Source organism: Paenibacillus terrigena DSM 21567, from assembly GCF_000374845.1.
Lineage (GTDB): Bacteria > Bacillota > Bacilli > Paenibacillales > Paenibacillaceae > Paenibacillus_K > Paenibacillus_K terrigena.
Window position 1 is genome coordinate 230,175 of the sequence record NZ_KB895415.1, and the last position, 57,671, is coordinate 287,845.

General features: G+C 46.1%; 54 protein-coding genes and 1 other annotated feature (2 of these 55 cut by a window edge). Of the genes, 3 read left to right on the forward strand and 51 right to left on the reverse strand.

Annotated elements, in window-relative coordinates; all coding sequences use genetic code 11:
• From C558_RS0112685 to lspA, 7 genes are all read right to left on the reverse strand, one after another.
• Positions 1-986, reverse strand: partial view of a carbamoyl phosphate synthase small subunit gene (locus tag C558_RS0112685; protein WP_018756653.1) — the 5' portion only. 145 nt of this gene lie to the left of the window's left edge; 986 of the gene's 1,131 nt are visible here — the first part of the coding sequence; it begins with the start codon at positions 984-986; its stop codon lies off the left edge, out of view.
• A 104-nt stretch (positions 987-1,090) separates the two neighbouring features.
• Positions 1,091-2,371, reverse strand: a complete 1,281-nt coding sequence (locus C558_RS0112690; protein WP_018756654.1) for a dihydroorotase — start codon at positions 2,369-2,371, stop codon at positions 1,091-1,093.
• A 22-nt stretch (positions 2,372-2,393) separates the two neighbouring features.
• Positions 2,394-3,305, reverse strand: coding sequence for an aspartate carbamoyltransferase catalytic subunit (locus C558_RS0112695; RefSeq protein WP_018756655.1), 912 nt, complete (start codon positions 3,303-3,305; stop codon positions 2,394-2,396).
• Positions 3,302-3,880: a bifunctional pyr operon transcriptional regulator/uracil phosphoribosyltransferase PyrR gene (pyrR, locus tag C558_RS0112700; RefSeq protein WP_018756656.1), complete on the reverse strand. Its 579-nt coding sequence runs from the start codon at positions 3,878-3,880 to the stop codon at positions 3,302-3,304. The genes C558_RS0112695 and pyrR overlap by 4 nt, the downstream gene beginning before the upstream one ends.
• 298 nt (positions 3,881-4,178) lie before the next feature.
• A complete protein-coding gene (locus C558_RS0112705) occupies positions 4,179-5,432 on the reverse strand; it encodes an LL-diaminopimelate aminotransferase (protein ID WP_026263893.1) in 1,254 nt (417 codons plus the stop codon).
• 122 nt (positions 5,433-5,554) lie between these two features.
• Complete coding sequence (locus C558_RS0112710; protein WP_018756658.1) at positions 5,555-6,502, reverse strand: RluA family pseudouridine synthase; 948 nt, start codon at positions 6,500-6,502, stop codon at positions 5,555-5,557.
• Entirely contained in the window at positions 6,499-7,137 is a 639-nt protein-coding gene (lspA, locus tag C558_RS0112715) for a signal peptidase II (protein WP_018756659.1), read from the reverse strand. The genes C558_RS0112710 and lspA overlap by 4 nt, the downstream gene beginning before the upstream one ends.
• Positions 7,138-7,206: 69 nt before the next feature.
• On the opposite strand from lspA, the gene C558_RS0112720 reads away from it, so the two are divergent.
• Positions 7,207-7,950, forward strand: coding sequence for a TraR/DksA C4-type zinc finger protein (locus C558_RS0112720; RefSeq protein WP_018756660.1), 744 nt, complete (start codon positions 7,207-7,209; stop codon positions 7,948-7,950).
• Between the two features lie 20 nt (positions 7,951-7,970).
• Here the strand turns inward: C558_RS0112720 and C558_RS0112725 are convergent, their stop codons facing one another.
• From C558_RS0112725 to C558_RS0112915, 39 genes are all read right to left on the reverse strand, one after another.
• Entirely contained in the window at positions 7,971-8,246 is a 276-nt protein-coding gene (locus tag C558_RS0112725) for a DUF5665 domain-containing protein (RefSeq protein WP_245583798.1), read from the reverse strand.
• 182 nt (positions 8,247-8,428) lie between these two features.
• Positions 8,429-11,524, reverse strand: coding sequence for an isoleucine--tRNA ligase (ileS, locus tag C558_RS0112730; RefSeq protein ID WP_018756662.1), 3,096 nt, complete (start codon positions 11,522-11,524; stop codon positions 8,429-8,431).
• Between the two features lie 61 nt (positions 11,525-11,585).
• Positions 11,586-11,865: a binding site (T-box leader), on the reverse strand.
• A 266-nt stretch (positions 11,866-12,131) separates the two neighbouring features.
• Entirely contained in the window at positions 12,132-12,647 is a 516-nt protein-coding gene (locus C558_RS0112735) for a DivIVA domain-containing protein (protein WP_018756663.1), read from the reverse strand.
• An 86-nt stretch (positions 12,648-12,733) separates the two neighbouring features.
• Positions 12,734-13,513, reverse strand: a complete 780-nt coding sequence (locus C558_RS0112740; RefSeq protein WP_018756664.1) for a YlmH family RNA-binding protein — start codon at positions 13,511-13,513, stop codon at positions 12,734-12,736.
• 7 nt (positions 13,514-13,520) lie between these two features.
• Complete coding sequence (locus C558_RS0112745) at positions 13,521-13,766, reverse strand: YggT family protein (RefSeq protein WP_040674986.1); 246 nt, start codon at positions 13,764-13,766, stop codon at positions 13,521-13,523.
• A 42-nt stretch (positions 13,767-13,808) separates the two neighbouring features.
• The gene (locus tag C558_RS0112750; RefSeq protein WP_018756666.1) at positions 13,809-14,249 is read right to left on the reverse strand and encodes a cell division protein SepF; all 441 of its coding nucleotides are present in this window, start codon (positions 14,247-14,249) and stop codon (positions 13,809-13,811) included.
• Positions 14,249-14,941 carry a YggS family pyridoxal phosphate-dependent enzyme gene (locus C558_RS0112755; protein ID WP_018756667.1) on the reverse strand — a complete coding sequence of 231 codons (693 nt, stop codon included), beginning with the start codon at positions 14,939-14,941 and terminating at the stop codon, positions 14,249-14,251. Before C558_RS0112755 ends, C558_RS0112750 begins: the two co-directional genes overlap by 1 nt.
• Positions 14,942-14,948: 7 nt before the next feature.
• On the reverse strand, positions 14,949-15,797 hold the full coding sequence (pgeF, locus tag C558_RS0112760; protein WP_018756668.1) for a peptidoglycan editing factor PgeF: 849 nt from the start codon (positions 15,795-15,797) through the stop codon (positions 14,949-14,951).
• 49 nt (positions 15,798-15,846) lie between these two features.
• Positions 15,847-16,173, reverse strand: coding sequence for a YlmC/YmxH family sporulation protein (locus C558_RS0112765; protein ID WP_018756669.1), 327 nt, complete (start codon positions 16,171-16,173; stop codon positions 15,847-15,849).
• 168 nt (positions 16,174-16,341) lie between these two features.
• Positions 16,342-17,124, reverse strand: a complete 783-nt coding sequence (gene sigG, locus C558_RS0112770) for an RNA polymerase sporulation sigma factor SigG (protein ID WP_018756670.1) — start codon at positions 17,122-17,124, stop codon at positions 16,342-16,344.
• A gap of 129 nt (positions 17,125-17,253) precedes the next feature.
• Positions 17,254-17,976, reverse strand: coding sequence for an RNA polymerase sporulation sigma factor SigE (sigE, locus tag C558_RS0112775; protein ID WP_018756671.1), 723 nt, complete (start codon positions 17,974-17,976; stop codon positions 17,254-17,256).
• 18 nt (positions 17,977-17,994) lie between these two features.
• Entirely contained in the window at positions 17,995-18,924 is a 930-nt protein-coding gene (gene spoIIGA / locus C558_RS0112780) for a sigma-E processing peptidase SpoIIGA (RefSeq protein ID WP_018756672.1), read from the reverse strand.
• 191 nt (positions 18,925-19,115) lie between these two features.
• Positions 19,116-20,231: a cell division protein FtsZ gene (gene ftsZ / locus C558_RS0112785; RefSeq protein WP_018756673.1), complete on the reverse strand. Its 1,116-nt coding sequence runs from the start codon at positions 20,229-20,231 to the stop codon at positions 19,116-19,118.
• Between the two features lie 58 nt (positions 20,232-20,289).
• A complete protein-coding gene (gene ftsA / locus C558_RS0112790) occupies positions 20,290-21,534 on the reverse strand; it encodes a cell division protein FtsA (RefSeq protein ID WP_018756674.1) in 1,245 nt (414 codons plus the stop codon).
• Between the two features lie 177 nt (positions 21,535-21,711).
• A complete protein-coding gene (locus C558_RS0112795) occupies positions 21,712-22,476 on the reverse strand; it encodes a cell division protein FtsQ/DivIB (protein ID WP_018756675.1) in 765 nt (254 codons plus the stop codon).
• A 60-nt stretch (positions 22,477-22,536) separates the two neighbouring features.
• The gene (gene murA, locus C558_RS0112800; protein ID WP_018756676.1) at positions 22,537-23,820 is read right to left on the reverse strand and encodes a UDP-N-acetylglucosamine 1-carboxyvinyltransferase; all 1,284 of its coding nucleotides are present in this window, start codon (positions 23,818-23,820) and stop codon (positions 22,537-22,539) included.
• 16 nt (positions 23,821-23,836) lie between these two features.
• Entirely contained in the window at positions 23,837-24,742 is a 906-nt protein-coding gene (murB, locus tag C558_RS0112805) for a UDP-N-acetylmuramate dehydrogenase (protein ID WP_018756677.1), read from the reverse strand.
• Positions 24,743-24,929: 187 nt separating this feature from the next.
• On the reverse strand, positions 24,930-26,042 hold the full coding sequence (murG, locus tag C558_RS0112810) for an undecaprenyldiphospho-muramoylpentapeptide beta-N-acetylglucosaminyltransferase (protein ID WP_018756678.1): 1,113 nt from the start codon (positions 26,040-26,042) through the stop codon (positions 24,930-24,932).
• 5 nt (positions 26,043-26,047) lie between these two features.
• Positions 26,048-27,145, reverse strand: a complete 1,098-nt coding sequence (gene spoVE, locus C558_RS0112815; protein WP_018756679.1) for a stage V sporulation protein E — start codon at positions 27,143-27,145, stop codon at positions 26,048-26,050.
• Between the two features lie 50 nt (positions 27,146-27,195).
• Positions 27,196-28,629 carry a UDP-N-acetylmuramoyl-L-alanine--D-glutamate ligase gene (gene murD, locus C558_RS0112820; RefSeq protein WP_018756680.1) on the reverse strand — a complete coding sequence of 478 codons (1,434 nt, stop codon included), beginning with the start codon at positions 28,627-28,629 and terminating at the stop codon, positions 27,196-27,198.
• A gap of 4 nt (positions 28,630-28,633) precedes the next feature.
• Complete coding sequence (mraY, locus tag C558_RS0112825; RefSeq protein WP_018756681.1) at positions 28,634-29,596, reverse strand: phospho-N-acetylmuramoyl-pentapeptide-transferase; 963 nt, start codon at positions 29,594-29,596, stop codon at positions 28,634-28,636.
• A 79-nt stretch (positions 29,597-29,675) separates the two neighbouring features.
• Positions 29,676-31,076, reverse strand: coding sequence for a UDP-N-acetylmuramoyl-tripeptide--D-alanyl-D-alanine ligase (locus C558_RS0112830; RefSeq protein WP_018756682.1), 1,401 nt, complete (start codon positions 31,074-31,076; stop codon positions 29,676-29,678).
• A 1-nt stretch (position 31,077) separates the two neighbouring features.
• The gene (locus C558_RS0112835; protein ID WP_018756683.1) at positions 31,078-32,559 is read right to left on the reverse strand and encodes a UDP-N-acetylmuramoyl-L-alanyl-D-glutamate--2,6-diaminopimelate ligase; all 1,482 of its coding nucleotides are present in this window, start codon (positions 32,557-32,559) and stop codon (positions 31,078-31,080) included.
• 71 nt (positions 32,560-32,630) lie between these two features.
• Positions 32,631-34,568, reverse strand: a complete 1,938-nt coding sequence (locus C558_RS0112840) for a stage V sporulation protein D (RefSeq protein ID WP_018756684.1) — start codon at positions 34,566-34,568, stop codon at positions 32,631-32,633.
• Positions 34,569-34,641: 73 nt separating this feature from the next.
• Entirely contained in the window at positions 34,642-36,768 is a 2,127-nt protein-coding gene (locus tag C558_RS30945) for a penicillin-binding protein (RefSeq protein ID WP_018756685.1), read from the reverse strand.
• 125 nt (positions 36,769-36,893) lie between these two features.
• Positions 36,894-37,253: a cell division protein FtsL gene (gene ftsL / locus C558_RS30950; protein ID WP_018756686.1), complete on the reverse strand. Its 360-nt coding sequence runs from the start codon at positions 37,251-37,253 to the stop codon at positions 36,894-36,896.
• A gap of 19 nt (positions 37,254-37,272) precedes the next feature.
• Positions 37,273-38,226: a 16S rRNA (cytosine(1402)-N(4))-methyltransferase RsmH gene (rsmH, locus tag C558_RS0112855; protein ID WP_018756687.1), complete on the reverse strand. Its 954-nt coding sequence runs from the start codon at positions 38,224-38,226 to the stop codon at positions 37,273-37,275.
• A gap of 34 nt (positions 38,227-38,260) precedes the next feature.
• Positions 38,261-38,692 (reverse strand): division/cell wall cluster transcriptional repressor MraZ, encoded by a 432-nt coding sequence (gene mraZ, locus C558_RS0112860; RefSeq protein WP_018756688.1) that lies wholly within the window; start codon positions 38,690-38,692, stop codon positions 38,261-38,263.
• 143 nt (positions 38,693-38,835) lie between these two features.
• Positions 38,836-39,783, reverse strand: a complete 948-nt coding sequence (locus C558_RS30955; protein ID WP_156826097.1) for a DUF4349 domain-containing protein — start codon at positions 39,781-39,783, stop codon at positions 38,836-38,838.
• 115 nt (positions 39,784-39,898) lie between these two features.
• On the reverse strand, positions 39,899-41,167 hold the full coding sequence (locus tag C558_RS0112870) for an adenosylhomocysteinase (protein WP_018756690.1): 1,269 nt from the start codon (positions 41,165-41,167) through the stop codon (positions 39,899-39,901).
• Positions 41,168-41,207: 40 nt separating this feature from the next.
• Entirely contained in the window at positions 41,208-42,836 is a 1,629-nt protein-coding gene (bshC, locus tag C558_RS0112875) for a bacillithiol biosynthesis cysteine-adding enzyme BshC (RefSeq protein WP_018756691.1), read from the reverse strand.
• A gap of 188 nt (positions 42,837-43,024) precedes the next feature.
• Positions 43,025-43,984: an ABC transporter ATP-binding protein gene (locus C558_RS0112880; protein WP_018756692.1), complete on the reverse strand. Its 960-nt coding sequence runs from the start codon at positions 43,982-43,984 to the stop codon at positions 43,025-43,027.
• On the reverse strand, positions 43,981-44,973 hold the full coding sequence (locus C558_RS0112885) for an ABC transporter ATP-binding protein (RefSeq protein WP_018756693.1): 993 nt from the start codon (positions 44,971-44,973) through the stop codon (positions 43,981-43,983). Before C558_RS0112885 ends, C558_RS0112880 begins: the two co-directional genes overlap by 4 nt.
• A 13-nt stretch (positions 44,974-44,986) precedes the next feature.
• Positions 44,987-45,934, reverse strand: coding sequence for an ABC transporter permease (locus tag C558_RS0112890; protein WP_018756694.1), 948 nt, complete (start codon positions 45,932-45,934; stop codon positions 44,987-44,989).
• Between the two features lie 2 nt (positions 45,935-45,936).
• Positions 45,937-46,869: an ABC transporter permease gene (locus C558_RS0112895; protein WP_018756695.1), complete on the reverse strand. Its 933-nt coding sequence runs from the start codon at positions 46,867-46,869 to the stop codon at positions 45,937-45,939.
• A gap of 202 nt (positions 46,870-47,071) precedes the next feature.
• Positions 47,072-48,751, reverse strand: coding sequence for a peptide ABC transporter substrate-binding protein (locus C558_RS0112900; protein ID WP_018756696.1), 1,680 nt, complete (start codon positions 48,749-48,751; stop codon positions 47,072-47,074).
• A gap of 91 nt (positions 48,752-48,842) precedes the next feature.
• A complete protein-coding gene (locus C558_RS0112905) occupies positions 48,843-49,229 on the reverse strand; it encodes a DUF3397 domain-containing protein (protein ID WP_018756697.1) in 387 nt (128 codons plus the stop codon).
• A 32-nt stretch (positions 49,230-49,261) separates the two neighbouring features.
• Positions 49,262-50,209: a ketopantoate reductase family protein gene (locus tag C558_RS0112910; RefSeq protein WP_018756698.1), complete on the reverse strand. Its 948-nt coding sequence runs from the start codon at positions 50,207-50,209 to the stop codon at positions 49,262-49,264.
• A 122-nt stretch (positions 50,210-50,331) separates the two neighbouring features.
• On the reverse strand, positions 50,332-50,988 hold the full coding sequence (locus C558_RS0112915; RefSeq protein ID WP_018756699.1) for an RsfA family transcriptional regulator: 657 nt from the start codon (positions 50,986-50,988) through the stop codon (positions 50,332-50,334).
• Positions 50,989-51,317: 329 nt separating this feature from the next.
• Between C558_RS0112915 and C558_RS0112920 the strand changes: the two genes are divergently transcribed.
• Complete coding sequence (locus C558_RS0112920) at positions 51,318-51,554, forward strand: DUF2626 domain-containing protein (RefSeq protein ID WP_018756700.1); 237 nt, start codon at positions 51,318-51,320, stop codon at positions 51,552-51,554.
• Positions 51,555-51,634: 80 nt separating this feature from the next.
• Here the strand turns inward: C558_RS0112920 and C558_RS0112925 are convergent, their stop codons facing one another.
• Positions 51,635-52,789 carry a class I SAM-dependent methyltransferase gene (locus tag C558_RS0112925; protein ID WP_018756701.1) on the reverse strand — a complete coding sequence of 385 codons (1,155 nt, stop codon included), beginning with the start codon at positions 52,787-52,789 and terminating at the stop codon, positions 51,635-51,637.
• A gap of 101 nt (positions 52,790-52,890) precedes the next feature.
• On the opposite strand from C558_RS0112925, the gene C558_RS0112930 reads away from it, so the two are divergent.
• The gene (locus tag C558_RS0112930) at positions 52,891-53,973 is read left to right on the forward strand and encodes a coiled-coil domain-containing protein (protein WP_018756702.1); all 1,083 of its coding nucleotides are present in this window, start codon (positions 52,891-52,893) and stop codon (positions 53,971-53,973) included.
• 24 nt (positions 53,974-53,997) lie between these two features.
• Here C558_RS0112930 and C558_RS0112935 read toward each other — a convergent pair whose 3' ends face one another.
• The 4 genes from C558_RS0112935 to C558_RS0112950 all read right to left on the reverse strand — a co-directional run.
• Positions 53,998-55,284: an extracellular solute-binding protein gene (locus tag C558_RS0112935; protein WP_018756703.1), complete on the reverse strand. Its 1,287-nt coding sequence runs from the start codon at positions 55,282-55,284 to the stop codon at positions 53,998-54,000.
• 126 nt (positions 55,285-55,410) lie between these two features.
• Complete coding sequence (locus tag C558_RS0112940; RefSeq protein WP_018756704.1) at positions 55,411-56,742, reverse strand: PhoH family protein; 1,332 nt, start codon at positions 56,740-56,742, stop codon at positions 55,411-55,413.
• Positions 56,743-56,913: 171 nt separating this feature from the next.
• Positions 56,914-57,366, reverse strand: coding sequence for a pyridoxamine 5'-phosphate oxidase family protein (locus C558_RS0112945; protein WP_018756705.1), 453 nt, complete (start codon positions 57,364-57,366; stop codon positions 56,914-56,916).
• A 126-nt stretch (positions 57,367-57,492) separates the two neighbouring features.
• Positions 57,493-57,671 carry the end of an LCP family protein gene (locus C558_RS0112950; protein ID WP_245583790.1) on the reverse strand. The gene runs 763 nt beyond the window's last position, so the window shows 179 of its 942 coding nt (coding positions 764-942); its start codon lies off the right edge, out of view; the stop codon is at positions 57,493-57,495.

Here is a 57,671-nt window from a genome sequence, read left to right on the forward strand (position 1 = left end):
TGAACCGTGAATACTGGGTATTTCTTATGTTTTAATCCTTCAATGGACTTATCGTTGTTATTGATGTGTGTCACTTCGAGCTCTGTACCAATAATAGAGTCCTCAAGCACCGTATAGCCGTGGTTCTGGGAAGTAATGAAGCAGCGGTTCGATGCAAGCTCTTTAACCGGATGGTTACCACCACGGTGACCGAACTTAAGTCGTGTCGTATCTGCGCCACAAGCGAGTGCGAACAATTGATGTCCTAAGCAAATGCCGAAGATTGGGAACTCACCGAGCAATTCCTTAAGCGTTGCAACGGCATGCGGTACATCTTTCGGGTCCCCAGGGCCGTTCGACAATTGAATGCCGTCTGGTTTCAGTCTGCGAATTTCTTCTGCTGTTGTATCGTGAGGCACAACCACCACATCACATCCGCGTTTCGTTAGCTCGCGTAAGATCCCACTCTTCGCGCCATAGTCGATCAATACGATACGCTCGCCGTCGCCAGGGCTGCTAAAGGAACCTTTGGTCGAAGTGCGTGCCACTTGGTCGCGCATCATCTCAGACACACCTAGCATTTCTTTCAACTCTTCTACAGGCATATTACCCGTTGTCAGAATTCCTTTCATTGTTCCGTGATTACGTAGGATACGTGTCAACATCCGTGTATCAATCTCGCTGATCCCCACAATGCCGTACTCTTTCAATAAAGAATCTAACGTATATTGTGCACGCCAGTTACTAGGCACCGGCTCATGACGGCGTACGACGAAGCCATGAATGTATGGACGGATGGACTCGAAATCGTCACGTGTAATCCCGTAGTTTCCGATCAATGGATGTGTCATAGTAACGATTTGTCCACAGTAGGATGGGTCAGAAATAACCTCTTGGTACCCTGTAATCCCTGTATTAAATACAACCTCACCTGTCGACTGTCCCTCTGCACCAAATGCTTTCCCAGTAAACAGTGTGCCGTCTTCTAACAACAATCTTGCTTGCATTCGTAACACAACCCTTCGAGTAAAATAAAACCTAACATGATAATTATACTTTATTTTGCATACTTATGCATAGCTACATACGAGCTATATTTGTGAAAAATTTATTATTCCGCTGACCAGACCAGCTTGCCATCGACGATTGTCGCTACAGGCCAACCTTTTAATTGCCAATCTGTGAATGGCGTATTGCGTCCTTTGGATAAGAATGTCTCTGGATTTACGCCTTGCACAGACTCTAAATCTACGATCGTAATATCTGCGATGGCTCCAATTTCAAGTTTCCCTGTCTCAAGTCCGAATACTCGTGCTGGATCCGCAGTCATACGTTTTACGAGGAAGTCTAATGTCCATTTGCCTGTTGCGACGAATTTCGTATATAGCAGTGGGAAGGCCGTCTCAAATCCTACGATTCCGAATGGTGCGAGCTGCATCCCTTTGGCTTTCTCTTCTTGGCTATGCGGTGCATGATCCGTAACGATCATGTCGATTGTTCCATCTTCCAGCGCTTCGATACAAGCTTGTACATCACGCGGAGAACGAAGCGGCGGGTTCATCTTCCAGTTCGCATCCATACTCGGAATATCTTCTTCCGATAACAAGAGGTGATGCGGGCATACCTCAGCGGTTACTTTCACACCGAACTGCTTCGCTTGGCGAATTAAGCGAATCGATTGCTCTGTACTCACGTGGCACACATGATAGTGTACGCCTGTTGCTTCAGCTAGTAAGCAGTCGCGACCAACATGAATCGCCTCGGATTCATTCGGAATGCCTTTCAGACCATGCTTCTTCGCAAAAGTTCCTTCATTCACTGCCGCACCAACCACAAGAGATTCATCTTCACAGTGCGCGATGACCGGCATATTCATGGAAGCCGCTAAGGTCATCGCATCCTTCATCATTTGAGCGTTCTGTACGCCGACACCATCATCTGTAAATCCGATGGCACCCGCTTCTTTGAGCGCTGCGAAGTCTGTTAACTCGCGACCTAATTCATTCTTCGTGATCGCTGCATAAGGCAGTACGCGGACGATACCTTCTGTCGCAGCTTTGTCGAGGACCAATTTGATCGTCTCAGGTGTATCGATGACTGGGCGTGTATTTGGCATACATGCGATTGTCGTGTACCCGCCTTTTGCTGCGGAACGTGTTCCCGTCGCAATCGTTTCTTTATGTTCAAATCCTGGCTCTCTTAAATGCACATGCATGTCGATAAATCCAGGGGCAACCAGTTTGCCCGCTGCATCGATGACTTCACCGCTTACTTCAACCTCTGATCCTGCATCTATGATTCCGGTTACCCGGTTATCTTCAATCGTAATATCCTTTAGTTCCAATTCTCCTGCTGCATTCAATACGTTTGCGTTCTTAATGATCAATCCCATCTGTCAACCGTCCCCTCTGCTTCTATTTAAATGCCCGTTCCATAACCGCCATGCGAATCGGTACGCCGTTCGACATTTGCGGGAAGATCCGTGAAGTCTCACATTCTACAAGTTCATCATCAATTTCAACGTTACGATTTACTGGTGCTGGGTGCATAATGATGGCATGCTGTTTCATGCGGGCTGCGCGCTCGACCGTCAATCCATACTGTTCACGGTAGTCATCCGCGAACTTCATCATGCGGTTTGTGTGACGCTCAAGTTGTACGCGAAGCATCATGACCACATCTGCTTGCAGCGCTTCTTCCATCGATACATACGTTGCATGCTCAGCAAGTTCAGGTGCTTGCATGCTTTCTGGTGCGCAGAAGTTCACTGTAGCTCCGAATTTCTTCAATGCCCACAGATTCGAGCGTGCTACACGGCTGTGTTGAATGTCTCCGATGATCGATACATTCAAACCTTGTAGGCTACCGAATTGCTTGCGCATCGTGTACAAGTCGAGTAATGCTTGCGTAGGATGCTCGTTGTTGCCATCCCCTGCATTAATGAGCGGGATGTTCAATTTCGCTGCCAATTGCGGGAGAATACCGATCGGCTTCAAGCGAATGACGCCTGCATCAATGCCCATCGACTCTAGGGTCCGTACCGTATCGTAGATGGATTCGCCTTTTTCCATGCTCGATGCCGCTGCTGCAAAATTCAGCACTTGTGCACCAAGACGTTTCTCAGCCATTTCGAAGGAAAACCGTGTTCTCGTACTATTCTCAAAAAACATATTTGCAACAAAGTGATCTTTCAACACAGGGTTCAGTTTGTTAGGCTGGGCTTCCCAATATGCCGCCCGGTCTAGGATGGATTCAATTTCGCTCTTGCTTAAGTCATGTAATCCCAACAAACTGCGTTCTTTAATGCTCGATGCTGTTAATGTCATTCGAATGACCCCCTTTGTTGAATGATGGATACTTGGTCTAATCCGTCATATTCTTGCAATGAAACGCTGATTTCTTCCATTTTGGATGTCGGTACGTTCTTACCTACGAAATCCGCTCGAATCGGAAGTTCGCGATGTCCGCGATCTGCGAGGACAGCGAGCTGTATCGATTGCGGTCTTCCTTTGTCCATGATCGAATCCATGGCTGCGCGAATCGTGCGTCCGGTGTAAAGCACATCATCGAACAGGATGATCTTTTTGTTATGAATCGGGAATGCTTGCGGAGGTTCTTGGAACTTCGATTCGCTTGCCTTCATGTTCGCCTCGCCATCTTCATTCAAGAGATCGTCGCGATAAGAAGTAACATCGAGCTCACCAATCGAGATTGTCGTACCTTCGATCTCACTGATTCGTTCCGCAATCCTTCTTGCGAGGAACACACCCCGCGTCCGAATTCCGACGAGTACACAATTCTCAATGCCTTTGTTCTTCTCCAGAATCTCATGGGCGATCCGAGTTAATGCCCGTCTGATCGCTGTCTCATCCATAATGACAATTTCCTCTGCATTCGTCATTTCGCTGCCTCCTTCATCGCTTAGCACCCCAACAAAAAAACTCCTTGCCCGAAAGCAAGGAGTTGTCGTTAGTCGTTCTCATATAGAAACATGCCCTACCGACCCGTCTGTTCATACGCGGAACAGGACGGACGATTCAGTAGAATCATCCTTCTTAGACGTTTACCTTGCCAGCCTCACGGGACTGATTTAAAGGTGCTATTCATTTAACAAGAATTATCCCACTTTACTATTCACTTGTCAACCATGGTTGTGAGAAAACCTTTTTCGAAGCAATCCAAAGATGTTCGACCGCGAATTAAAACTCAAACTCAACATCCGTTAATCTACGCTTGATTTCTTCAATCACGCGCTTCTCGTCTTCGATGCCATTCGCAATGAACGTAACCGAGAAACGTACGAAGTGTCCCGCATCCGTCCAAGGTACAGTGGAGATTAGCTTTTCACGAATAAGGTACTGTGAGAAGTCTTCCGCTGTCTCGAATTGCTGTCCGCCTTTAATGCCTTTAGGCATCTCTACATACAAGAAGAAGGAGCCTTTTGGCTTGCTTGCTGTGAATCCGATCTCATTCAATGCCGCAACGAGCAGATCATGACGACGCGAATACTTTGCAGCAATCTCTTCTGTCAATTGCGGGTTATCTAACCCGTATGCCGCCGCTTTTTGAATCGCAATAAATTGACCGGAATCATTGTTATCTTTTACATCGCTAAATGCTTTCACAATCAATGGATTCCCTGCAACGAACCCAATCCGCCATCCTGTCATGTTATACGATTTCGAGAGGGAATGAAGCTCCACGCCTACATCCTTCGCACCTGGAACAGATAAGAAGCTAAGCGGCTTCAATCCGTCATAGGTCAAAGCTGCATACGGCGCATCATGTACAACAACAACATCATTTTTCTTCGCCCAATCGACCACTTCGGTGAACAATTCAACTGTAGCGCTCGCTCCCGTTGGATTGTTCGGATAGTTCAAATATAGGAGCTTCGCACGACGCGCGATGTCTTCCGGAATTTCATTTAGTTTCGGCAAGAAATTGTTCTCTTTCAACAACGGTACAGTATAGACCTCACCGCCTAAATATTTCGTATGTGTACCTAAAATCGGATATCCCGGCACAGTCATAATCGTGATATCACCTGGATTAATGAAGCATGAAGGCAGCATAGCAAGCGCTGGCTTAGATCCAATCGAGTGTACGATATCCGTCTCAGGATGAATGTCATCCACTTGGAATACATTCTTCAAATAACGAGCAGCTGCCTCTTTGAACTCCGCGATCCCGTTATCCGCATAACCACGGTTTTCTGGCTTGGCCGCTTCTTCCGCGAGTTTCACCACGATACCTGCTGGCGCCATTTCGTCCGGTTCCCCTACGCCCATGTCAATGAGTTCAACATCTGGAAATGCTTTTCTTGCTGCGGCCTTAGCACGCTTGATCTTCTCGAATTTATAAATTGCTGTATCTTTACCATAGTTTTCACCGCCAATACGGCTTGCGAAGCTCTTCTGGATATACGTTCCTTGATATTGTTCAATCGTCATCATCTTACCTCTCCTTTAAAAGAAAAACTCATATCTTATCATATACCTCACTCCTGACTAATAATGAAGAAAATCCATCCCAAAAGGAATGGATTTTTCTTCTTAACATTTGTACTTTCTCGTTAACGCGTGCGAAGCCGATCCAGCAAATGCTCCATATCTGCTGGCAAAGGCGCTTCAAATTCCAAGTATTTCACTGTCATTGGATGCACGAACCCAAGAACTGCTGCATGCAAGGCTTGTCCGTCCATTTGCATTCCTTTACTGCGACCATACATTGGATCCCCGACAAGCGGATGACCGATAAATTTCATATGAACACGGATTTGATGCGTACGACCGGTCTCGAGCTTCAATTCAACCATCGTATAGTCCCCGAAGCGTTCAAGCACGAGAAAATGCGTTAGGGCATGCTTGCTGTTCTTATCCGTCACGGTGTACATCTTGCGATCTCCCGCATCCCGTCCAATCGGTGCATCAATCGTCCCATGATCATGCGCAATATTCCCATGCACAATAGCAATATATTTGCGAGTCACGGAATGATCTTTAAGCTGAGCAGCTAATGAAGCATGCGCTTGATCGTGCTTGGCAGCCATCAGCAGACCTGAAGTATCCTTATCAATCCGATGCACGATACCTGGACGCAGCTCGCCGTTAATCCCGGATAGATCCTTGCAGTGATACATTAATGCATTCACGACCGTCCCTGAGGAATGCCCTGGCGCAGGATGAACAACCATACCGCGGGGTTTGTTGATAACGACCACATCACGGTCTTCATATGCAATATCTAATGGAATGTCCTCCGGCACAATATCCACCGGCGATACCTCAGGGATTGTTAGGGTAATACGATCTCCTTCAGCCAACTTATAATTCGATTTGACAACCCGACCATTGACAAGTGCATGTCCATCCTGAATCCAGAGCTGGATCTGCGAACGAGACACATTGTCTTCTATAGACTCGGTAATATACTTATCAATACGTTCCTTATGATCTTCAGCGGTTACCGTCCATTCCTGAACGTCAGCCTCTGAACCCCTTTGCTCTTGCTGTTCACTCATTGCTGTTCCTCACTTTGTATCGGAAGTTCTTTTTCTTTGTCTTTGCTAAAGAATAAGGAATCGATTAAGACCAGAATGACCCCAATCACGATACCCGAATCTGCAATATTGAAAATTGGGAACGAGTAGCTACCAAAGTTAAATAATAAGAAATCGACGACTTCCCCATGCAGAGCACGATCCCAAAAGTTGCCGATCGCTCCTCCGAGAATCATACCTAGACCCGTTAATAGTGCTACACTGCCCGTTTTACGAACGTGGCGCATATACCAGACAATCGCGCAGACGACGACTGTGGTAATAATCAGGAAGAACCAACGCTGCTCCTGCAAAATCCCGAATGCCGCACCGCGATTCCGATGCGATGTAATGAGAAAGAAGTTCCCTATAACACTAATCTCATCCCCGATTGTTAATTTCGTAGCAATGATCCATTTCGTTACTTGGTCTAGAATAAGCACAATAAGTCCGATTAGAAAATAAATCACTATGTAAGTCACCCCGATCTGATCTATAGACAACGAGTCACCGCGAGTCGGCTTCCCTTGTCCTTCGTTATTGTAGCATAGCGTAAAAGTAATCGTCCAATATCCCCGCACAATAATTACCGCCGTTAAAAAACCCGCTTCCCGCACAACCTAACCTCATCATAGCTAAGCTGAGCAAGCAAGGGATCACTTCTCACTAAGGAGCTGGTATTACCGATGTCACAGAAATCGCACTTATCTTCTTCCCAATTCAGATCACTTCAACAAGCCCTTCACAGGATGAAGAAGGATCTTGAACAACGACTCGATCAGAGCAGCCACCTCGGATTAGCCGAGTCCATGCGAGACAACACAGGCGAACTGTCCACCAACGATAACCATCCTGCAGACCTTGGTACCGAAATGTTCGAACGCGGCAAAGACATTGCCCTACTTGAAAATGAAGAACGACGGTTAGCTCGTGTGAATATGGCGCTTGAACAGATGGAGCAAGGCGATTATGGCATATGCCATGAATGCGGCAAACCAATCCCTTTTGACCGGTTACAGGCCATCCCTTATACCCTCTATTGTGTCCAGCATTCGCCAGAACAAGCCTTATCTGAGAATCGCCCGATCGAAGAGCAGTTCCTCAATCCGCCATTCGGACGAACAAGTCTCGATGACCAAGAAGATCAGAATGGATTTGACGGCGAGGATGCTTGGCAAATTGTCGAGAGCTGGGGAACCTCCAATACACCGGCGATGGCGGAAGGCAACAATGTTGATGATTATGATGAAATGGCGATTGAAGCTTCGGATGAATTGGATGGCTTCGTCGAATCTTACGAAAGCTTCATTGCAACCGATATATTTGGTCAAAATGTATCCGTCGTTCGTAACAAGCAGTATCATAAGTACCTTGAAGAACACGAAGGTGAGCCGTTATTAGAACCGGATATTGTCGTTACCGAGGATTAGTCATTTACGCACCTGCAGTGCTAATACGTTTTTCCTTCGAGTTGTCGCTGTACAACACGAACCAAATCAGCGATATAGTCACCAACAATCGGTAAATTCAAGAGGTTCAACCACTGCAAGATATAGACGATCGTTGCTGCGAAGACGGAAAATCCAATCGCAATCCCGACCCCTTTCGCGATTCCCGAGAGAACATTCAGCCAAATTAACCGCCATGGCTTGAGCAGCAGCTCTGTATATTCCGCAATACGCGCCTGTTCCATGCTCTGTGCAATCGCATCAATTTGCAAATGCATCTTCTCCAGTATTTTTTCCAAGTGATTTAATTCTTGCTCATCGTTCTGGACACGTGACAACCGTCTCACACTCCATAATGAAAATAAAAAACGAGCTCAAGCGCTAGCAGAATGTTCAATCGCTAACTTGAGCTCGCCTTTGTTTCATGCTTGCTATTTCATTATGCCCGGAAAACCGGTAATTATTTCTCGATGTGAATTCCTATGGATTTCTCACCAAGTTCCACGTTCTCCATACCGCTAACTTCTCCGAATTGAACTTCTTCCACCAACACATTCTCACGAAGAACATGTTCGAATGCGGTAATGGCAGCCTGGAGCTCCTCATCAACACGTAACGTTAGATCTACGCGCTTCTCGATTGGTAGATCAAGCTTCTTCCGCGTATCTTGGATCGCACGAACGACCTCGCGTACCCAGCCCTCTTGCTCCAATTCTGGTGTAATATCCGTGTTAAGTGCGACAGTAATTTGATAGCCTGAAGCCGATGCGAAGCCTTCTTTGGCTTGCTTCTCAATCAGCAGCTCTTCACTCGTAATGTCAAGCGTTTCGCCTTCTGCTGAGACGAATGCCAACTTACCTTGCTCGACAATGTCACGCGCAGCTGCTACGTCCAATCCCTTCAGGTACCCCTGGATCGCTCCAACATTCTTACCGTACTTCTTACCCGCTACTTTCAAGTTCAGCTTCAAGTTGAAGTCAACGAAGCCGTTATCACTTGTCTCGATGCGGATTTCTTTGACGTTGATCTCATCCTTGATGATCGCTTCGTAGCCCGCAAGGTCAAATGCACGATCCATCGATACGATCAATTCGGACAGCGGTTGACGCGTCTTAATGCTCGTCTCGTTACGAACGTTACGCGCAAGCTCAACAATTTGACGTGCCGTCTCCATATCTTGCTCCAGCTGTGCATCGATCAACGCAGGATTCGCTTGCGGATAATCATCCAAATGCACGCTTTCCTTCGTACCGCCAAGGTTGCCGTATACTTCTTCCGCAACGAGCGGCGCATACGGTGCGATGAGTAAGGACAGGTTCAAGAGTACGTTACGAAGCGTTTGATACGCTGAAATTTTATCTTCTGTCATTTCGCTGCCCCAGAAGCGGTCACGCGAACGACGGATATACCAGTTACTCATCTCATCCACGAAAGTCTCGATCGCTTTCGCAGGGTTCAAGAAGTCATTCACTTCAAGCCCTTTGCTAACGAGCTGCATTAAGCTGTTCAGACGGGACAAGATCCAGCGATCCAACTTGTTCTGCGACGGACGCTCAGGGTGTGCTGCAGGATCATATTGATCAATATTGGCATAGAGCGCCAAGAATGCATGTGTATTCACGATGGTATCGATTACTTTGGATTTCGCTTCCGCGACGATTTGCTTCGAGAAGCGTTTCGTGTTCCAAGGCGCACTATCGGATAGTAACGCCCAACGGAATGCGTCTGTTCCGAATTCGTCGATGATTTCCCATGGGTCGATAACGTTCCCTTTACTCTTCGACATCTTCTGACCGTTCTCATCTAGGATATGACCCGTCGAGATAACCGCTTTGTAAGGTGCTTTCCCGTTATACAACGTGGATACAGCCAGCAAACTGTAGAACCAACCGCGTGTCTGGTCGACCCCTTCACAGATCATATCTGCAGGGTACTGCTCTTCGAATTCCTTCTCATTCTCGAATGGATGATGATGCTGTGCGAACGGCATCGATCCACTATCGAACCATACGTCGATCACTTCGGAAGTCCGTTCCATCACGCCGCCTTCACAATGCGGGCAATGTAATTTCACTTCATCGACGTAAGGCTTATGCAATTCAAGATCTTCAGCAATCGGGGATACCGATTTCGCGCGCAGGTCTGCATGGCTGTTCGGTGCATATTCGCCATGACATGAATTACATACCCATACGTTAAGCGGCGTACCCCAGTAACGATTCCGGCTGATGTTCCAATCCACGAGATCCTCAAGGAATTTACCAAAACGTCCTTCACGGATATGACCAGGGTACCAGTCTACACCATTGTTGTTCGCGATCAACTGATCCTTCACCGCTGTCGTCTGAATGAACCAGCTCTCCATCGCATAGTAAAGGAGAGGTGATTTACAACGCCAGCAGAATGGATAGCTATGCTCATATTTCTCTTTGGAGTAGAGCAATCCGCGTTCCGACAACATTTTAACGATATCAATATCGCAATCCTTCACGAAACGTCCTGCAAAATCCGTCACTTCATCCGTATAGCGACCCGATGCGTTCACCACATTCAGCATGCTGATATTGTTCTGACGGGATACACGATAGTCATCTTCCCCGTGTGCTGGTGCGATATGAACAATCCCTGTACCGCTCGTATCACTAACGAAATCTCCAGCGATCACGAAATGACCGTTCTCAACACTAACGTAAGGCATTGGCGGCGTATATTTGAGACCAACCAAATCGGAACCAAGGACGGTTGCTACGATTTCGTATTCACCCTTGATCGCTTTCTCTACCAAGTTCTTCGCTACGATGAGTACTTCGCCGTCCTGCTTCACCTTGACATATTCCATCTCCGGATTCACAGCGAGTGCTACGTTCGAAGGCAATGTCCAAGGTGTTGTCGTCCAAGCGAGAATTGCTTCCTCTTGATCCTTCAATCTGAATTTCACCGTTGCCGATAGATCTTTCACATCTTCATAGCCTTGCGCCACTTCATGAGAGCTCAGCGTCGTCTGACAGCATGGGCAATACGGGCTCACGCGATGTCCGCGGTAGAGAAGTCCTTTCTTGTGAATCGTGGACAGAATGTTCCACACACTCTCAATATAATTGTTCTCAAGCGTAATGTACGGGTGATCGAGATCTGTCCAGTATGCAATCCCTTCCGTTAATTCACGCCATTGCTTCTCATACTCGAATACACTCGCTTTACATTTCTTCACGAATTCTTCGATACCGTAGTTCTCGATCTCTTGCTTACCGGAGATGCCAAGCTGCTTCTCTACGCCAAGTTCAACCGGCAACCCATGTGTATCCCAACCTGCTTTACGAACAACACGGTAACCTGACATCGTCTTATAGCGGCCAATAAAGTCTTTGATTACGCGACCCAATACGTGTCCAATATGCGGCTTACCATTCGCCGTAGGTGGTCCTTCGTAGAATACGAAGTTCGGTTTACCCGAACGGTTCTCGATTGATTTTTTAAATGTCTGCTCTTCGTTCCATTTGCCAAGTACACGCAGTTCACGTGCGCGGGCCTTTTCTTTGACGTCAATTTTACGCATGGCTTACAACCCTTTCTTCGTAACAGATAATAAAAATAAACACCAAAAAACCTCATCCCCAAAAAGGGACGAGGTTCGCTCGCGTTACCACCCTTGTTCCGTCTGTGAGTGCTATGAATCAGCATACATCAGAACGGCACCTTCGTCATGCAATGCCCGGATTAATCGGACCACTGCAGGTTCCTGTTAACGGTGGAAAGACCGGCTCAGCTTACTTCGGGATACGGTTCAGCATCGCTTCTCCGGGATGATCTTCCGCCAATCCTGTCCGCTGGCTTGCACCGACCGCCAACTCTCTGGTGAACCTGGATCTGACATACTGTTCCCATCAACGAATTTATCAAGGAAGTTCAAAAATTGTCTTTTGATCACGAAGGATCCCAAGAAGCTTTCTCGGCATCGAATCTTGTGTTCACCCTCGAAGTCCGGTACTCATGTAGGTTTTGCCTACATTCCGTTTCCTCCTTCTTCAGGTTCTCACAACCTTCTCGGTGCTGAAAAGCCAGCTTTTTGAACTTTCATTTCACTCATATATTACAAGATAATATATCCTCTTTGCTCCGAAAAGTCAAACCCATCATCGAAGCCATTCATCAAGACATATATCTTAATAGACTTCATTCGCCTCCCGCTCACGCTCAACAAGGAGATTATCTTGGTTCCGGTTCTCTAACGCTTCCCATCCGTCTTGGCTAAGCAATTCCAATTGGGCTTCCACTAACGTACGGAAACGTGCGCGATAAATGGACGCTTGCTTCTTCAGCTCGTCCACTTCCAGTGCAATACGACGCGACTTCACTAAGGATTCGTTCACAATGCGATCCGCGTTCTTCTCAGCTTCCTTAAGAATCAGCTGCGCTTCCTTCTTCGAATTATGCTTCACTTCATCTGCCGCTTCCTGTGCGACGATGATTGTCTTACTCAGTGTCTCTTCGATATTCGAGAAGTGATCCAATTTCTCTTGCAGGGAGAAAATTTGGTTCTGCAGATCTTTATTCTCACGAATAATGGACTCATAGTCCTTAATTACTTGATCAAGGAATTCATTCACTTGATCTTCATCATATCCGCGCAGTCTACGGCCAAACTCTTTATTATGTATGTCTAACGGGGTTAACGGCATCCTCTCTGCACCTCCTATAAAGTCAACAAACCTTGTTTCTATTGCCTATTCATTTCGACAAGAACTCTAAAATTCCTGCAATCGATCTACACGAATTTACCGATTTTCACACGATTCCTGCCCTTTTTCGTTATGCCATCGATCTCAAGAACTCTAAAACGGCCTAAGCCCTGCATAGAAACAACGTCCCCCACTTTAAGCGGTTTCGACGGATCCTCCTCCACCTTCCAATTGACACGACAACGGCCCGCCTTAATGGGCACCACAATCTTCGTACGACTAATCCGAAAGGCATCACTCGCAATCCCATCTAGGCGCAAAGAAGCCACCGTCAAGTTCATCTCCTCCAATCGTGAAGTGCTTGTCTGCAGACTTTCGATCGGAAGGATATCGGTCTGAACTTGAATCCGGTGAACTTGGCGAAGTTGTATATTGATATAATTACTAATCTCCTCTTCCACTATACAATGACAGCCGGATGGGAGTACATGAATATCCCCGATCTTTTCCCGCTTCATACCGAGTCCTAGAATAGAGCCCATATAATCACCATGATCGAGTTCGATGAATTTCTGGTCACCAGAAGTCACGGAGAGTACGGCCAGTCCCATCTTCTCGCTCTCCAAATGCCGATAATCCGGAGCGATGAAGGCGCGGCGTCTCTCTGCCTCAGGGTATCCCCCATCAAATCTTACTGCAACATCCGGATGCCGATTCACCAAGGTCTGGACGATGAAAGCTTGTCTTGGATCTAGAAAATCGGTGAGCTTGGCCTCATGATATTCCCCTGCATTGGTAACCCACTCCCATGCCCGGTCTACAAAAGGCCTCTCATCCGGATGAAAATGATTGTAAATGTCACTCATAGAAGGTTCACCCTGGGATAATGAAATGAACGACTGCAATGATACCCTGAATGACAAATTGCAGAACGAACAACGCAACAACCGGTGAAATGTCTAGCATGCCTCCGATTGGCGGAATAATTTTACGAAACGGGTTCAAATACGGCTCGACCAGCTTCGCAAGCAAATTCCCGACAAAGCTCTCGCGCGCATTCGGCACCCAAGAGAGTAGTACATACACGATGATCATGTATAAATAAATCTGTCCAATCATGGAAATGTAGTAATCAATTTGCCCCAAAATCAGTCACCTCTTTTAGCTATAGTCTTGTTCCTCGGATAAGATTTCGGAGATTGCGCCTTGAATTTCAACGGTGTCCGGTGTGCACATAAAGATATTGATGCCAAGCTTCGAGATGTTCCCATTCAAAGCATAGACCGTCCCGCTCAAGAAATCGATAATACGCATCGCCTGATCTTTGCGAATCCGCTGCAAGTTCACAACGACAGAACGGCGAGAACGCAGATGGTCTGCAATTTCTTGCGCTTCGTCATACGAACGCGGCTCATAGAGCACCACCTTGGCATTTTTCTGCGAGTGGATGCTGACCACATTACTTGCTTTTACATTTTTACGTGATTCAAAGCTCGGGGTTTCAATTTCTTGTTCTTCTTCGTGCGTTATCTTCTCCCGTTCGACCACTTCTTCTTCCTCTTGCAGTCCCAGAAAATTCATAAATCGATTCATAACGCCCATTACACTTCCTCCTTATCCCCTACTAAAATAGAGCCGAGTCGAATCCAAGTTGCTCCCTCTTCAATTGCCACCTCAAAATCATTGGACATACCCATGGAAAGGTGTTGAATGGGGTCTTCTGTGATTGCAAGCTGGTTAAGCTCATCCCGTAGAGTTCGCAATCCGCGAAAGACCGGTCGTGTCTGTTCTGCTTCATACTCGAATGGCGCCATCGTCATGAGTCCGGCGATATGAATTCGAGGGTATGCTTTCATTTCCTTGATGAATGGAACCAGCTGCTCCGGCTCAAGTCCATATTTCGATGTCTCTCCAGAGACATTCACTTGGACGAAGCAATTCACATCCATCTGTAGCGCTTCCGCTTTGTTATTCAATTCCTTCGCAAGCGACAGCCTGTCCAATGAATGAATATAAGCGAACTTGCCTATGACATCTTTCACTTTGTTCGTCTGCAAATGACCGATAAAATGCCAGGTTCCTTGATCCCCTAACGCATTCCACTTCTCTTCGGCATTCTGCCAACGGTTCTCACCAATATGCTCTAATCCATGCTTCAGCACGGATTCTGTCATCGCGAGTGATACATATTTCGTTACTGCAATGATATGTACATCTTCACGCAGTCTGCCACTACGCCGACATGCTTCATTCACGCGCTGTTCCACGAGCTCGATTCGCTCTTGCAATGCCATGCGAAGATCACTCCTTTTCTATTGCGATCCAGCTGATCATTCGACCTGTTCTCCCTTGATCGCGTCGATGTGAGAAGAAATCCTCCTCTTGACAACTTGTACACCACGTAGAACATTCGATATTTGTCGGTAAAATTCCTGCTTTTATCATAATCTGTCGATTAAATTGTTTCAAGTCAAGCATGAACTTCCCGTTCGGCTTTGCAATATAAATCGGAGGGTCTTGATCTGTCAGCGAGAACGTATGCGCTAAATTCACTACATGCTGCATGACATGCTCATCCACCTCATAGCAGCAGGCGCCGATAGAAGGGCCAATCGCAGTACGTATATTGCTTGGGATTGAGCCGTAAGCTTCCCCCATCTTCTCAATCGTCTTCCCGGCGATCTCTAATACCGTCCCTTTCCAGCCTGCATGGGCTAGCCCCACTGCACGCAATACAGGATCCCAGAAGTATAACGGAACGCAATCGGCGTAAAAAGAGGTCAGCCACACGCCGGGTACATTTGTAATCAATGCATCCGTATCTTGGATAGCCGACGCTCTTGTCATACGTCCTAGTCCTTGATGTTCCGCTTTGACTTCAAACACATGATTACTATGCACTTGTTCACCGCAAGTCCATGCCTCGAATGGAAGCTGCAGCACATCCGCAATCGCTTCCCGATTCCGAATGACATCTTCATCCCGGTCATGAACATGAAAGGCACAATTTAAGGAGTCATACGGGCCGCTGCTGACACCGCCATTTTTCGAAGAAAAACCTGCTGTAATATCTGATCCCTTCGATACCCAAGGTTCCAGCATAAATAGAGCAGGTGCTGATGGTCTAGTCTGTTGTACGAATGGTTCCATTGTTCATTCACCTCAACCCTAGTGTACCATATGCTGGCGCTATTTTTCACTAACTAGGGTAAGATCGTGTCTCTCGCATCATCGGGTCTAGCCTCTCGTATCGGTCTGAAGCCGGCTCATATTCGTCCTGCTTGGTGACCCGTGTCTCCTCCATTTTGACAAGGACGACATCCGCGCCGATCTTCACAATATTTCGCCAAGGGATTACGAGGTCGGTGCCACCGCCAAATAGACCAAGAAATTTATTATAGTTCGGCACGACAATCGAGTTGATGCGCCCTTGACGCAAATCCAGCTCAAGATCTGAGATTTGCCCGAGTTTCTTCCCGTCCACAATATTAATAACATCCTTCGTCTGAAAATCCGATATCTTCACCCGTCATCACCACTAATCTTTTAATTTTAGGGTTCGAATCCATATATCCTAAATATATGTGGAAAAGACGTAAAATGTCCTGATCCTCAAAAGAAAACCATAGCTGCACACAAGCTTCAAAAAAAGCCCTAACGAATTCACGTTAGGACTTTGCATGCAACAAGAGATTCACGATTTGACATGCTTCTGCATCTGATTAATGGCCGATTTCTCAAGTCTCGATACCTGTGCCTGGGATATGCCAATCTCCTCTGCCACTTCCATCTGAGTCTTCCCTTCGAAAAACCGCATAGATAAGATCATTTTCTCACGATCGTTCAGTTTGCGCATCGCTTCACGAAGTGCAATCTCTTCAATCCAAGATACATCCTTATTCTTATCATCACTGATCTGGTCCATCACATAAATCGGGTCTCCGCCATCATGATAGATCGGCTCGAATAGCGATACCGGATCTTGAATGGCATCTAGAGCAAATACAACATCCTCTTTCGGGACGTTCAGCGCCTCTGAGATTTCGAAGATCGTCGGTTCACGCGCGTTCTTATTCGTTAAGCTGTCGCGAACCTGAAGCGCTTTATACGCAATATCGCGAAGCGAGCGCGAGACACGGATCGGGTTATTATCCCGTAGATAACGCCGAATCTCACCAATAATCATCGGCACGGCATACGTAGAGAATTTAACATTCTGACCAAGATCGAAATTATCGATCGCTTTCATCAGACCGATGCAGCCGACCTGGAACAGATCGTCAACAAATTCCCCACGATTGTTAAATCGTTGAATGACACTTAGCACGAGCCTTAGATTGCCATTCACTAATTTCTCTCTTGCTGCTCGTTCATTTTGTTGTTGTAAGGCGACGAATAATTCGCGCATTTCCGCGTTCGTTAGAACTGGCAGTTTAGCAGTATCCACACCACAAATCTCGACTTTATTTCGGGTCATCGTGTACAACCTCCCAAGGAGAAACATTAATGTACATTATCTCCGTGGGCTGTTTTTTTATTCCTTTTTCAGGTTACGATTCGACACGTCTTCGACCCATTTCGACGTCTACTCCGCGCCCGATATAGGTTACACCATCTTATTAAATTCTTTTCGCAGCCGTTTAATAATTCGCTTCTCTAGCCGTGAAATGTAAGACTGCGAGATGCCGAGCATATCCGCAACATCCTTCTGCGTCTTCTCTTCCCCATCAGTCAATCCGAACCGCAGTTCCATGATGACACGTTCGCGATCCGATAGTTTATCCAATGCTTTATGTAAAAGTTTACGGTCCACCTGTTCCTCGATATTCCGGTAAATCGTATCGTTCTCTGTCCCAAGGACATCGGAGAGCAGGAGCTCGTTCCCATCCCAGTCGATATTAAGAGGTTCGTCAAAAGATACCTCGGTACGGATCTTGCTATTACGACGTAAATACATCAGAATCTCATTCTCTATACACCGTGATGCATAAGTCGCTAGCTTAATCTTCTTGTCAGGATCGAACGTATTGACGGCTTTGATGAGACCAATTGCTCCGATCGAGACCAAATCTTCAATGTTGATGCCAGTGTTCTCAAACTTGCGCGCGATATATACAACAAGTCGCAGATTGCGTTCGATCAGCATCGCCCGGATCGCCGTATCACCTGATGACAGTCTCGTAAGCAAATATTCTTCTTCCTCACGCGTAAGTGGTGGAGGAAGGGCCTCGCTGCCGCCAATATAATAAATCTCTTCGCTCTTCAACCCTAGCAAAAAAAGAAACCGGTAATAGTTCAATTGCATTGTCAATTTCAGTTTTAAGAGCATTCCGTCTCCTCCTAGACATTAATGATGAAATAGCGCGCTATGCAAAATCGCCTGATAACTGCCATCCGACGACAGCTTACCGCCATCAAGCCCGATCAATACCTTCGTACATTCTGTGGTGGTTCCCCCATGGGTAAGGACGACTTTATCCGGTTTAACCGCGATCATCCACTGTGTACTACCACGATTCACCCCGCGATAAGGAACCATTCGGAGTCGATCTTGCCATGGAACAGATGCGTCTTGCATTTCCATAATCCATTGATCTGCAGAGAGATCACGAAGCCGATCAATCCATCCTTCGGGAAAAGCATTAAGCCAAAGTCCTGCCTCCATCACAATGACAGGGCTTCGCGTTAATGGGTCTGTAAGTTGATTCCCCGTATCAATGAGTCCGACACAGCTTGACTGATCTTGATCGATCCAGACCTCCACTTGTGCGAGAAATTGCGTCATAGCCTCTTTGTTCGCGCGGCTGCGTATCACCATACGGTATAAGAGGAATGTCATGACAAGTCCAATTGCAATAATCCAAAACCCAATTTTCAAGTTAAATTGAAATCCACCGGAGTGCGAGAACCAGATGCCATTTAACACATCGCCAGAATTCTGCATCAAGTAATGGAGCCCTAGTATGCCTCCTGCTGCCACAAAATTTATGACATAGAATGCAGCCATATTGCGTAAGTAGTTTTGTAGGCTGATAAAACCAAATGCAATCCAGAGCATTCCCAAAGACATCATGAATTTAATCAGAAACGTAAACAAGAAAGATAATGCAGGTGCGAACATCATCACGACATAAGAGGCACCTAGAATTGACGCTGCGATTAAGCGCCAGATTCGTGGTTTTAATTTCCTCATCCAGGCCGTTGTCCATAATAATGCTCCATCAATGAGCAAATTCATGAGAAAAATGAGATCAAGATATACAACCAGTCGCTTCACCGCCTCACCCTATCCATCGAACTTGGCAACGGATGAAACTAGTATATTAAACCTCATATTCAAAGTCTGTCTAAACATGGGGAAGCTGTGCATCTTTTTTTGTCGAAGAAACAATTCGAGGAATGATATGAATAAAAAAAAGCCCATCTCACAGAATTTGGATTCTGTAAAATGGACTCTAATAGAAGAAATTAATCATTATTACGAGGACGATTGCGTAGGAAAGTCGGAATATCCAATTGATCGCCCGCCGGCTGATTGCCAAATGGACGCAATTGACTTGCAGAACGAGTCTCTGGAGCCTCTTCCGGTTGTGCAGCAGTCACAGGTCTGCGACCAGGGATGTTAACCGGTTTAGATTCGAACCCTGTTGCGATGACTGTTACTTTGATATCGTCTTTCATGTCTTCTTCAATCCTCGCACCGAAAATCATATTTACTTCTGGATCGGATGCCGAGATAACAATTTCAGCCGCTTCATTGACTTCATACAAGGATAAATTCATACCGCCAGTGATGTTCATGATGACACCACGAGCACCTTCGATCGAGGTCTCGAGAAGTGGACTCATAATCGCTTTGCGCGCAGCTTCGGCCGCGCGATTCTCTCCATTCGCAACGCCAATCCCCATCAATGCAGAGCCGCGTTCCGTCATGATCGTCTTCACGTCTGCAAAGTCAAGGTTGATTAACGCTGGTTCAGCGATCAAGTCAGAAATACCTTGTACCGCTTGACGCAATACGTTATCGACTTCACGGAATGCTTCAAGCATTGGTGTCTTCTTATCCACCATCTCCAATAGGCGATCGTTCGGAATGACAATAAGTGTGTCTACTTTTTCTTTCAGTGCTTCTATACCGAGCTCTGCTTGCGTGGAACGTTTGCGGCCTTCGAAAGAGAAAGGACGTGTTACTACCCCAACCGTTAATGCACCGCATTCTCTAGCAATTTCAGCGATAACTGGAGCAGCACCAGTCCCTGTTCCGCCACCCATACCCGCAGTAACGAACACCATGTCTGCACCGCGCAGTGTATTCATAATCGCTTCACGGGATTCTTCAGCAGCTTTCTTCCCCACATCAGGGTTCGCACCTGCTCCAAGTCCACGTGTTAATTTATCACCAATTTGCAAACGATGCTCGGATTTTGCCAAATGAAGCGCTTGAGCATCGGTATTTACAGTAATAAATTCTACGCCCTTGACGCCATTATCAATCATTCGGTTGACTGCGTTACTACCGCCGCCACCCACGCCAATGACCTTTATTTGCGCTAACGAGTCCATCTCAAAATCAAATTCCAACATAATCTTCATCTCCCCCTCATTGCGCTAGACTGCCCAGGAAATCTTCATGCCTGACATCTTATATGAAATCCTCAAAAAATTTCTTCATACGATCAAAAATTCCCGGCTTTTCTTCCTCACTCTTCGGCGCTTTGGGACGATTCGCAGCTTTCTTCGCAGGCGAAGCATTACGCATTCTAACCGTACGAATAACACTATGGATAATACCAACACCGCTCGTGTAGCCAGGGTCACGCACACCGATAAAATCAGGAACCGCAATGCGGACAGTCGCTTCCAGTTCCGCTTGGGCAACTGTTAACACGCCTGACATACATACCGTTCCACCTGTTAAGATATATCCGCCTGGCATCTCGCTATATCCTAATCTCTTAACCTCTTGACGCACCATTTGGAAGATTTCCTGAACGCGAGGTTCAATAATCGCCGCTAGATCTAATTGGGAGAATTCTTTCTCGACATTACTGCCAATCCGTATGACTTTGAAGACTTGATCCTCAGCTGCATCCGGGCCATAAGCGCATCCGAACTTCAGCTTCACGCGCTCCGCTTGGTCAGTCAATGTACGAAGCCCGTAGGCAATATCATTGGTGACGAATTCGCCGCCAATTGGCAAGGTTGAAGTTGCGATCATCGCCCCATTCTGGAATACAGCAATGGTCGTCGCGCCTGCACCGATATCGACAAGAATGGATCCCATCGTCTTCTCGTCCTTGGACAATGCTAACTGCCCAGCTGCTAGTGACATTAGCACTAGATCTTTTACTTTCAAGCCTGCTTTTTCAACACATCGAAGTAAGTTATGTATCGCTGTCTTCGCACCCGTAATGATCGTTGCTTCAACTTCCAGGCGTACGCCAATCATGCCGCGTGGGTCTTGAATACCTTCAAGCCCGTCAACAACATATTGTTTGGCAACCACGTCAATAATCTCTCGCTCAGGTGGGAGAGCAATCACTTCCGCAGCTTTTAACACCCGTTCAATATCTTCATCACCGATCTCACGATCTTCATTTGACACAGCAACTACGCCATGACTCGATTGAAGCCCAATATGATTTCCTGAAATTCCGACAAAAACTTCCGATATTTGAATGCCAACCATACGTTCTGCATGATCGACAGCATTGCGAATCGACTGTACCGTCTGGTCAATATCTACAATTGCTCCTTTTCGAATACCTTCCGAGTCGGCAGATCCAACTCCAATAATATTAAAGGTTCCATTGTTCATTTCACCGATAATAGCTCGAACTTTGGATGTACCGATGTCCAAACTAACAATGATGTCACCGTTGCTCAATCTGTGGCACCTCCTATTTCTACCTAAGTATAATAGTAATATTGTATGACACTCTGTACATATTCAACAAATTTTATGTATTCCCTCTTTTTTCTACAATTTTTTTATTGGTAAATGTTTACCAAAATTAAAAAAAGGAGGACAAACCTATAACTACCATTCTAACATTTTTTCACATTATTGAGTAGTCTCTTTTTCCTGTTCAATGTCCGACGTTACGCGGTCAAACGGCTTATACGTATCTGCTGCTAGCATCGTAATCTGACCTGGTTGCTGTGTCTCGATCACTTTATTCAAATACTCAACCTTATCCTTTAATAAGGAAATGGATGTAGTAATTTCGAATTGTGAACGGGTATACATCTTGATGCGATCCGGGTAAGCTTTCGTGGGGTCGGGGATAATCTCAGAAATATCGGTGAGCAGCTCATCAGGGATAAGCGCTAACTGTTTACACAGTTGTGCAAGAAGCGGATCCTCCGACTTCCACTGGGTTAGAATTGGCTTCTCTACGAGGATATGATCCTTCTGCAGCAAGACATTCGTCCCATTAGAAAGTATACCTGCAATCTGCCCGTTTTCTTGTGATATTTGATACGCTACCGTTGGAAATTCTTGAACATCGATATGGATGACACCCGGGAATTGAAGTTCAATCTTTACGTCTTCAACGGCCTTTAGTTCTCGAATCCGATCGCGGATCGTTCCCTTGCTTGTCCCAAAAAATTGATCTCCCACATGAAGTCCGCTTTTCAGGATCAGCTCTTCTTTTGCTACCATATCGTTACCTGTGATCTGAATCTCTGAAATCTTGCTCACGGACGAACGAAAGAATAGAACAGCTAGAATGACGACAAAAAGAAGTAGCAGAATAAGAAGCAGCTTTCTGCTGGTGTTCTTCTTTACTTTTTTCTCTTTTAATACGGGGAGCTGCTTAACCATTTCTATACCACCTATAAAAGCCTCGATCCCCTCCAGCACTCGCGAAGGGGATGAAGGCGGTTAATTTGCAAAGTCAAGCTGCCTTGCTACTTGCGATTCACGATATATCGTTGCCCCAAGACTTGAGAACAATCGTTCAATCTGATCATAGCCGCGGTCGATATGATGCACTTGTTCGATAATTGTCTTCCCTTGCGCAGCCAATCCAGCAATGACAAGCGCTGCCCCTGCGCGTAAATCCGTTGCTTCAACCGTTGCTCCGAACAATCGGTTCACACCCCGGATAAAAGCTGAATTCAAATCTGTTCGGATGTCCGCACCCATTCGTGTCAGCTCGTCGACATGTTTGAATCGACCTTCGAAAATCGTCTCTTTCATAATGCTAAATCCGTCCGACAACGACAGCAGTACCATAATCTGAGATTGTAAATCGGTTGGAAATGCCGGATAAGGCGAAGTCACGATACGTTCAACAGCGATAGGTCTCGCCTTACTGCTTACTTGTATTATATCATCGTCTACTGCCACTTCAACACCGGCACGCCTTAATACATGGATTAGAGATGTTAAATGCGATGCATTTACATGCGTTAGCGTGACATTGCCTCTGGTGGCTGCTGCAGCGATCATAAACGTCCCCGCGACAATGCGATCCGGGATCACCTCGTATGAACAAGGTGTCAGTTCCTCAACCCCCACAATTGTGATCGTATCTGTTCCCGCCCCGATAATTCGAGCGCCTAACCGATTCAAGAAATTCTGCAAATCAGCAATTTCCGGTTCTCTTGCCGCATTCGTTATGACTGTCGTGCCCTTGGCTAAGACAGCCGCCATCATAATATTCTCCGTCGCGCCAACGCTAGGGAAGTCTAAATGGATATTCGCGCCTATCAGTTGTTCCGCCCTGCAAATAATGCGTTGATCCGTCTGCAATATTTGAGCACCGAGCTCCATAAGTCCACAGAGATGCAGATCAATCTTACGCTCGCCGATCGCACAGCCCCCAGGCTGATATATCTGCACTTCCCCAAAACGAGCCAGCAGCGGACCCATCAAAAATATGGAAGACCGCATTTGCTTCATTAAGGATTCCGGAACATGCGAGGAATTCGCTTCGGTTGTATCAATAACGACGGTATCGTTGATATGCTGCGTCTCACAACCAATATCCTCTAAGATTTGCAGCATGACCTGAATATCCAGCAGTTTCGGAACATTATGAAGCTGTATTCTTCCACGCGTCAGAAGGCTTGCTGCAAGAATCGGCAATGCGGCATTTTTCGCTCCATGGATACGAATGGTTCCTGATAGGGGTCTCCCTCCCTCAATCACCAATTTGTCCAATGTATCACCTCCGAGTTTACCGCTCACCCACGACCAACACTTCCGGCACTAACGAAATCCCATACTTCGACTGGATCGTCTGCCTTATCTCCTCGATTAGGGTGAGAACATCTCTAGCTGTCGCTTGCCCGGTATTCACAATGAAATTGGCGTGTAACGTCGAGACTTCAGCGCCCCCAACACGATAACCTTTCAAGCCCGCTTCTTGAATCAGTCTCGCAGAGAAATCATTCGGCGGATTTCGAAATACGCTGCCACAGCATGGCAACTGATAAGGCTGTGTTTTTCTTCGACGTTCTTTGTACGATGCCATCGCGGCCGCGATTTCTTTCCGATCTCCATGCTCGAGCTGGAAGGTTGCTTCAAGAACAATTCCCTTCACCTCTTGTAAGATGGAGTGTCGATAAGCAAATTGCATCTCCGAAGTGGTATACCGTACCAATTCCCCGGTCTCCAGTACAATCTCAGCTTCCTTTAATATACGTGACACATCTGATCCATGAGCTCCAGCATTCATGTATACAGCGCCGCCAACCGTTCCTGGAATGCCCCCTGCGAATTCCAAGCCCGCTAAGCCTTCTTTTCCCGCCTTAATGCTGAGTGTGATAAAAGAATAAGCGCCGCCCACACGAACCTCATCGCCGGTAAATTGGATGTGATCCATTCCTTCACCTAACTTGATCACAACACCTCGGATGCCTTTGTCGGTCACGAGCATATTGGATCCTTTACCAATAGGGGTCCAAGGAATCCCATGCTTATGCAGCAGCTTGACCGTTTTCACCAGTTGTTCTTTTCCGCCCGGTATGATGAGGACATCTGCAGGCCCTCCGATTCTCCAAGTCGTATAATTCGCTAACGGCTCATTATAGAGCACCTTACCGACGTTCGCGGAAGTTAATTCTGTTATAAACGGCTGCATCTAATGAACCCTCCTTCTATGCATCTCAATAAGAGAAGCGTCATCAGGCATGAATACGACTCCAAATCGGTGTGAATAAACCGGAACTCATGAATGTCTGTCACGATTATAGAGTATCTTATGTCAGACTGAGGGGGAGTGTGACAATCGCCTAAGTTCTTCTCTTGTGTGCAAATTCTCGTTGTATTTATTTATTGTTCTGCGCTAAACGCTGCAATTCACGAACAATGATTTCTGCTGAATCCGGTTGGCCAAGGGAACGCGCGCCTTGCGACATTTGCTCGAACCGAATTTTATCTCTCATAATGATTTCTACGCGAGCGAACAATCGCTCACCATCTAAATCCTTCTCTAAGATCACTTCTGCCGCATTCGCCCGCTCCAAGGAACGCGCGTTAGCTTCTTGATGATTATTCGTTACATTCGGTGAAGGAATGAGTATGGATGGGATCCCTAATGCTGTCAGCTCCGCAAGAGACGATGCACCAGATCGGCCGATGACAAGTGATGTCGCAGCCAGTACGTCCGGCATGTTATGAATGTAAGGCAGCACCTGTAAATTCTTAGGCATGGGATTCACCGCTTGCTCGATGCGCTCCTTCGTGCTTGCATAATAACTCTCTCCAGTTACATAGACGAAATGCACATCTGATAGACGTGCAAGCGCAGGTGCCATCTGAACCATCGCATCATTGATCGCTCTCGCCCCACGGCTCCCACCGACAACCATCACAACTCGCCGGCCTTCAGGGATCCCTAGCACGTCATAACCTTTGCGGCGATTGGCCTTAAAGACTGCCGTTGCACGCGGATTACCCGTGTAGAGAACATGTTTGCCTTTACCAAAATGCTCCTTGGATTCTGGAAAGCTTAGTGCCACCGTATCTGTGTAGCGGCTCAAAAATTTATTCGTAAGTCCAGGAATGGCATTCTGTTCATGGATCAACGTTGGAATGCCCAGCTTCGAAGCCGCGTATACGACCGGTCCACATACGTATCCACCCGTTCCAATCACAACGTCTGGTTTAAATTGCTGGAGCAATTTCTTCGAACGATTAACCCCTTGGATGAACCGTAATACTGTCCGGACGTTATCAAGCGATAACTTCCGGCGGAATCCTGTAATTTCAATGGATTCGAATGGTATATTTTCTTTCGGAACTAACGTGCTCTCAAGCCCCTTCGTTGTCCCTATGTATAAAATTTTCGTATCTGGATGTTCTGCTTGACATTGTCTCGCAATCGCAACAGCCGGATAGATATGCCCTCCGGTGCCGCCGCCGCTGAGTACAACTCGCATGACACTCACCTCGCGTAACGGGATATATTGAGTAAAATGCCTAACGCGGTCAGCATTAACGTCAGAGAAGAACCTCCATAGCTGATTAAAGGCAATGTAATGCCCGTAACCGGCATCAGTCCAATAACTACACCAATGTTAATAATGACTTGCACAGCGAACATTCCAACGATGCCAACCGCAAGGAAACTTCCGAACGGATCAGATATCGTCATCGCTACGCGCATCCCGCGCCAGACTAAAATAAGAAATAATAATAAGACTGTCATCCCGCCAATAAACCCAAGTTCCTCCGCCAGGATCGAGAAAATAAAATCCGTCTGCGGCTCTGGTACGTAGCTGTACTTCTGGCGGCTCATGCCGAGTCCGAGTCCAACGAATCCTCCTGGCCCAATCGCATACAGCGATTGAATGATCTGGTACCCAGCTCCAAGCGGATCACTCCATGGGTCTAGGAAGGATGTAATTCGGGCAAGCCGATACGGCGCAGCCAAGACAAGACCAACAAACCCCACAACCCCCACCATCGCTAGAGAAACCAGATGCCGAATTTGCGCACCTGCCGAATAAATAACAATAAGCGAGGCTCCGACCATCACCGTACCCGTACCGAGATCGGGTTGTAACATAATAAGTCCAAAAGCGAGCCCCATTATACCAAGTGGCGGAAGCAAACCTCGTACAAACGACTCAAGTTCCTTCTGACGATCTGCGAGCAGCTTCGATAGGAACAGGATCATTGCTAGCTTCATAAACTCAGAGGGCTGGATTCCAAAGGAGCTTATTCCAAGCCAGCTTCGAGCACCTCCCCGTACAGCCCCAATCCCCGGGATTAACACGATGACGAGCAATGCAAAGCAGATGAGCAATGCCACCTTCGCATATTTCTTCCAAACCCAATAGTCTGTGTTCATCGTAAAATACATCGCGATTAATCCAAGTACGGCAAATAGCAACTGGCGCTTCACAAAATAGAACGAGTCGCCGTGTGCGTGGAATCCCACAACAGCTCCGGCACTGTACACCATCACCATTCCGATGCCGAGCAGAGCGAGGATCGAGAAGATCAGCCAAATATCTGGCGCGGAACGAGTTTTTGACATGGCAGGCACACCCTTACATTTAAATGTGAGGGCTTGAACATGCCCCCCTATTAAAGATTATGCACGGCCTCTTTAAAAATTCGTCCACGCTGTTCATAGGAAGCAAACATGTCCCAGCTAGCGCATGCCGGGGAGAGGAGCACGATGTCTCCAGGTCTAGCAAGCTGAGCTGCTTGCACCACGGCGTTGCGCAGCGTCTCCGCCGCATCTTCCACAGTATCGACGGTTTTAATATCCAATATCCCCGCTCCTTCCGCAACACGCGCTAACTTCTCACGTGTCTCGCCAAGAGTGACAATTCCACGGACATGTGCATGAAGGGCTGGAATCAGATCGTGAAAATCGAGACCACGGTCTAGCCCCCCTGCGATCAAAATTATATCTTCTTGGAACGCTTGCAGCGCCGTTATCGTTGCAATCGTATTCGTTGCTTTGGAATTATTGTAATAGGAAACATCATTTTTCTTCCCGACAAATTCCAAGCGGTGCTCCACACCGTGGAAATCGGCAAGCGGGACTCTCAGTTCCGAAGGACTCACTCCCGCTGCGATGCAAATTGCTGAAGCTGCTAACGCATTATCAACATTGTATCTTGCTGGAATCCCGATGTGGTCCACTTCGATAATGGTATGCACCTGCGCATCTTGATCTCGGTAGACGACATGACGTGCCACGCCTTCGCTCGCATCGGCATCTGAATCATTCGAATATGGCGGTTCAACGTATACGCCGAATTCAAGGCGTTCCTTGCCTGAGAAAGGCAGCACCTTCGCAGAGACTTCAGCAGCAAGTCCACGGCAGATCGGATCATCCATATTTAACACGGCAAAGTCAGAATTTGTCTGATTCGCGAATATCTTCGTTTTGGATGCAATGTAATCGTCCATTGAACCATGATAGTCCAGATGGGTCTCTGCGACATTCAGAAGACATGCGATATGCGGATGGAACGCACTCGTACCTTTCAATTGAAAGCTGCTTAACTCTACAACCATGCGATTCTCGGCCGTTGCCTTCGCGACAGCTTGGACAAGCGGTGTACCGATGTTCCCAGCAACGATCGGGTGTTTCCCTGCGTGTTCTAATATTTTACCCACCCAAGTGGTGGTTGTTGTTTTCCCATTTGAGCCGGTAATCCCAATGATCGGCGCAGCACATATGTAAGAGGCAACTTCAATCTCCGTCACAATCTCGATACCGAGTTGCAACGCTTGCTGTAGTGGCTTAACGCTATAGGGAATCCCGGGATTTTTGACAACGAGGGCCACACCGGGATGAATAAGCTCGTCCGGATGTCCTCCACAAATAACAGAAATGCCCAAAGCTTCTAGTTCGTCAGCTTCGGGACTCTGGTCTCGGTCTTTCTTATCATTGACGATCACATTCGCGCCCCATGAGGCGAGAACTTTCGCGACTTGTAAGCCGCTTTTGGCAAGACCAAGAACTACGACGTCTTGGCCTCGATATGCTTCCGGTAACAACATTGCACTACAACCCCTTGTTGATATAAAGTCCAAGCCCTGCAAGCAGCAGGCCTACGATCCAGAACGTAATGACGACACGCCATTCCGACCAGCCCGACAATTCAAAGTGATGGTGGATCGGACTCATCTTGAAAATCCGCTTACCTCTTAGTTTGAAGGAACCGACTTGAAGAATAACGGACAACATCTCAATGACGAATACGCCTCCGATAATAATAAACAACAGTTCGGTTTTCGTCAAAATCGCAATCGCCGCAATCGCGCCTCCGATGCCCAAGGAGCCGGAATCGCCCATAAATACTTTGGCAGGATGCGCATTGTATACGAGGAAGCCAAGAACAGCTCCAATCATCGCTGCGGCCGCTATCGCAGACGCATGCCCTTCGACTTGCATCGCAATAACCGCAAAAGCGCCGAATGCGATTGCGCTAACACCCGACAACAAGCCGTCTAATCCATCGGTGAAGTTAACCGCATTACTGATCGCTAGCATCATTAACGTAATAAATACATAGTAGAACCATCCGAAATCCCATGCCACCGAGGTGCCTGGAATCGCAATGACCGTACTATGATTGTTCGAAATTAATAGCGCACATACAATGACAGCAAAGAGCAGTTGTCCGAACAACTTCTGCATTGCTGTTAAACCGAGTGATCTTTTGAACACAATTTTAATATAGTCATCAAGGAATCCAACAAGCCCAAATCCTAGTGTTGCCACAAGCAGAACAATAAAGTCCGTATTCATCACGGAAAACTTCAAGAAGCTAAGTGTAAAAGCAAGTAGAATAATAATGCCGCCCATCGTCGGCGTACCTGCTTTTTTCAAATGCCCTTGGGGACCATCCTGCCGAATTTGCTGACCGAATTTCAACCTTCTTAATAGCGGAATACATAATGGTCCTGCAATAACCGCTAACAGAAAAGAAACCCCGATCGTAAGTAATACCAATTTAAAGTCCACTACCGTCACACTCCTAAAATACGATCAAAACCGCACATCCTTGCGATAACAACCATTCATGAATCAGAAATTACAACTATTATAACGCGGTATCTCTTAGCGATCGTACCACTTCTTCCAGTCTCATCCCTCTAGAACCTTTAACTAGGACAAGATCACGCGGTGTTAATACAGATACAAGCTCTTGTACGAGCTCTTCCTTGTCTTGAAATGCTTTTACCCGCTCCGCAGGCATATAAGCTGATGCAGCCGATGCAATTTCCGCAGCAAGTGGTCCATAGGTATACAAGTAATCTATTTTCATTCTTTCGAATTCATGACCAATCAGACGATGCAAATTCACTTCTTCCGGACCTAATTCAAGCATATCCCCCAGCACGACCGCTTTCTGACGGAAACCGCTCATGAGATCGAACAGTTCTAACGCTGCACGAACAGCTGTCGGGCTTGCATTGTACGCATCATTAATGATCGTTAGGCCTGTTACTCCTTCAATCACTTCGGTGCGCATCCCTGTAACTACAAGATTCCGTAGCTGCGCATCCATTTCCTCTTCAGGAACGTCAAAATATCTCGCGACAGCCATTGCAGCCAGTGCATTGGACACATTATGCTGACCAAGCAGCGGAATGAAGTAGCTCGCCTGATCCGATGTAGACGTTGTGAAAATCGTCCCCCGCGCGTTCAGCATAATACCTGTTGCATAGATGTCATTATCTTGTTCAAAGCCAAAACGAACCTGCGACATCTTCTTCGGCTGTATGGTCGAAGCTTCCTTCAGCACTTGTGTGATTAATGGTTCATCACCATTCGAGACGAGCAGACCACCCTCACTCAAAGAGCTAACAATTTCGAGTTTCGCTCTAGCAATCTCATCACGAGAGCCGAGTTGGAGAAGATGTGCATCACCGATGTTCGTAATGACTGCAACCTCAGGACATGCGATTGACGATAACAGCTCAATCTCACCGCGGCTGCTCATTCCCATCTCAAGCACGATAATATCCGTGTCTACATCCATCTGTAGAATCGTAAGTGGCAATCCAATATGATTATTGTAATTTCCATTCGTCTTATGAACCTTATACCTCGCGCTGAGGACAGCCGCGATCATATCCTTCGTCGTTGTCTTGCCATTACTGCCGGTTACACCGACAACACGCACACCCGATTCCCGAAGCACGCTCGCAGCCAGACGCTGCAACGCGAGCAATGGATCATCGACAAGAATCAATGCCCCATTCACTTCAGGCTGCGCGCGATGCACAGGCCAGAATGCTGCCTGTGCACCTTGCTCAAGCGCCGTGCCGACAAAATCATGCCCATCAAAGCGTTCCCCCGCAAAGGGGACAAACAAACAGCCCTCATGGAGTTTACGGGTATCGATCTCGACGGCGTGAACCTGTAAATTTTCATATTGGATATCCGACAGTCTCCCGCCGCATGCATTTGCAATCTCGCGTAGTGTTCTTGTAATCACATTAATGGCCCCTTATCGCTTCTTTAGCAACTTCTCGATCATCAAAGTCGAAGGATTCTTGACCGATGATCTGATAGGTTTCATGCCCTTTCCCCGCAATCAATACTACATCGTGAGAGCTTGCCATTTCAATAGCCTTTTGTATGGCTGATTTACGATCCACAATTAGCTCATAGGACGACTGGCGCGATGTATAATCCATGATTCCTTGTTCGATGTCTTTCAAAATGAGATTGGGATTCTCCGTCCGCGGATTATCGGATGTAACGAGGACATGATCGGAATATTCCGCAGCGATTCGGCCCATAATTGGACGTTTCGTACGATCACGGTCGCCTCCGCATCCGAAGACGCAAAGAATTCGGCCTGTAGCGAATTCCTTCACCGTCTTGAGGACATTCTCAAGTCCATCCGGTGTATGCGCATAATCAACAATAACAGCATACGGTTGACCAGCATCCACTGCTTCAACACGCCCATCGACACCAGCAATTGATTCAAGACTTGCTTTAATCTGCTCTAGAGAAATGCCTTCCACCAATGCTGCACTGATCGCAGCCAGCGCGTTGTAGACATTGAATTTCCCAACCATCTGCAGCTCTATATCCGCGCTGCCACGGAATGTAGTGACATGGAACTGAGTTCCTCGGGAGGTAATCTTAATCTGACTTGCCTGAACATCTGATGGCTGATCCACACCATATGTAATAACCTCAGCTGAAGTCAGCGAACGGAAATAGTCGCTTGCAGCATCGTCAGCATTTAGAATGGCATAGGCGTGCTGATCCGGCGATTCCGGGAAATCATTGCCTAGACGCGAGAATAAGAGCCCTTTCGCTGCTTTATATTCTTCCATCGTCTTATGATAGTCCAAATGATCCTGCGTTAAATTCGTAAAGATTGCGGTACGGAAACGGCATCCTTTGACACGTCCTTGCAGTAGTGCATGGGATGAAACCTCCATCACGCAAGCGGCCGTACCTGCCTCAACCATCGCATGCAGCGATTGCTGCAATTCCAAAGCTTCTGGCGTCGTACGGCTCATCTCCATTTTCTTACCAGCATATCGCATCTGAATGGTTCCGATAATACCTGGATGGAAACTAGCATCCTCTAAGATCCGTTCGATGAGATAGGTCGTCGTTGTTTTGCCATTTGTACCCGTAACACCGATCATTTTCATTTGCTTACTTGGCGATCCGTAGAAATAATCTGCAAAAACAGCCATCGCATACCTGCTGTCCTTCACAATAATTTGCGGGAGCGGTAGATCAAGCTTACGCTCTACCACCAGCGCCACAGCGCCTTGGGCAACAGCTTTGTCAGCGAATGTATGCCCATCGACGGTATGTCCAGGCAAACAAATGAACAAATCCCCCGGTTGCACCTTGCGTGAATCCGTCTGGATCCCCGTCACCTGAATGTCCCCGTCTCCTTCTATTTGTGCAGTTGTTAACCGCGACACGAGCTCCTTCACCAACATGTCTAATCCCTCCATCTTTTTCCTTAATTGTTACGAACTTGCATTCCGATGCATTCATTTTTAAATTTTAGCTACTCATTCGGCAATGCTGCTTCACTTCCCATGTAAATCCGAATGGTGGAACCTTTCTCCACGCGCTCGCCCGGTTTGGGCGCTTGGGCAACGACAACCTTACCCGTGCCTGATTTCGCGAGATTGAAATTGGTGTTCATATCTTGATAGATATCTTCCAAGGTCATCCCCTTCATATTCGGAACCGTTACGAGCGGTATTTCATCGGTTTTATACGGATGTGCGATCTGATCCTTACGTTTCGGAACGCCCATATATTGTAACGCATCTTCCATAATGTTGCGAACAATCGGCGCAGCGATCAATCCCCCAAATTGAATCCCTTGCGGGTTGTCTACTGCCGTATAGACGACCAATTGTGGGTCATCCGCAGGTGCAAAGCCAATAAATGATACAATATGCTCGTTCGGCGAGTAACGTCCATTAACAACTTTTTGAGCTGTTCCTGTCTTACCGCCAACACGATACCCATCGATAAAAGCTTTACCCCCCGTACCTTTGGCAACAACACTTTCGAGCGCCTCACGGACGATCTTGGAGCTCTCCTCAGAGATCACTTGTCGGACAGGCTGGGACTCCATGTTCTGAAGTACCGTCCCTGTCTCCGGCTGAATTAATCGCATCCCAACATGAGGTTGATACAAATACCCGCCATTAATGGCTGCTGCGACCGCTGCGACTTGTTGAATCGGAGTCACCGATACCCCCTGTCCAAAAGCAGTCGTCGCAAGCTCGACGGGGCCAACACGTGATAATTTGAAGAGAATTCCTGTTGCTTCACCATTCAGGTCAATCCCCGTCTTCTGGCCAAAGCCAAAATTCTTTATGTACTCGAACAATTTTTCTTTGCCAAGACGTTGACCTAGCGCCACAAACCCAGGGTTGCAAGAGTTCTCAACGACTTGCAGGAAGGTCTCGCTTCCATGGCCGCCCTTCTTCCAGCAGCGAAGCTTGGCCCCACTCACATCGACATACCCCGGATCATAGAAATGATCATACTTAAGATTGACCTTCTTCTCTTGAACCGCAGCAGCTAGAGTGATGATCTTGAACGTTGAACCTGGCTCGAAGGTGCTCCAAATCGATAGATTGCGATTATAGAGCTCCGGTGCGTATTCCCGATAATTTCCCGGGTCATAACCTGGCTTACTCGACATCGCTAGAATCTCCCCGTTCTTCGGGTTCATCACGATCGTCGTAATCGATTTCGGGTTCAATTGGGCCATCGCCTGATCTTGTTCCCGCTCTACTATTGTCTGTAGATGTTTGTCCAGTGTCAATTGTAAATTCAATCCATCTTGCGGTTCGGTGTACTTCTCGGAGGAATTCGGCATTTGCCGCCCTGCTGCATCAGACAGGAAGGAGACATTTCCCCGTTGCCCCTGCAGCTTGTCATCATAGATCTTCTCCACACCTGTAAGACCACCGTCGAGCCCGACAATTCCTAGCACTTGACCTGCCAATTCGTTAAAAGGATAGTACCTTTTATTGTCCTCCGCGACGACGATCCCTTTCAAGTTCAGATCACGAACTTGCTGTGCTTTCTCTAGCGTAATTTTACGGCCTGCTGGCTGAATGTTGACGATAAAAGAGCCCTTCTTCGAGACATATTTAAGCATTGTCTCTTTTGATGTCCCGAGCACATTCGCTAGCGCTGCTGCTGTGGCCTCCTTGTCCTTAATTTGAACAGGAATGGCCAGAATGCTCGGTGAGCTAATATTGTATGCAAGGCGAACGCCATTGCGATCCAATACCTCTCCACGTTTTGCAGAGAACGGAATTTCACGACGCCACAAATCCTCGGCCTCTTTGGAGAGCTCATTTCCCTTATACAATTGCACAAACCCTAGCCTGCCCATCAAGGCAGCAAATCCTACGGTTATGATTAATAATGACAACATAATTCTGCGTCGTACGGTGACACCCGAACTTTTCACAGCGTACCCCTCCCTGTCCATCATGAATGGTTTCATAACAAGACTATTCAGGACAAACAGGGGTTAGAACAAGCTATTTGGGTGGAGGATCACTCTTCTCACCCGTCATCGGTTCAAGCTTGAAGTTCACATGCATTTTATCGCCGTCTTTCGTCGTCTCTTGGCTCACAACATATCCTTCCCCTGTAATGGTGTAAGAGATGTCGAGCAAGGTACAGAATTCAAGCACATCCCGAAGCGACGAGCCTTTCATATCAGGCATCGTAATATTTTTGGGGTCTTCCGTAATGAGATAGACCCGATTTCCTTGCGCTAACGGCGTCCCCGCATCAGGAACTTGACGAACGATGTTACTTCCTTTGCCTATCGTATCAAACGTTATGCCTTGATTCGTCAATTTCTCTTTCGCTTCTGCGATCTTCAGCTTCAATACATCTGGGACAATGGCGACAGGTTTAGCTGGTTTTCCCTCACTCTTCGTCTCGTCTTCTGTCTCTTGCTTCGGTTTACTACTTGGCTCGATACCCAAATATCTTAAAGACTGACTCATGATGGATTTGAAAACAGGTCCAGCTGCTGAACCACCGCCTACGTATTGGTCATTAGGCTCGTCAATAATAACATAAACTAACAATTTTGGATCTTCGACAGGCGCGTACCCGATAAAGGATACAACATACTTATTCGCTTCATATCCTCCACCCTTTTTCGGTTTCTGCGCTGTTCCTGTCTTACCTGCGATTCGATAACCTTCAATGTAAGCACTCTTACCTGTACCGATCTTCTGGTCCGATACAACCTGTTCCAAATATTCCCCCACTTTGCGTGAAGTCTCTGGTGATATGACCTGTCTGACCATCGTCGGTTCAATCTTGGTCGTTGTGTTGGTTGTTGGATCAATGATTTCTTTGACAAGACGCGGTGCCATAAGCTTCCCACCATTTGCAACAGCAGCAACACCTGCAACCTGCTGGATTGGTGTAACAACAACGCCCCCTTGCCCGAACGACGCTGTCGCTACATCAACATTCGAATCCAGACGCATTGTACCTGCTCGTTCCCCGAATAATGGGATATCTGTTTTCTGCCCAAAACCGAAATCTTCGAAGTATTTCCCCAACTTTTCTTTCTGTAATCGTTCATACCCTAATTTGACGAAGGCGACGTTACTCGAACGCTTCAACCCTTCTAAGAATGTAATTTCACCCCAACCTCCGCGTTTATGGTCACGAAGTGGCTTAGGCCATCCGCTCACTTTTATTTGTCCCGACATGTATGTTTCGTTCGGGTTGAAGTACCCCTCCTGTACCGCAGCAGCAAGTGTAATGATCTTGAATGTTGAACCTGGCTCATAGACCGATTTAATGGAATGATCATAGAAGTTCGCTTGATTCTTTGTTTCCCAATATTTATTCGGGTTGTAGTTCGGCATATTAGCAGTCGCAAGAATATCCATCGTACTCGGGTCAGCTACAATGGCCGTTGCGCTAATGGGTTGATACTTGTTGTATACTTCCTTTAACGCTTCTTCGGTAAAATGCTGAATATTCTGATCAAGTGTCAGCACCAAATTTTTGCCATCTTTCTCCGGCTTATATATTTCGTCCGCTGAAGGCAGTTTGTAGCCTTTGCGGTCCTGATCATAAGATATGGAACCATCGATTCCTGCTAAGTCCTTATCAAAGAAAGCCTCGAGACCTGTAACCGCCTTGCCTTGCTTGTCGGTATATCCGAGCAAATGTGCAGCTAACGAATCGTTCGGATAGAAGCGCTTCGTCTCTTTCAACAGGTAAATGCCCACATCCGCGTTTTTCCCGACCTTGTCACGAAGTTCATCGATATAAGTATTAATCTTATCCGCAAGACCTTGATCAATCTTCCAGCCTTCCTCACGGACTTCACGTTGATCATAATAAGTACCATCTTTTTTCTTGGCCGTCACCAATGCCATGACTTCAGGTACCGGTTTGTTCAATATTTCACTCAGCTTAGCAGCAATGGGTTCTTCCAACTTCAGATCATGAATTCGCTTCGGATTCACAGCAACGGTATAAGCTGGTGCATCTACAGCCAATGTATTCATGTTACGGTCGAATATCGTTCCACGAACAGCATCCAACTTAACGGTCGTCGACCACGTTTCTTTCGCTTTTTCTGTCAAGAATGACGCATCTACCACCTGAACCCAGAAAATTCTCACTAATAGAATAAAAAAGAGGATGGTAATACATCCTCCGATAAACATGGTGCGTATTCGTATTCTTTTTACCATCATCTAACATTCCCTTCATCCGCAGTCGAGTTATACCTACGACCTCGAGTTAATCAATCCCCCGCTTTTTTGGACTTGGGCTGAAAGCCAAGTGCTACAGCTCGATCATAAATAGCCGCTGGACTCGACAATTTTTCTTTCTCCGTCTTGAGCACGGCAATTTCCTTCTTCATCACTTGCACTTCACGACTCATCTTCTGCATTTGCATGTTCAAATCATAGATTTGCGCATAGCGCCAGATAATTACACCAGCAACAAGGGAGCATACGACAATGGTGAACAAGTATAGCAGCTTCTCCTGCGTGGATAATAACCCCTTCCGCGATACAACTTTCGTCGTCTCGCGATACCGATCCGGAGTGCGTTGGATTTTCTTTTCTTTTAGCGCTAAATTCCCACGAACATATGCCATTGACTATACTCCCCCATTACTATAACTTTTCCGCAATGCGTAATTTGGCTGAGCGGGATCGCGGATTATCATCCAGCTCGCGTTGACTTGGGATATACGGCTTCCGATTGACTAACTTCAACGTCCCCTTTTTGCCGCATACACACATTGGAAAATCTGGAGGGCACGTACATTTTTCGATATACTGCGCAAAAGTTTGCTTACAAATTCGATCTTCTAACGAATGGAACGTAATAACGGATGCTCTCCCGCCAGGAGCGAGACAACGTACCGTCTTGTTCAACGCCTCTTCAAAAGCGCCAAGCTCGTCATTAACAGCAATCCGCAGTGCTTGGAAACTGCGTTTCGCAGGATGGCCCCCTGTACGTCTTGCTGCAGCTGGGATTCCTTCTTTTACAAGCTCTGCAAGATGACCTGTTGTCTCGATGGGTGCAGCTTGTCTGGCCGCTACAATGTTCTTCGCAATCCGGCGTGAGAATTTCTCCTCCCCGTATTCAAACAGGATCTTCGCAATCTCTTGTTCGGACCACGTATTTACAATGTCATGGGCCGTCAGCATGGCATCTTGATCCATCCGCATATCAAGCGGAGCATCATGGTTATAACTAAATCCTCGATCCGCCTCATCCAATTGCGGTGAAGACACACCCAAATCGAACAAGATCCCGTCAACCTGCGGTACTCCATCGACTTTCGGAACTTCCGGCAAATCACGTAGCACTTCTTCTATATATCGAAAATTCGTCTTAATTAATCGAACACGATCTTCATAAGGTGCAAGCTTTACTTTGGCATTCGCGAGTGCAATATCATCCTGATCGAGTGCGATCAAAAGACCGGGTGCCGTGAGCTGCGAGGCAATGACCGCGCTGTGACCCGCTCCGCCTAATGTACAATCCACATAGATACCTTCGGGCTTGATGTTGAGACCTAGCACAGCCTCTTCTTTTAATACCGTGATGTGATGAAACAAATATAAGCCCTCCTAGCTAGCAAATCTCATGCATTTAAAAATCAAAGTCAACCAGTTTCTCAGCAATTTCGTTGAAAGATTCCTCCGATTGATCGAAGTAATTCTCCCATAGTTCTTTACTCCAAATCTCCACCCGGTTGGATACCCCGAGCACCACACAATCTTTATCGAGCTTGGAATATTGAAGCAGATTATTCGGTATATTTACCCTGCCCTGTTTGTCCAATTCACATTCTGTCGCCCCTGAGAAAAAGAAACGCGTAAACGCGCGAGCATCCGACTTCATGAGCGGCAACGCCTTAAGCTTCTGCTCCAGCACTTCCCACTCCGAACGTGGATATACAAATAGACATTGGTCTAAACCGCGAGTGACGATAAAGGAGGCTCCAAGAGCATCACGAAATTTAGAAGGAATGATCATCCGACCTTTGTCATCAATCGTATGTTGATATTCCCCCATAAACATCTGTCGCTCCACCTCTTCCCCCGAATCTCCCACTTCGCACCACTTTCCACCACTTCAGTCATACTATTTCGCCATTCATAACAAAAATCCTGCAATGAATGCAGGATTTTTTATAATTGAACGATATTTAATTATTCAAGGTTCTATAGATCTATTTTCTTTCTTTTCTGCTTGCGATAGTAGTACAAGAGAGGGATGGCTAAGATCAATAATATAATAATAAAAGGGAAAATCGCAATCAGGACAAGGATTAGTCCTTGGAAGAAAGTAACGACCGCATCCCAGCTTTTCTCCAAAGTGATCCCCATGCGCTCTGTAAAAGTCTTGTCTTTGGCCAGCAAACCTGGGTCAGTAGACTCAATGGGCTGATATAACCTGAGGCTAATTGTCGAGTACGCAACATTCTGATCAAGGTACCGCATCCGTCCTTGAATTTGTTCTATCTGTTCCTGTACTTCCGCTAATTGGGAGGAGAACTTCAATAAGTCACCTGCATTGACTGCTTTATCCATAAATCCGAGCAACCGTTTCTCGACGACCTGTTTGGCCTTAAGTCTTGACGCCAAATCAACATATTCTTCCGTGACGTCCTGCCCTTGCAATTGACGCTCGTATTTTGTATGTTCCATTTTCCCAAGCTGCTGCATGAAATCCATGAACCCATTCGCAGGCACTTTAAAGGTGAAATTACCACCGAGCTCATAGTCGCTTTTTTGATCAGAGAACTGAAGCAAATAGCCTCCAACAAGCTGAATTTTGTTCTGCAGCTCTGTCTGTGCCTTCCCATAGTTCTTCACTTCCATCGTTACATTGGCTTGGTAGATTAGTTTTCGCTGATCCGTCGAACCCGATAAAGGCCCTTCTCCGCCTGCACCGATTGCCGATTTCGAAGAACCTGCGCCATCCGTATCGGCCTTCGCTTCCTCCGTTGCCACGGCTGTCGATTGATCTGCTGCTGCGGATTCCGACTGGTGACTGGTCGACTTAAGATCTTCACTTTTTGAAGCGCTGCTGCAAGCGGTCGCAACACTGATGAAGACCATACACAGGAGTAATACCATACTCAATCTCTTTATCAATCTTTTACGCACAAAACAACCCCCTTATTGGTTATCGCGCGGTGTAATTTACACCATTTACCAATAGACGCGATGTCCCACAAGGAGGTTGCTCCAAAAACATATTTTATAAAAATAAACTCAATGATTACTCGTGATCTGCCCAGCTATCCAAATAAGTCCGCTGTTCATCAGATAATGAATCGATCTGAATGCCGAGGGATCCAAGCTTCAAACGCGCAACTTCTTGGTCCGTCTCATACGGCACATTCAGCACTTGATTACCGATTTGCTCATATTGCTCGTTCACATAACGAAGCGCTAGCGCTTGGAGTGCAAATGTCATGTCCATAATCTCAGCCGGATGCCCGTCGCCTGCTGCCAAGTTCACAAGGCGTCCTTCTGCGAGTAAATAGATTTTACGTCCGTCCTTCAGCTGGAACTCCTCAATATTACGTCGAACCGTACGCACAGAAGTCGAACGTTCATTTAGTTCTGGTTTGTTCACTTCGACATCAAAATGCCCTGCGTTCGATAGAATCGCACCATTCTTCATCACATCATAATGTTCTCCACGGATCACATCACGGTTCCCTGTAACGGTAACGAATAAGTCTCCAACTTTCGCAGCTTCGATCATTGGCAATACCGTAAACCCATCCATGAAGGCTTCTACGGCCTTAATCGGATCGATCTCCGTCACGATAACGTTCGCACCGAGTCCTTTTGCACGCATGGCAACACCTTTACCGCACCAGCCGTACCCAACAACGACAACGTTCTTCCCTGCTACGACGAGGTTCGTCGTACGGTTGATGCCGTCAAATACGGACTGACCCGTACCATAGCGGTTATCGAACAAATATTTGCAGAATGCATCATTAACAGCAACCATCGGGAATTTCAATTGGCCTTCTTTCTCCAATGCTTTCAAGCGCAAAATTCCTGTTGTTGTCTCCTCAGCACCACCACGAACTGTCGTAAGCAAATCTGGGCGCTCCGCATGCAGAATCGTAACCAGATCGCCGCCATCATCAATGATCAGATCCGGCTTCGTCTCTAGCGCTTTAATCAAGAGCTCTTTGTATTCTTGCGGATCTGGATTGTATTTCGCGAATACGGTAATCCCGTCCTCAACCAAGGCCGCACAGACATCGTCTTGCGTCGATAGTGGATTGCTACCCGTAATCGTAACTTCCGCACCGCCTGCTTGAACGACCTTTGCCAGATAAGCCGTTTTGGCTTCCAAATGGAGGGAGATCGTTACCTTTAATCCCTTGAAAGGCTGGTCCTTCTCAAATTGCTCGCGAATGCTGTTCAGTACAGGCATATGTGCATCTACCCAACTGATCTTTAGATGCCCTTCTGGTGCCAAAGACATATCTTTTACAATACTGTTCTGTGCTGCATTACTCATTCGCTTACCTCCTACAGTGGATATGATGCCTGCGATATGATTAAGAAATCACACGGTGTTGACCCGTTAGATCGAGTGGAATCTCATATAGGGATGATATCCATGTGTTTCCATATCGATTAAGATACGCAAAGATATTATAAACACGTTCCTGTGGTTTGCCAAGGGGAATTAAGGAACTATGAATACGGTCCCAGTGCCTTAGTGCAGTCTCATTCTGTTTCGCGAGATCATGAACAGCCCGATTCTGTAAAAATTCAACCTGTTCCATGACCTTCTGCTTATTCGTCTCGCCGAGTTTGCCAAGTCCTGCTTGAATCTGAGCCAGTTTGCTTAGAATCGGCTGATACATGGATTCCAGCTTGTGCTTCAAATGATCGAAATCCGCATCCAGACCTAGTGTATCCTGCGCATGAAGCCATGCTTCTTTACGTTCAGCAAATCGCTCTATGACATCATCGAATGTTAGGTCATACTTCGTCATTTGTTTCTGTACTGTACCTTCTACGAACGTGAACGACATCCGCGGCACAATGATCGGCATTCGGAATCCAACTGTATGGAAGGCGCGATGCGTCAGTGCCCAATACGCAATTTCACCCGTACCCAGTACAGCCGATAAAACCGGGAATAAATAATCCTGCATTAGCGGACGAGTCAGCACATTATTGCTGAACCGCTCAGGATGCGAAGCAAGCGTTGCTCTTAATTCCTCGCGGCTAAAGGTCACTATCCCTTTGCGGTCCGTAAATCGTCCATTCTCTTTGTGCAACAGCACTCGAGTGCCTTCATGAATATAGAACAAGTTCGCATTCCCTGCAGTGACGTCCGCTTGTGCAGTGAACTCATGCTTCGCTACATCCTCTTCAGAGTGGAAGTACGCTTTCTCTAGCTCATCATTCTGATCGATTATACGCTCGAACATCGGCACCTCAATGGACCGAATCGCTTGATCCGCGGAATCGATCAACACAAGGCCTGCTTCCCCGAACAACATGCCGAAGATCCGAGCATAGTAATCACTGAGTGTGTCGGATACCGCTGCAAATGCGTTCAGTTGTTCCACAAGATCTGCCTTAAACTCCGTATTCGGGAGCAGATCGCTTAATTGGTGGATAGCTGCCTGCCACGATTCCGATGGTACGACAACATCACTCACCATGGATCTAACGCCTGTCGGATGATCGATCCGAATCTTCTGAACTTGAAGTTCTGGCGACAATACGTAGGTATGGTTCACCTCGTCGAAATCATGGTCTTCCCCTGCGATCCAGAATACTGGTACTACCGGTCGATTCAACCGTTCAGTCGCCATCCGCGCTGTCTGAATGATCGTGAGCGCCTTATAGATAACAAGTAAAGGACCCGTGAATAGACCGCTCTGTTGACCTCCTACCACGGCAAGCGCGTCATCCTGCTCTAGTTGATTCAATGCCGCAGACACCGCAGCATGCGGATTTCTCTCTGCATTATAAGCGCGTAATCTACTTACGAGCTCTTTGCGATCTGCACGCAATTTACATGTCTCATCTAACCAAGCTGCTCTTGCATGCCAATCCTGCTCAGATACCGGATTATAATCGAACAGTTCACGAACCTGCTCGTAATCCTTCATATATGTATCTGATAAAGGTTGATTGACTTTCATGGGTACTTGAACTACATTCACGTCCAGCCCCTCCATTTCGATTTATATTGGACTCCAAAAAACAAGCCACTATTTTTTTGAAAGTGATTCTCTTTGATTGTACACAACGAATGGTCATTTCGTCAAAGGAACGAAAGAGCAAACACCAAAAAAAAGGCTGCTTACAAATGCCCTAGAAGACATTCATAAACAACCTTATATTCAAAACATTAAATATAATGACAAGCTGCGAAATGACCTGATTTAGTCTCTACCAATTCCGGCTCAACCGAAGCACATTTCTCTGTTGCCATCGGACATCTCGTACGGAAATGACAACCGCTTGGCGGATTGATCGGACTCGGAAGATCGCCTTTTAACACAACGCGTTCCTTCGTCGCTTCAACCGCTGGATCCGGAACAGGAATCGCGGATAATAGCGCACGTGTGTAAGGATGTTGTGGATTCGCATAGAGTTCTTCACTCGTTGCAAGCTCAACCACTTTACCCAGATACATAACCGCAACCCGGTCACTGATATGCTTAACCATCGAAAGGTCATGCGCAATGAACAGATACGTTAATCCGAGATCGCGCTGCAAATCTTGCAGCAAGTTAACAACCTGCGCTTGAATCGATACGTCCAGTGCAGAGATCGGCTCATCACAGATGATGAACTTCGGATTTACAGCAAGTGCTCTTGCAATCCCGATCCGTTGACGTTGACCGCCTGAGAACTCATGTGGATAACGAGTTGCATGCTCTGCATTCAAGCCTACGAGATCAAGCAGATCCTCAACGCGTTTCTTGCGTTCTGCACGGCTTGCGTTCAAGTTGTGAATCAAGAGCGGCTCCGCAATAATATCGGATACCGTCATACGCGGATTAAGCGAAGCGTATGGATCTTGGAAAATCATCTGCATCTCACGACGCATCGCCTTCAGCTTCGACCCAGACAAATTGTAAATGTTCGTTCCATCAAAACGAACTTGTCCTGATGTAGGCTCATAAAGTCTAAGAATCGTACGGCCTGCCGTCGATTTACCGCAACCCGACTCACCTACAACCCCTAAGGTTTCACCTTGCTGGATCGAGAAGCTAATATTGTTCACGGCCTTCAGTGTCGCACCGCCCCCAATATTGAAATATTTCATCAGTTGATCAACTTCAACTAAAGGTTGTTTACTCATGCCCGCACCTCCTTAGCCATTGGATGCAGAAGCCAGCAACGGGATGCATGCGATTCGCTAAGCTGCGTGATGCCCGGATCCTGCGTCTCACAAATCCGCATCGCATCATCACAACGCGCACAGAATCCGCAACCTGCCGGCGGCTTGATCAAATCAGGCGGTGTTCCGTGGATCGGAATCAACGGCTCATCCTTCTTCTGATCTAGACGAGGCAATGAACGAAGCAGACCTCTTGTGTAAGGATGCTGAGGGTTCTGGAAAATCTCCCATTTCGTTCCAGTCTCAACTACTTTACCTGCATACATTACGACAACGCGGTCACACATATCCGCAACGACACCAAGGTCGTGCGTAATGAGAATAATAGAAACGCCAAGTTTCTTCTGCATATCTTTCATGACATCGAGAATTTGAGCTTGGATTGTAACATCAAGCGCTGTTGTCGGCTCATCCGCAATGAGTAGCGATGGATTACAAGCAAGCGCAATCGCGATCATCGCACGTTGACGCATACCGCCAGAGAATTCATGTGGATATTGATTGAATCGAGATTCTGGATTCGGAATACCAACCAGTTGTAACATTTCAATCGCGCGACCTTTGGCATCCTTATTCGATACGTTCTGGTGTTTGATCAGACCTTCTGTAATCTGTTTCCCGATCGTAATCGTCGGATTCAATGAAGTCATTGGATCCTGGAAGATCATCCCGATATCTTTCCCGCGAATGGCTTCCATTTCTTTATTCGTTTTTTTAAGAATCTCTTCACCTTGGAAAAGGATCGAACCATTCTTCACAAAGCTCGGGGGTGTAGGAAGAAGTCGCATAATGGATTGTGCCGTAACACTCTTACCACTACCCGATTCACCAACGATCGCTACCGCTTCCCCTTTGTTCACATGGAAATTCACACCGCGAACTGCTTGTACTTCTCCGCCGCGGACTTTAAAGGACACGCTTAAATCTTTAACTTCCAAAATGGGTTGCATACCTACACACCTCCTATTTTTTCATTTTTGGATCAAGTGCATCACGAAGACCATCACCAAGAACGTTGAACGACAACATTGTCAAGCTGATGAGGATCGCTGGGAAGAACATTCTCCATGGATAGATCATCCATGAGCTTAGTGCATCACTAATCATGGAACCCCACGATGCAACTGGAACTTGTACACCTAGACCTAAGAAGCTTAAGAATGCCTCTGCGAAGATCGCAGAAGGAACAGTTAATGTCAATGTTACGATGATCGGACCCATCGCATTCGGAATCACGTGGCGAAGCAAAATGCGGCCTGCGCCAGCCCCCATCGAACGGGATGCAAGAACATACTCTTGATTTTTAAGACCCATCGTCTGACCACGAACGATCCAGGCCATATTAATCCAACCTGTAATAGCCATTGCAATAATAATCGTTAATAGACTTGGCTCCATAACAACAAGCAATAGAATACATACAAGCAAATAAGGAATCGAATAAAGAATTTCAGAGAACTTATTCATGAACTCATCCACTTTACCGCCAACATATCCCATGATACCGCCGTAGAGAACACCGAAGATCAAATCGGACAATGCTGCGGAGAAACCAACGATCAATGAAATCCGTGCGCCCATCCAAGTTCTTGCCCACATATCGCGTCCAAGATCGTCCGTACCGAACCAATGACCACCGGAAGGTGGGAGGTTCGTAGCATCAAGATTATTCGTAAAATAATCATACTTCGACATCAAAGGGCCGAAAATCGCCATAATAATAAGAAGAACTAGAATGGTAAGACCTGACATGGCCAGTTTATTCTCACGTAGACGCTCCCACGCATCGCGCCATGCCGATAGACTCTCACGCTGAATGATCTCGCTATTTTTATCATCTTGGCTAATAGGACGAAAATCATCTGGGGTTAAGTTATTTAATACCGCTTCATTACTCTGATTTCCTGCCACGATTAGCCCTCCTTCCGTGAACGCAATTTAATCCGTGGATCAATAAATCCATAAGAAATATCCGTAGCAAACCGCGCCACCATCAAAATAATTCCATAGAACAACGTAATACCCATAATCATTGGATAATCACGGTTCGTAATAACTTGTACAAATACTTTACCTAAACCGCTAATCCCGAAGATCGATTCGATAACGACCGAACCCGTAATAACGTTGGCTGCCAGTGGACCGATATACGTAACAACAGGCAAAATCCCATTACGCAACACGTGTCTGCGAAGAATCGTTCCCGCTGTCAAACCCTTCGCTCTCGCCGTCTTGATATAATCTGCCGACAACACTTCTAGCATACTTGAACGCGTTAATCGAGCAATAAATGCGATGGAAAGCGCTGACAATGCTAGAACCGGCATGATATATGTTAGAGGGCCATCCAATCCAGCAACTGGAAGCCACATTAACTTCACACCAAATGCATATTGCATGAAGGACGCAAGCACGAAGCTTGGTACGGATATCCCTATAACCGCGACCACCATCGCCAAATTATCTAGCAGCTTTCGATGCTTGAGTGCCGCCAGCATCCCGAGGGATACACCGACGATAACCGATACAACAATGGACACAAGACCAAGACGTAACGAATATTTGAAAGAGTCACTGATTACCTTAGTAACCTCTTGATTTTGCAATTTCATTGATACACCAAGATTGCCATGAAGAATATTGTTCAAATAGATACCGTATTGCTCTAGGATTGGCTTGTCCAGTCCATATTGAGCGAATAATTTCGCCTTTACTTCAGGCGGTACTGCTTTCTCCGACATAAAGGGATCGCCGGGAATTACCTTCATAAGACCAAAAGTCAATGACGCTAGCACAAACATTGAAACGAGCATAAAGAAAAACTTGCTAAATACATACCGTGCCAAACGAACACCCCCATATCATAATATTTTGACCATACGAAACGACCTCGCCGTCGTTTAAGGGGACGGTATTCGTTTCTAACTGTGTATCCAATATCTGTGAAATAAGATACAATCTAAATTTTCAAAAAAATTCGGGATATATGCGATTTCTCATATATCCCGAATCTAGCCTCACTTCATGTTGTGCTAAATCTTGAGATGTTTATTTGTCGAAGTAAGCGTTATTGAAGTGGATGCTACCGTTAAAGTCATGGAACATACCTTTGAGGTTCGGCTTCACAAGACCAATGGTTGTGTAGTAGTAAATCGGAAGAATAACTTGATTATCTTGGATCAAGATTTTTTCCGCTTTTGCAAAATCTTCCATACGCACTTTTTGATCACTATTCGTTTTCGCGTCTTTGATCAATTTGTCATACTCAGCGTTCGAGAATTTAGCATCGTTGTTACCGCCTTTAGTAACCCACATATCTAAATATGTCATTGGATCATTGTAATCTGCGCCCCAACCAGAACGTGCAATTTGGTAGTTACCATTCGTACGGTTCTTAAGGAATACGCCCCACTCCTGGGACTCAACTTTAACCGTTACGCCCAAGTTTTGTTTCCACATATCTGTAACTGCTTGCGCAATTTTCTTATGACCGTCACTTTGGTTGTGGATCAATGTAATTTGTGGAAGCGTTGTGTAACCTTTTTCTTTCATACCTTCTTCAAGCAATTTCTTCGCTTCAGCGTAATCCGGCTTCATTAACTCGGAATCTTTATGCTCATCACGGAATTGAGCGGATTCACCTTTAATACCCGGAGGAACAAAGCCAAATGCTGGAATTTGTTCGCCTAGTGTTACTTTATCAACGATTTGTTGACGATCGATCGACATAGCAAATGCCTTACGGATCTTAGCGTTATCGAAAGGTTCAACCGTGTTATTGAATACATAGTAATACGTACTTGCGATACCTTGTACTTTAAACTCGTTCGGCAGGGATTTCTTCAATACAGGAATTTGGTCTGTAGGAAGCTCACCTGTCGGGTTGCCTGTGTAGTCCAATTGGTTCGTTTGATACATGCTAAGCTCAGTCGCGGATGCATCGATCATCGCCATTTGAACTTTATCGAAGTTGACTTTGTCAACAGCAAAGTAGTTCTCGTTCTTTGCAAGCTCGATGGAGCCGTTATGCTGCCAAGCAGCCATTTTGAACGCGCCGTTCGAGATAATTGTGTTTGCATCTGCTGCCCACTTCGGATTCGTCTGTGCCGATTTGTGAACAGGCATAAACGTATAGAAAGATGTCAAACTAATAAAGTAAGGAGTTGGGTTCTCAAGTTCGACTTCTAGTGTGTAATCGTCAACAGCTTTAACACCTACGGAAGCTGCATCTGCTTTACCTGCATTATAGTTCTCACCGTTCTTCAAGTAGAACATTTGGTATGCATATGGTGGTGCCGGTGTTGTCTTCGGATCCAATACATGTTTCCAAGCATACTCGAAATCATGTGCTGTTACAGGATCACCATTGCTCCATTTACCATCTTTACGAAGGTTGAAAGTGATCTTGTTACCATCTTCTTTCCAGCTCTCTGCTGCCGCTGGAATTGCATTACCATCTTTGTCCATTTCAGTTAAACCAGAGAAGATCGCGTTAAGCACAGTGCCCGAAGTATTATCTTGCGCTTGTGCAGGGTCCAAACTAGGCGGCTCGGAATGCAAGTTCATGCGGAATGTTCCGCCTTTACTTACTTTAGCTGCATCGGAGTCATTCTTTTGTTCTGTACCTGTAGAAGCTTCATTTTTTTCTGTTTTGCCTCCACATCCAGCCAGAACTGTCCCGAGGACAACAATCAAAGTAAGAACTAGAAGTAAACTTTTTCTTTTCAAACTAGACTCCCCCTAAAAAAATATTTTAAGTAATTGAAAATTAGTATACATCCACTGGTCAAAAAAATCTAGGTCTAATTTAAAAGAATTATCAGACAATATGCATAGAATATCGAATAACGCCCGTGATCAGGAATATTATGTAAAAAAAGGCCATGACAAAAAATGTCAACCTCCAGATTGTTTTCACCAATTTCAACGCGTCAACCTTGCCCCTTTTACGGTTCTGAGCCCCGCCGAGCAGGCCGCCCGCAATCAAGAGCACCAGTATAATCAAGTAAAACCCGAAGCTTCCACCAAATATCGTATTATACATCGTAGCGACGACAATCACTAAGAACAAGGTTGTTACATCCATTGCAAGACGGAACGCTTTCTTATTATCTCCATTTATAAATCCATAAATCAACCATATACTGATAAAAGGAATGAAGGGCAGTACCGTCAAAAACTGTAATAAAAATCCAAATATCTTCACCTATCTCGATTCTCCTCTCCAGAATAAGATGGTTATGCGTATGGCCCTCCTAAAGAACGCACAAGCGTATAGACCGCTCGATTATATATTGGTTCTATTCCTGTCGATGCCGCCAGACGAAGAATACTTCCATTAATCCACTCGATCTCAGTCTCCGATTCCGCTAGCACATCTTTGAGCATCGAGGACGTATTCGCCGCTGTCGCAGAACAGACATGCTGCACTTGATCCCACATGTCAGCACCTACGTGAATATGGTTCGCCTGAAACACGGCCTCAATCTCAACATACAACCACTTCATCCACTGCAAACGCTCCGGCTTGTCCAATAACTCACCATTCTTAATTCGCATGATCGCAGTCAGCGGATTGATGATGGCATTGATCATCAGCTTACGATAAACATCCTTATCGATGGTTTTCGACACCTGCGCGCTGAATCCTGCTCGATTTAGCCACTCCATAAGACTATTTTCGATATTTTTCCAATTTAGAACCCCCCTCATCTGTCCAATTCGGGTTTCACCGCTCCCGGTATGCGTCACGATTCCAATTGCATCTCGACGTGCAGCTTCCGTCGTAATCGCTGCATATATCTGCGATGCTTCAATATACTTCTCCATCCGTTCAATATGTCCAACACCATTCTGGTAACAACATATCTTTCCATGCTTCCCCGCAAGCAAAGACAGCTTCTGCACGAACGGTTCATCAATGTTTTTTTGTTTAACGGTTACCAGGATCCAATCGCCCTCTTGTACCATTGAAGCAACTGATATTTCGTCCCAAGCCCTAATATTCACGCCATACACCTTTTGCTCCGTTTGAATCTGATGAGAGATGACCGTGATACCTTGTTCTCTCAATTGATCTGCCTGCTTTTTCGTACGTGGATAGAGCGTCACCTTTGCCCCAGCTAGGCCTAGTTTTCCAGCAAATAATAACCCTAGTGATCCTGCGCCAACAATATGTATGTTCATGGTTTTTTCTCCTCTTTGTCCAACTATAAAGATATATATAGCAAAGATGCGTGTAAAACACAAAAAACCTGAGTAAATCGCGTTTCAACCACGCTGATACTCAGGATTTTTTACGTTCCAACCTATTCAATTCGTTCTAAATTACCATTCGCATCCATCTTGAAGCGAGTCTTGTTCTCTTCTTCCTCTTCTGAGAGAAAGGCTAGCCGACGTGCACGATCCATAATCTGAATCAGGGCTTTATAATCATCATTTACGACACGATAGTCTGTCTGGACATCATTCACTTCACGGGAGAGACGTTCGTTCTCTTTGCGCAAATACAAGAGTTCCTCTTCTTTATCGCGTATCTCTCTCTCGAGTGATTTAATCTGACGGCCCACATCTTGATAGGCGCCCTTCCATTGACGCAGAAACCGAATAACCGCATCAATCGATATCGATTCTTCACTCATATTCTCGTGTTTAAAGGATGTCTCTTCCGCTGCTTCCATCGTCATCAGAGATGCAACATGCGCCCCCTCGACCATCATCGGTTGCTTCTTCATGTAATTCCGCTTTTGTCGTTGTGCTTTGGCATTCTGAATCGCTGTTTCATATTTCTTACGTACAAAGCTGTTCCAGCGGAAACCACAAGCCGCCGATGTTCTTCCAATTTTCTCGCCTACTTCTTCAAACGCAGCCAGCTGTGTACTCCCTTCGCGTATATGACGCAAAGTCACCTCAGCCAAAATCAAATCATCCTCAACGCTCCATGCATCCTGTCTAATGGCAGTCATGCAATAAACCTCCTAACAACATTCTAAAATAAACCGATATCAAAGCAGCTAACATCCATCCGCTTTTATAAATCGGGGGTAAAAATGTGCTTACTCCATCTCTATGCCCTTGGTAGAGTTCATAGAATCTTTTTTCTACTATTTTGTATAACCAAATTAACAGGGGCTCATACCTATTTTTTGACAAAGTATAAAAATCAATAATAAATGTCACCATAATGATAAAAGTTTGCTATTTCGTCACGAATCCGGATTTACACTTCAGATCGTGAAGGATATAATAGGACTAGAAAATTATGGTCGATGCGTTAGAGAGGGGGATGTACATAATGGCACGTATGTTTCGCGTATTAGGCTTCTTCACATTGATGATTGGGCTCATGGCATTCGCCGGAGATATGATGGAGATGGCAATACTGTTCTTCATGCAGACTGCATTCTTTGTACTGCTGGGCTACCTGAAGTTCACCGAAAAGACCTATATTCTTATTTTCTGGGGATATATGATCGTAACCTTTACCGGTTTCAGTTATTGGACCGTCTTTGAAATGGGTTTACCTTTTTAATCTACACGCAAATACCAAAAACGATCGAAACCGTCATCGGTTCGATCGTTTTTTTATGATTTAGATTTGTTCGGATTATTTTATCCTTTTCGCCCCACCCACACTTTGAACAATTCACTCATTTGATCACTCAATAGCAGCTGTCTAATCGCTCGGTTACGCTTCGCAATAGGGTCGAACGGGTCTACCGTGTAATGATCCTGTAACTTCTGGAGCAGTCCGGCCTCCATCAGGAACTGCTTCTGTGTACCGTAGAAAGCACGTGTAATGCCAGATTCTTCAGCGACGCATTCCATGGCAGTAAAGTCCACGTGTGCGGTAATATCTTGATCCCCTACATTGATATATGGATTATCGTGTGCCAGATGCCGATGATAACAGATCAATGTTCCTTTCATCCGGTGTGCTGCTGCAATCTCCTTCGTCTGATCTCCATAATCGATCACGATGCAATATCCCTGATGGATCACTGTAGTCATGTCCCGAATCCATGCTAACGCACCTAGATTGACCTCTAACTCTTGCTGGGGTCGAAGCTGAACCCCTTGTTCTAACACATGCTGCTGTACATATTCTTCAACTTCAGGCGCAGCATCGCTCCACAGGCTCACGAATGCCTCAGATTCCACATCCCAGCGAACAAACTGTTGTTCGAGTTCTCCCCATCCTCGTTCCATCCCAGGATACCGTACCCGTTCAACAGGAAATGCATCGAGCAGTTCATTGGCAATGACAATCATAGGATTTTGATCTTTTCGATCATAAAATTCTGCTTCTGTCCACCATTCTGTCTGTTTCCCCGCTGCGGTCAAATGATTCTGAGATAGCTGCCGGTGGAATTCGCTCTGCTCCACAATCGTGTATTGAATATAGGGATACATATCAGGATAGCTAATCTCAAGTGACTCAAGGATTTGAAGACCAAGCCGGCCCGTTCCCGCTCCCCATTCCACTATACGAACCTGCTGATTCTTTCCCTTGTGAAATTTTTCTTCTTCTATTATAAGTGCAATTTTCGCTGCTAGCATTTCCCCCATCAATGATCCTACATTCGAGCTGGTATAGAAATCGCCTTCCTTCCCGATCTTGGGACGATCCGTCATATAGTATCCTGCTTCTGAATGATATAAACATAGTTCCATATATCGACCAAAGGGTATGCGCTGCATGGGATTATCTTTCATTTCATCTCGAATATATTGAATTAATTGATCTGTTCCTTGATAATGAGACAAGAGAGACATCCTTTCTACCGAAAGCTGAAGTTAATGTGAATCCGTCATGATTTCATTTCACTCTCATATATTTATATGGACCAAGCTAAGGGGGACACCCGATGAAATATTGGATTCGCGGACTTGCGTGCTTGCTCTGTATGGTCCTGTTACTTACAACATGGAAGCCCATTCTGATCCTCGCCGAGCCCACAGATGAAGATACCAGACAAATTCTTGAGAAAAGCCTATCGATTGTCGAAATCGATCATGAAATTGAGCGTATTCAAAAAGAACTTAATGCATTAAAAGAGCAATCATCTGCCATTCAGACTCAATTATCTGCAAAAAAAGAGCAAATCGAGATCAAACGCAAGCAAGCCGGACAAGTTTTACGCGCTTATTATATGGGAGACCGTGATTCACTGCTTGCAGCGATCTTATCCCTCGATAGCCTTGAGAAGTTCTTCCTGGTCTATGACTACTACTCCATCATCATGGAGCAGGATCATGATATTCTGACGACTTTCGCCTCCGAATACAAGGAAATCGAAAAGCTCGGGCTCCGTTACCAAGAGAAGCAGACCGAACTATCCGAAGTTCTCGATAATCTGACCAAACAGCGTACCCGCGTATTAGCGCTTCAAAATGAAGTAAATGATCAGCTCGCACACAGTACGGACTCGGAGCAGTTAAAGAAATTAATTGATGAACTCACAAGCTTCTGGCAGAACATTGGTATGTATGAAGTACGGTCCTACTTCAAGGCCCTCTCGGATGCGATGCAGGACTTGCCAAGCCTGATTAAGAATACCGAAGGCAGCCTTGTCATTAATGGACTCAATTACACCATTAATCTACGAGAAGAGGATCTGAATCAATTCTTACGCAATAAAAATGAGATGTTCAAAAATTTCGCATTTCGATTCGAGAAAGACCAGCTCGTCGCATACGGTGAACGCAATGCGATCAAAGTCGAAATTAAGGGACACTATACCGTCGAGAGTACGCCAGAGAATTGCATCCTGTTTCATGTGGATCATCTTCTATTCAATGGACTTGAACTTCCAGATACGACGCGTCAAGCGCTCGAGAAAGAATTCGATCTTGGGTTCTATCCTGCCAAACTCGTCTCCTTCATCCAAGCGACAAGCGTCAAGATCGAAGATGGCACATTGGAAGTCAAACTGAAAATGAGCTTATAAGTTATACATAATCGGGGTCATCTTCTACGGATTAACCATAGTCGATGTCCCCTTTTCACTCTCATCATGTGGATCAACACTTTTAATCGTGTCCATCTCAAGCGACTCCAATTGCAAGGCAAGCGTTTGTAAAGGGACGAGGTTCTGAACGTATTGACCGAAGACATGCCCCAGTTTCTTCATCTCTTGAACGTGTGACGGTGAGTTCTTTATTCCCAGATCTGTCATTTGAGCGAGCCTGTCACGAATTGCTCCCGGTAAAGCAGGAAGCGAGGATGGCGTGTACATATATTTCAAAGATGGAAGCATCTTTGACTCTTGAAATACTTCTTCTTGCACTTTGGAAGTTGTCATCGCTTGAATCCAATCCTTCGCTTCCTTCTCCAATCGTGTTTTCGAAGAAATAACGAAGCTCTGACTCCGAGCCCAATAGCTTTTCCCATTTTGCGCCGGATTGACAGCTTCGATGCTGAGTTCTCCTTGATGATGCTGCTGCCATGCGGAAAAAGTTGATACTATCGCCAGCACCTCTCCGCGCGCCATCATTTCCCATAACGTTGTCGAATCTTTCGTCATATAGAGATGAGGACGGAGTGACTCCAACAATGTTGACACATCCCCCGTACTCCCTAATCTTCGCAATAAGGATAATATCTGATATCCATCATTCTGATCTGCCGCCATAAGATATGGACCATTGGGCAATTTGGCGAAATGGCGCTCAAGGTTGATCCATCCCTCCTTCTCGCTCGGGAGCTGATCCATCGATGATTCCCTCAATAACTTAGGGTTCCATACTAGAATATAAGGATCAACATCTTTGGGGATCCCCCATATGTAACCATTCCACTTCACTTGATTCATAATCCAATCTAATGGCTCAGAAGCTGCTATTCCCGAGAAATAAGAGTCCACCGGCAGCAAATATCCTGAGACAGCAAATTTGTTCACCCATTCACTCTGCAGCAGCATAACATCTGCGGCATCTCCGAGCATCGCTTGTTCCGCATATCGTTGGTACGCATCTTCTGGATATGTATTTGAAAGTTCAACAACCACCTGGTGTTCACGCATATATTGCTGATTCATCGTCTGCAGCACCGCAAATTGATCAGGCTCCAGATTCACCGAAACCGATAATTTCTCTTCGCGTTCTGTCGAATCCCCAGATGGCTCAACCGCAATTTGGTTCGTATCTTGCTCCCGCTTCTCCGTATTTCGATTCGGTGTAACACCATTCATAGGGGTTAATAGAAGAAGAATTAAGAGCAACATAACAAAGAGCATAATTGTATTTCTTTTGTTAGACATGAACTCTCCACCGCCCCCACTTTCATGCTTTTATTCTAGCAAGGTTATACGCATTTGTCGCCTACAAAAAAGCCTGCCTCAAAATCGAGGCAGACTTTTAGAGACTTCAATCATATCACCCTACCCTTACAATAAATCAGCAGCCAATTGCGCGAGCTTCGAACGTTCGCCTTTTTCGAGTGTAATATGACCGCTAATCCCTTCTTGCTTAAATCGTTCTACGATATAAGTCAACCCATTGCTCGCCGCATCCAGATAAGGATGGTCAATTTGCTCTGGATCACCCATCAGAATGATTTTACTACCTTCCCCGACCCGGGAGACAATCGTCTTCACCTCATGCTTCGATAAGTTCTGCGCCTCATCAATAATGATGAATTGACCTGGAATCGAGCGCCCACGGATATAAGTCAACGCTTCGACTTGAATACTTCCAAGCCCGACTAATATTTTATCAATATCCCCTGCCTTCTTCGTGTCGAAAAGGTATTCCAAATTATCATAGATCGGCTGCATCCATGGGCGAAGCTTCTCATCTTTCTCCCCTGGTAAAAACCCGATATCTTTGCCCATAGGAACGACGGGTCTAGCTATTAGCAGCTTCTTGTATTTGTGCTCATCTTCCACTTTCAACAAACCTGCTGCAAGTGCAAGCAACGTCTTGCCTGTACCAGCCTTCCCTGTAATCGTTACAAGGGGAATGTCATCATTGAGCAGCAGCTCGAGTGCCATTCGCTGTTGCGCATTCCTAGCACTGATGCCCCATACAGGGTCATTGCTTAGGAATAAAGGCTCTAGCTTCGTTGCTTCTGCATTGACACGCAGGAGAGCTGACTTGCTCGAACCCATTTCATCGCGTAGGATAACGAACTCATTGGCATACAGAGGGTACTTCAATTGCAGCTGTGAAATATTTAAAAACCGATACGTATAAAACTCATCAATGACGGAAGGGTGCACATGAAGCGTTAAATTGCCAAGGTATAAGTCAGTCAACGACACCGTGCGGTCCGACAAATAATCCTGCGTGTTGAGCCCGAGAACATCCGACTTGATTCGCACCAAGACATCTTTACTGACAAGAACGACGAGTCTCGGCTCAGCAGTCTGTTGTTCTTCAATGTGATAATTCAAGGCAACAGCTAGAATTCGATTGTCGTTCGTAATCTCCCCGAACATTTCTTGAACTCGAACAAAACTCCGATGATTGAGCTCCACGGTGAGTGTTCCGCCTTGATCCAGCTGGATACCGCTATGCAAATGCCCCTTTTCACGAAGACTGTCCAATAACCGGGATACATATCTTGCATTTCTGCCGATTTCATCTGCATTCCGTTTCTTGGAATCAATCTCCTCCAATACCACCGCAGGAATGATGACATCATTATCCTCAAAAGCGAAAATCGCATTGGGATCGTGTAATAATACATTCGTATCCAACACAAATATTTTCTTCATCTGCGCCGCCTCCAAGCGTGGTAATCACTGCCGCATCGCGTAATGCATTTTCTTATGATCGAGCTAATTCAATTGAGGTAAAGACCTGGCCATCACCCTCTCCTCAGAATAATACGAAGCAACAGCCGTTAACATGCCCCTTAAATAGGCAAAAGCCCAGTGAAAAATTCACTAGGCTTTACGCATCGCTGCAAAAACTTGTCCATCTAACTTGTCCGCAGCACGTTTATCATAAGTTTTCTCATACGCAGGCATCACAGAAATTCGTGCGCCATAGAACATCGCATCACGTACCGTGTCGACCTTCACTTCCATACAAGCAAGCTTGATAGGTACCTCTGCGAGCGGGGCAGCGATGATCTCACTTGTCCCATATACCGCGTGAAGAGAACCAACACTAAATATCGATATCGTAACTTTCGGATTCTGCTCCAGATTTGCAATCAGTCTAGAACGCTGATCAATCGCGAACCGCAGAGTCTTGTTATCCACAGCATAAACCCATGAAATAGCGTTCGTCGTCGGACCGCCCGATTCGGCATCAACCGTACTTAACAAGACGAAGGATTCCTCTTCTAATTGCTTCAGCAAAGCTTCGGATAATGAATCAATCACTTCTGCCATTGGACCTTAGCCTCCTATAACCTATCGGTTGCGAATGTTGGAACAACCTTTAATTAATTATATGATAGCACAGGAAGAAATTTGCATCCACTAGCAGAAATGCCTACGCCCGATAAAGTTACATCATTATTGAAGGCTAAGCTGCTGCTTCAATGCTTGCTTGGCAGCTTCGAACTTATCGTCATCCAAATAGACATAAGGACTTTTCCACTTTCCTTCGATCGGAATGAATTGAATATTATCCTTATTCATCGTGATGTACGTCGTAATCATATCTTTAATTTGCTCTTTCTGAATATCCATCT

What these genes read in the sequence shown, in the direction of transcription:
- C558_RS0112690 (WP_018756654.1), bottom strand. Translation starts at nt 2,371, where the DNA reads ATGGGATTGATCATTAAGAACGCAAACGTATTGAATGCAGCAGGAGAA.
- C558_RS0112695 (WP_018756655.1), bottom strand. Translation starts at nt 3,305, where the DNA reads ATGACATTAACAGCATCGAGCATTAAAGAACGCAGTTTGTTGGGATTA.
- pyrR (WP_018756656.1), bottom strand. Translation starts at nt 3,880, where the DNA reads ATGACGAATGCAGAGGAAATTGTCATTATGGATGAGACAGCGATCAGA.
- C558_RS0112705 (WP_026263893.1), bottom strand. Translation starts at nt 5,432, where the DNA reads ATGACGATTGAACAATATCAAGGAACGTATATCCAGAAGAGCTTCGCA.
- C558_RS0112710 (WP_018756658.1), bottom strand. Translation starts at nt 6,502, where the DNA reads ATGAGTGAACAGCAAGAGCAAAGGGGTTCAGAGGCTGACGTTCAGGAA.
- C558_RS0112720 (WP_018756660.1), top strand. Translation starts at nt 7,207, where the DNA reads ATGTCACAGAAATCGCACTTATCTTCTTCCCAATTCAGATCACTTCAA.
- C558_RS0112725 (WP_245583798.1), bottom strand. Translation starts at nt 8,246, where the DNA reads ATGCATTTGCAAATTGATGCGATTGCACAGAGCATGGAACAGGCGCGT.
- ileS (WP_018756662.1), bottom strand. Translation starts at nt 11,524, where the DNA reads ATGCGTAAAATTGACGTCAAAGAAAAGGCCCGCGCACGTGAACTGCGT.
- C558_RS0112735 (WP_018756663.1), bottom strand. Translation starts at nt 12,647, where the DNA reads ATGCCGTTAACCCCGTTAGACATACATAATAAAGAGTTTGGCCGTAGA.
- C558_RS0112740 (WP_018756664.1), bottom strand. Translation starts at nt 13,513, where the DNA reads ATGAGTGACATTTACAATCATTTTCATCCGGATGAGAGGCCTTTTGTA.
- C558_RS0112745 (WP_040674986.1), bottom strand. Translation starts at nt 13,766, where the DNA reads ATGATTGGACAGATTTATTTATACATGATCATCGTGTATGTACTACTC.
- C558_RS0112750 (WP_018756666.1), bottom strand. Translation starts at nt 14,249, where the DNA reads ATGGGCGTTATGAATCGATTTATGAATTTTCTGGGACTGCAAGAGGAA.
- C558_RS0112755 (WP_018756667.1), bottom strand. Translation starts at nt 14,941, where the DNA reads ATGGCATTGCAAGAGCGAATCGAGCTCGTGGAACAGCGCGTGAATGAA.
- pgeF (WP_018756668.1), bottom strand. Translation starts at nt 15,797, where the DNA reads ATGGAACCATTCGTACAACAGACTAGACCATCAGCACCTGCTCTATTT.
- sigG (WP_018756670.1), bottom strand. Translation starts at nt 17,124, where the DNA reads ATGACCCGAAATAAAGTCGAGATTTGTGGTGTGGATACTGCTAAACTG.
- sigE (WP_018756671.1), bottom strand. Translation starts at nt 17,976, where the DNA reads ATGCTCTTAAAACTGAAATTGACAATGCAATTGAACTATTACCGGTTT.
- ftsZ (WP_018756673.1), bottom strand. Translation starts at nt 20,231, where the DNA reads ATGTTGGAATTTGATTTTGAGATGGACTCGTTAGCGCAAATAAAGGTC.
- C558_RS0112795 (WP_018756675.1), bottom strand. Translation starts at nt 22,476, where the DNA reads ATGGTTAAGCAGCTCCCCGTATTAAAAGAGAAAAAAGTAAAGAAGAAC.
- murB (WP_018756677.1), bottom strand. Translation starts at nt 24,742, where the DNA reads ATGCAGCCGTTTATAACAGAATTAACTTCCGCGAACGTCGGTAAGGTG.
- murG (WP_018756678.1), bottom strand. Translation starts at nt 26,042, where the DNA reads ATGCGAGTTGTACTCAGCGGCGGCGGCACCGGAGGGCATATCTATCCG.
- spoVE (WP_018756679.1), bottom strand. Translation starts at nt 27,145, where the DNA reads ATGTCAAAAACTCGTTCCGCGCCAGATATTTGGCTGATCTTCTCGATC.
- murD (WP_018756680.1), bottom strand. Translation starts at nt 28,629, where the DNA reads ATGTTGTTACCGGAAGCATATCGAGGCCAAGACGTCGTAGTTCTTGGT.
- C558_RS0112835 (WP_018756683.1), bottom strand. Translation starts at nt 32,559, where the DNA reads ATGTTGGTGAAGGAGCTCGTGTCGCGGTTAACAACTGCACAAATAGAA.
- ftsL (WP_018756686.1), bottom strand. Translation starts at nt 37,253, where the DNA reads ATGGCATATGTTCGTGGGAATTTAGCGCTAAAAGAAAAGAAAATCCAA.
- mraZ (WP_018756688.1), bottom strand. Translation starts at nt 38,692, where the DNA reads ATGTTTATGGGGGAATATCAACATACGATTGATGACAAAGGTCGGATG.
- C558_RS0112870 (WP_018756690.1), bottom strand. Translation starts at nt 41,167, where the DNA reads ATGAGTAATGCAGCACAGAACAGTATTGTAAAAGATATGTCTTTGGCA.
- C558_RS0112880 (WP_018756692.1), bottom strand. Translation starts at nt 43,984, where the DNA reads ATGAGTAAACAACCTTTAGTTGAAGTTGATCAACTGATGAAATATTTC.
- C558_RS0112885 (WP_018756693.1), bottom strand. Translation starts at nt 44,973, where the DNA reads ATGCAACCCATTTTGGAAGTTAAAGATTTAAGCGTGTCCTTTAAAGTC.
- C558_RS0112910 (WP_018756698.1), bottom strand. Translation starts at nt 50,209, where the DNA reads ATGAACATACATATTGTTGGCGCAGGATCACTAGGGTTATTATTTGCT.
- C558_RS0112915 (WP_018756699.1), bottom strand. Translation starts at nt 50,988, where the DNA reads ATGACTGCCATTAGACAGGATGCATGGAGCGTTGAGGATGATTTGATT.
- C558_RS0112920 (WP_018756700.1), top strand. Translation starts at nt 51,318, where the DNA reads ATGGCACGTATGTTTCGCGTATTAGGCTTCTTCACATTGATGATTGGG.
- C558_RS0112930 (WP_018756702.1), top strand. Translation starts at nt 52,891, where the DNA reads ATGAAATATTGGATTCGCGGACTTGCGTGCTTGCTCTGTATGGTCCTG.
- C558_RS0112935 (WP_018756703.1), bottom strand. Translation starts at nt 55,284, where the DNA reads ATGTCTAACAAAAGAAATACAATTATGCTCTTTGTTATGTTGCTCTTA.
- C558_RS0112940 (WP_018756704.1), bottom strand. Translation starts at nt 56,742, where the DNA reads ATGAAGAAAATATTTGTGTTGGATACGAATGTATTATTACACGATCCC.
- C558_RS0112945 (WP_018756705.1), bottom strand. Translation starts at nt 57,366, where the DNA reads ATGGCAGAAGTGATTGATTCATTATCCGAAGCTTTGCTGAAGCAATTA.